The organism is Bacillus sp. MC1252 (genome assembly GCF_056838025.1).
On record NZ_CM166369.1, the window covers coordinates 1,898,776 to 1,954,052 of the forward strand.

At 41.0% G+C, this 55,277-nt stretch carries 67 protein-coding genes and 2 pseudogenes (2 of these 69 only partly in view); 20 read left to right on the forward strand and 49 right to left on the reverse strand.

The features are described from left to right. Positions 1 to 325, forward strand: the final stretch of a protein-coding gene (locus ACYH0L_RS09450; protein WP_099727893.1) for a bile acid:sodium symporter family protein. Its footprint begins 626 nt before the window's first position; only the last 325 of its 951 coding nucleotides appear in the window; the start codon falls outside the window, past its left edge; it ends in the stop codon at positions 323 to 325. Between the two features lie 34 nt (positions 326 to 359). Here the strand turns inward: ACYH0L_RS09450 and odhB are convergent, their stop codons facing one another. The 7 genes from odhB to cdaS all read right to left on the reverse strand — a co-directional run bounded on the left by odhB (position 360) and on the right by cdaS (position 10,563). Continuing rightward, a complete protein-coding gene (gene odhB, locus ACYH0L_RS09455; RefSeq protein ID WP_256498696.1) occupies positions 360 to 1,616 on the reverse strand; it encodes a 2-oxoglutarate dehydrogenase complex dihydrolipoyllysine-residue succinyltransferase in 1,257 nt (418 codons plus the stop codon). 14 nt (positions 1,617 to 1,630) lie between these two features. Continuing rightward, positions 1,631 to 4,465, reverse strand: coding sequence for a 2-oxoglutarate dehydrogenase E1 component (sucA, locus tag ACYH0L_RS09460; protein ID WP_099727895.1), 2,835 nt, complete (start codon positions 4,463 to 4,465; stop codon positions 1,631 to 1,633). A gap of 224 nt (positions 4,466 to 4,689) precedes the next feature. Continuing rightward, positions 4,690 to 6,606 (reverse strand): vWA domain-containing protein, encoded by a 1,917-nt coding sequence (locus tag ACYH0L_RS09465; protein WP_482353989.1) that lies wholly within the window; start codon positions 6,604 to 6,606, stop codon positions 4,690 to 4,692. 11 nt (positions 6,607 to 6,617) lie between these two features. Then, a complete protein-coding gene (locus ACYH0L_RS09470; protein ID WP_099727897.1) occupies positions 6,618 to 7,496 on the reverse strand; it encodes an ATP-binding protein in 879 nt (292 codons plus the stop codon). A gap of 89 nt (positions 7,497 to 7,585) precedes the next feature. Then, on the reverse strand, positions 7,586 to 8,164 hold the full coding sequence (locus ACYH0L_RS09475) for a superoxide dismutase family protein (protein WP_099727898.1): 579 nt from the start codon (positions 8,162 to 8,164) through the stop codon (positions 7,586 to 7,588). A gap of 81 nt (positions 8,165 to 8,245) precedes the next feature. Continuing rightward, on the reverse strand, positions 8,246 to 9,532 hold the full coding sequence (locus ACYH0L_RS09480) for a C40 family peptidase (RefSeq protein ID WP_230030285.1): 1,287 nt from the start codon (positions 9,530 to 9,532) through the stop codon (positions 8,246 to 8,248). Positions 9,533 to 9,936: 404 nt separating this feature from the next. Then, complete coding sequence (gene cdaS / locus ACYH0L_RS09485; protein ID WP_099727899.1) at positions 9,937 to 10,563, reverse strand: sporulation-specific diadenylate cyclase CdaS; 627 nt, start codon at positions 10,561 to 10,563, stop codon at positions 9,937 to 9,939. A gap of 82 nt (positions 10,564 to 10,645) precedes the next feature. Between cdaS and ACYH0L_RS09490 the strand changes: the two genes are divergently transcribed. Then, the gene (locus ACYH0L_RS09490; protein ID WP_003215647.1) at positions 10,646 to 10,771 is read left to right on the forward strand and encodes a hypothetical protein; all 126 of its coding nucleotides are present in this window, start codon (positions 10,646 to 10,648) and stop codon (positions 10,769 to 10,771) included. 59 nt (positions 10,772 to 10,830) lie between these two features. Beyond that, a complete protein-coding gene (locus ACYH0L_RS09495; protein ID WP_256499673.1) occupies positions 10,831 to 12,198 on the forward strand; it encodes an MATE family efflux transporter in 1,368 nt (455 codons plus the stop codon). 45 nt (positions 12,199 to 12,243) lie between these two features. On the opposite strand, the gene bshB2 is transcribed toward ACYH0L_RS09495, so the two are convergent. The 4 genes from bshB2 to rarD form a co-directional block, all read right to left on the reverse strand. Next, the gene (gene bshB2 / locus ACYH0L_RS09500; protein WP_230030287.1) at positions 12,244 to 12,909 is read right to left on the reverse strand and encodes a bacillithiol biosynthesis deacetylase BshB2; all 666 of its coding nucleotides are present in this window, start codon (positions 12,907 to 12,909) and stop codon (positions 12,244 to 12,246) included. Positions 12,910 to 12,927: 18 nt separating this feature from the next. Then, a complete protein-coding gene (locus tag ACYH0L_RS09505; RefSeq protein ID WP_008346474.1) occupies positions 12,928 to 13,278 on the reverse strand; it encodes a YojF family protein in 351 nt (116 codons plus the stop codon). Then, complete coding sequence (locus ACYH0L_RS09510) at positions 13,275 to 13,556, reverse strand: hypothetical protein (RefSeq protein ID WP_099727901.1); 282 nt, start codon at positions 13,554 to 13,556, stop codon at positions 13,275 to 13,277. Before ACYH0L_RS09510 ends, ACYH0L_RS09505 begins: the two co-directional genes overlap by 4 nt. A gap of 78 nt (positions 13,557 to 13,634) precedes the next feature. Next, the gene (gene rarD / locus ACYH0L_RS09515; RefSeq protein WP_410609168.1) at positions 13,635 to 14,540 is read right to left on the reverse strand and encodes an EamA family transporter RarD; all 906 of its coding nucleotides are present in this window, start codon (positions 14,538 to 14,540) and stop codon (positions 13,635 to 13,637) included. 95 nt (positions 14,541 to 14,635) lie between these two features. Here rarD and ACYH0L_RS09520 point away from each other — a divergent pair, with 95 nt between their 5' ends. After that, positions 14,636 to 15,109: an Hsp20/alpha crystallin family protein gene (locus ACYH0L_RS09520; protein WP_099727903.1), complete on the forward strand. Its 474-nt coding sequence runs from the start codon at positions 14,636 to 14,638 to the stop codon at positions 15,107 to 15,109. A gap of 40 nt (positions 15,110 to 15,149) precedes the next feature. On the opposite strand, the gene ACYH0L_RS09525 is transcribed toward ACYH0L_RS09520, so the two are convergent. Both ACYH0L_RS09525 and ACYH0L_RS09530 read right to left on the reverse strand, forming a co-directional pair. Continuing rightward, on the reverse strand, positions 15,150 to 15,371 hold the full coding sequence (locus tag ACYH0L_RS09525; protein WP_482353990.1) for a hypothetical protein: 222 nt from the start codon (positions 15,369 to 15,371) through the stop codon (positions 15,150 to 15,152). A 75-nt stretch (positions 15,372 to 15,446) separates the two neighbouring features. Beyond that, positions 15,447 to 15,779 (reverse strand): winged helix-turn-helix transcriptional regulator, encoded by a 333-nt coding sequence (locus ACYH0L_RS09530; RefSeq protein WP_099727904.1) that lies wholly within the window; start codon positions 15,777 to 15,779, stop codon positions 15,447 to 15,449. 139 nt (positions 15,780 to 15,918) lie between these two features. Here ACYH0L_RS09530 and ACYH0L_RS09535 point away from each other — a divergent pair, with 139 nt between their 5' ends. The 3 genes from ACYH0L_RS09535 (at position 15,919) to ACYH0L_RS09545 (ending at position 18,461) form a co-directional block, all read left to right on the forward strand. Continuing rightward, complete coding sequence (locus ACYH0L_RS09535) at positions 15,919 to 16,536, forward strand: nitroreductase family protein (RefSeq protein ID WP_099727905.1); 618 nt, start codon at positions 15,919 to 15,921, stop codon at positions 16,534 to 16,536. 228 nt (positions 16,537 to 16,764) lie between these two features. Continuing rightward, positions 16,765 to 16,968, forward strand: coding sequence for a DUF3311 domain-containing protein (locus ACYH0L_RS09540; protein WP_099727906.1), 204 nt, complete (start codon positions 16,765 to 16,767; stop codon positions 16,966 to 16,968). Beyond that, positions 16,968 to 18,461, forward strand: coding sequence for a sodium:solute symporter family protein (locus tag ACYH0L_RS09545; RefSeq protein ID WP_230030291.1), 1,494 nt, complete (start codon positions 16,968 to 16,970; stop codon positions 18,459 to 18,461). The genes ACYH0L_RS09540 and ACYH0L_RS09545 overlap by 1 nt, the downstream gene beginning before the upstream one ends. A gap of 244 nt (positions 18,462 to 18,705) precedes the next feature. Here ACYH0L_RS09545 and ACYH0L_RS09550 read toward each other — a convergent pair whose 3' ends face one another. After that, positions 18,706 to 20,091: a S41 family peptidase gene (locus ACYH0L_RS09550; protein WP_482353991.1), complete on the reverse strand. Its 1,386-nt coding sequence runs from the start codon at positions 20,089 to 20,091 to the stop codon at positions 18,706 to 18,708. A 151-nt stretch (positions 20,092 to 20,242) separates the two neighbouring features. Between ACYH0L_RS09550 and ACYH0L_RS09555 the strand changes: the two genes are divergently transcribed. Continuing rightward, positions 20,243 to 20,941, forward strand: coding sequence for a class I SAM-dependent methyltransferase (locus tag ACYH0L_RS09555; RefSeq protein WP_099728730.1), 699 nt, complete (start codon positions 20,243 to 20,245; stop codon positions 20,939 to 20,941). Between the two features lie 92 nt (positions 20,942 to 21,033). Then, on the forward strand, positions 21,034 to 21,285 hold the full coding sequence (locus ACYH0L_RS09560) for a hypothetical protein (protein ID WP_099728729.1): 252 nt from the start codon (positions 21,034 to 21,036) through the stop codon (positions 21,283 to 21,285). A 50-nt stretch (positions 21,286 to 21,335) separates the two neighbouring features. Here ACYH0L_RS09560 and ACYH0L_RS09565 read toward each other — a convergent pair whose 3' ends face one another. From ACYH0L_RS09565 to ACYH0L_RS09585, 5 genes are all read right to left on the reverse strand, one after another. Further along, the gene (locus ACYH0L_RS09565; protein WP_482353992.1) at positions 21,336 to 22,166 is read right to left on the reverse strand and encodes a M15 family metallopeptidase; all 831 of its coding nucleotides are present in this window, start codon (positions 22,164 to 22,166) and stop codon (positions 21,336 to 21,338) included. 68 nt (positions 22,167 to 22,234) lie between these two features. Next, positions 22,235 to 22,930: a purine-nucleoside phosphorylase gene (gene deoD, locus ACYH0L_RS09570; RefSeq protein WP_034319185.1), complete on the reverse strand. Its 696-nt coding sequence runs from the start codon at positions 22,928 to 22,930 to the stop codon at positions 22,235 to 22,237. Between the two features lie 112 nt (positions 22,931 to 23,042). Further along, entirely contained in the window at positions 23,043 to 23,360 is a 318-nt protein-coding gene (locus ACYH0L_RS09575) for a hypothetical protein (RefSeq protein ID WP_099728727.1), read from the reverse strand. A 54-nt stretch (positions 23,361 to 23,414) separates the two neighbouring features. After that, complete coding sequence (locus ACYH0L_RS09580) at positions 23,415 to 24,023, reverse strand: phosphatase PAP2 family protein (protein ID WP_482353993.1); 609 nt, start codon at positions 24,021 to 24,023, stop codon at positions 23,415 to 23,417. 46 nt (positions 24,024 to 24,069) lie between these two features. Beyond that, a complete protein-coding gene (locus ACYH0L_RS09585) occupies positions 24,070 to 24,240 on the reverse strand; it encodes a YozD family protein (RefSeq protein ID WP_099728725.1) in 171 nt (56 codons plus the stop codon). Between the two features lie 119 nt (positions 24,241 to 24,359). Between ACYH0L_RS09585 and ACYH0L_RS09590 the strand changes: the two genes are divergently transcribed. Then, positions 24,360 to 24,494, forward strand: a complete 135-nt coding sequence (locus tag ACYH0L_RS09590) for a hypothetical protein (RefSeq protein WP_256498704.1) — start codon at positions 24,360 to 24,362, stop codon at positions 24,492 to 24,494. Here ACYH0L_RS09590 and ACYH0L_RS09595 read toward each other — a convergent pair. The 7 genes and pseudogenes from ACYH0L_RS09595 to ACYH0L_RS09625 all read right to left on the reverse strand — a co-directional run. After that, a complete protein-coding gene (locus tag ACYH0L_RS09595) occupies positions 24,491 to 25,171 on the reverse strand; it encodes a hypothetical protein (protein WP_099728724.1) in 681 nt (226 codons plus the stop codon). The two genes, ACYH0L_RS09590 and ACYH0L_RS09595, sit on opposite strands and share 4 nt — an antisense overlap. Positions 25,172 to 25,320: 149 nt before the next feature. After that, positions 25,321 to 25,545: a YozE family protein gene (locus ACYH0L_RS09600; protein WP_099728723.1), complete on the reverse strand. Its 225-nt coding sequence runs from the start codon at positions 25,543 to 25,545 to the stop codon at positions 25,321 to 25,323. 79 nt (positions 25,546 to 25,624) lie between these two features. Continuing rightward, positions 25,625 to 25,906 (reverse strand): YokU family protein, encoded by a 282-nt coding sequence (locus ACYH0L_RS09605; protein WP_099728722.1) that lies wholly within the window; start codon positions 25,904 to 25,906, stop codon positions 25,625 to 25,627. A 2-nt stretch (positions 25,907 to 25,908) separates the two neighbouring features. Then, positions 25,909 to 27,309 carry a lysine 2,3-aminomutase gene (gene kamA / locus ACYH0L_RS09610; RefSeq protein ID WP_099728721.1) on the reverse strand — a complete coding sequence of 467 codons (1,401 nt, stop codon included), beginning with the start codon at positions 27,307 to 27,309 and terminating at the stop codon, positions 25,909 to 25,911. 118 nt (positions 27,310 to 27,427) lie between these two features. Beyond that, positions 27,428 to 28,804 (reverse strand): sigma-54 interaction domain-containing protein, encoded by a 1,377-nt coding sequence (locus ACYH0L_RS09615; RefSeq protein WP_249705124.1) that lies wholly within the window; start codon positions 28,802 to 28,804, stop codon positions 27,428 to 27,430. Beyond that, the gene (locus ACYH0L_RS09620) at positions 28,765 to 28,899 is read right to left on the reverse strand and encodes a hypothetical protein (RefSeq protein WP_283775132.1); all 135 of its coding nucleotides are present in this window, start codon (positions 28,897 to 28,899) and stop codon (positions 28,765 to 28,767) included. The genes ACYH0L_RS09615 and ACYH0L_RS09620 overlap by 40 nt, the downstream gene beginning before the upstream one ends. A 60-nt stretch (positions 28,900 to 28,959) precedes the next feature. Then, positions 28,960 to 29,135: pseudogene (locus tag ACYH0L_RS09625) on the reverse strand (glycosyltransferase family 2 protein); the annotation flags it as partial. A gap of 369 nt (positions 29,136 to 29,504) precedes the next feature. Between ACYH0L_RS09625 and ACYH0L_RS09630 the strand changes: the two are divergent. Both ACYH0L_RS09630 and ACYH0L_RS09635 read left to right on the forward strand, forming a co-directional pair. Next, positions 29,505 to 29,921 (forward strand): hypothetical protein, encoded by a 417-nt coding sequence (locus tag ACYH0L_RS09630; protein ID WP_099728719.1) that lies wholly within the window; start codon positions 29,505 to 29,507, stop codon positions 29,919 to 29,921. 15 nt (positions 29,922 to 29,936) lie between these two features. After that, complete coding sequence (locus ACYH0L_RS09635) at positions 29,937 to 30,899, forward strand: CgeB family protein (protein WP_099728718.1); 963 nt, start codon at positions 29,937 to 29,939, stop codon at positions 30,897 to 30,899. Here ACYH0L_RS09635 and ACYH0L_RS09640 read toward each other — a convergent pair. Both ACYH0L_RS09640 and ACYH0L_RS09645 read right to left on the reverse strand, forming a co-directional pair. After that, complete coding sequence (locus tag ACYH0L_RS09640; protein ID WP_456007519.1) at positions 30,821 to 31,024, reverse strand: hypothetical protein; 204 nt, start codon at positions 31,022 to 31,024, stop codon at positions 30,821 to 30,823. The two genes, ACYH0L_RS09635 and ACYH0L_RS09640, sit on opposite strands and share 79 nt — an antisense overlap. 69 nt (positions 31,025 to 31,093) lie before the next feature. Beyond that, positions 31,094 to 31,816 carry an acylneuraminate cytidylyltransferase family protein gene (locus ACYH0L_RS09645; RefSeq protein WP_249705125.1) on the reverse strand — a complete coding sequence of 241 codons (723 nt, stop codon included), beginning with the start codon at positions 31,814 to 31,816 and terminating at the stop codon, positions 31,094 to 31,096. A 270-nt stretch (positions 31,817 to 32,086) separates the two neighbouring features. Between ACYH0L_RS09645 and ACYH0L_RS09650 the strand changes: the two genes are divergently transcribed. Next, on the forward strand, positions 32,087 to 33,115 hold the full coding sequence (locus ACYH0L_RS09650; RefSeq protein ID WP_099728716.1) for an SDR family NAD(P)-dependent oxidoreductase: 1,029 nt from the start codon (positions 32,087 to 32,089) through the stop codon (positions 33,113 to 33,115). A 51-nt stretch (positions 33,116 to 33,166) separates the two neighbouring features. Here the strand turns inward: ACYH0L_RS09650 and msrB are convergent, their stop codons facing one another. Together msrB and msrA are read right to left on the reverse strand one after the other, a co-directional pair. Continuing rightward, positions 33,167 to 33,598, reverse strand: a complete 432-nt coding sequence (gene msrB, locus ACYH0L_RS09655) for a peptide-methionine (R)-S-oxide reductase MsrB (protein ID WP_099728715.1) — start codon at positions 33,596 to 33,598, stop codon at positions 33,167 to 33,169. Next, the gene (msrA, locus tag ACYH0L_RS09660; protein WP_249705126.1) at positions 33,598 to 34,131 is read right to left on the reverse strand and encodes a peptide-methionine (S)-S-oxide reductase MsrA; all 534 of its coding nucleotides are present in this window, start codon (positions 34,129 to 34,131) and stop codon (positions 33,598 to 33,600) included. The genes msrB and msrA overlap by 1 nt, the downstream gene beginning before the upstream one ends. Positions 34,132 to 34,268: 137 nt before the next feature. Between msrA and ACYH0L_RS09665 the strand changes: the two genes are divergently transcribed. From ACYH0L_RS09665 to ACYH0L_RS09675, 3 genes are all read left to right on the forward strand, one after another. Further along, entirely contained in the window at positions 34,269 to 34,700 is a 432-nt protein-coding gene (locus tag ACYH0L_RS09665; protein WP_249705127.1) for a MarR family transcriptional regulator, read from the forward strand. A gap of 53 nt (positions 34,701 to 34,753) precedes the next feature. After that, a complete protein-coding gene (locus ACYH0L_RS09670) occupies positions 34,754 to 35,014 on the forward strand; it encodes a DNA alkylation repair protein (RefSeq protein WP_099728712.1) in 261 nt (86 codons plus the stop codon). A gap of 119 nt (positions 35,015 to 35,133) precedes the next feature. Continuing rightward, positions 35,134 to 35,802 (forward strand): DUF4397 domain-containing protein, encoded by a 669-nt coding sequence (locus tag ACYH0L_RS09675; RefSeq protein WP_249705128.1) that lies wholly within the window; start codon positions 35,134 to 35,136, stop codon positions 35,800 to 35,802. 231 nt (positions 35,803 to 36,033) lie between these two features. Here ACYH0L_RS09675 and ypmT read toward each other — a convergent pair whose 3' ends face one another. The 7 genes from ypmT to ilvA form a co-directional block, all read right to left on the reverse strand. Beyond that, positions 36,034 to 36,231: a protein YpmT gene (gene ypmT, locus ACYH0L_RS09680; RefSeq protein WP_099728709.1), complete on the reverse strand. Its 198-nt coding sequence runs from the start codon at positions 36,229 to 36,231 to the stop codon at positions 36,034 to 36,036. Positions 36,232 to 36,255: 24 nt separating this feature from the next. Then, complete coding sequence (locus tag ACYH0L_RS09685; protein WP_099728708.1) at positions 36,256 to 36,822, reverse strand: YpmS family protein; 567 nt, start codon at positions 36,820 to 36,822, stop codon at positions 36,256 to 36,258. Between the two features lie 9 nt (positions 36,823 to 36,831). Next, entirely contained in the window at positions 36,832 to 37,593 is a 762-nt protein-coding gene (locus ACYH0L_RS09690; protein ID WP_230030300.1) for an SGNH/GDSL hydrolase family protein, read from the reverse strand. Positions 37,594 to 37,662: 69 nt separating this feature from the next. Continuing rightward, complete coding sequence (locus ACYH0L_RS09695; protein ID WP_099728732.1) at positions 37,663 to 38,253, reverse strand: SCO family protein; 591 nt, start codon at positions 38,251 to 38,253, stop codon at positions 37,663 to 37,665. 23 nt (positions 38,254 to 38,276) lie between these two features. Beyond that, positions 38,277 to 39,119, reverse strand: coding sequence for a DegV family protein (locus ACYH0L_RS09700; protein WP_099728706.1), 843 nt, complete (start codon positions 39,117 to 39,119; stop codon positions 38,277 to 38,279). A gap of 185 nt (positions 39,120 to 39,304) precedes the next feature. After that, on the reverse strand, positions 39,305 to 39,556 hold the full coding sequence (locus ACYH0L_RS09705; protein ID WP_034319122.1) for a YpmP family protein: 252 nt from the start codon (positions 39,554 to 39,556) through the stop codon (positions 39,305 to 39,307). Between the two features lie 36 nt (positions 39,557 to 39,592). Further along, complete coding sequence (ilvA, locus tag ACYH0L_RS09710; RefSeq protein ID WP_099728731.1) at positions 39,593 to 40,861, reverse strand: threonine ammonia-lyase IlvA; 1,269 nt, start codon at positions 40,859 to 40,861, stop codon at positions 39,593 to 39,595. A gap of 181 nt (positions 40,862 to 41,042) precedes the next feature. On the opposite strand from ilvA, the gene ACYH0L_RS09715 reads away from it, so the two are divergent. Both ACYH0L_RS09715 and trhA read left to right on the forward strand, forming a co-directional pair. Then, positions 41,043 to 42,014, forward strand: a complete 972-nt coding sequence (locus ACYH0L_RS09715; protein WP_482353994.1) for a sigma 54-interacting transcriptional regulator — start codon at positions 41,043 to 41,045, stop codon at positions 42,012 to 42,014. 13 nt (positions 42,015 to 42,027) lie between these two features. Next, entirely contained in the window at positions 42,028 to 42,666 is a 639-nt protein-coding gene (trhA, locus tag ACYH0L_RS09720; protein ID WP_099728703.1) for a PAQR family membrane homeostasis protein TrhA, read from the forward strand. A gap of 34 nt (positions 42,667 to 42,700) precedes the next feature. On the opposite strand, the gene ACYH0L_RS09725 is transcribed toward trhA, so the two are convergent. From ACYH0L_RS09725 to ACYH0L_RS09780, 12 genes and pseudogenes are all read right to left on the reverse strand, one after another. Then, positions 42,701 to 43,324, reverse strand: coding sequence for a lysophospholipid acyltransferase family protein (locus tag ACYH0L_RS09725; RefSeq protein ID WP_099728702.1), 624 nt, complete (start codon positions 43,322 to 43,324; stop codon positions 42,701 to 42,703). Positions 43,325 to 43,343: 19 nt separating this feature from the next. Continuing rightward, entirely contained in the window at positions 43,344 to 43,832 is a 489-nt protein-coding gene (locus ACYH0L_RS09730) for a dihydrofolate reductase (RefSeq protein ID WP_256498709.1), read from the reverse strand. After that, positions 43,829 to 44,623, reverse strand: a complete 795-nt coding sequence (locus tag ACYH0L_RS09735) for a thymidylate synthase (protein WP_099728700.1) — start codon at positions 44,621 to 44,623, stop codon at positions 43,829 to 43,831. The genes ACYH0L_RS09730 and ACYH0L_RS09735 overlap by 4 nt, the downstream gene beginning before the upstream one ends. 103 nt (positions 44,624 to 44,726) lie before the next feature. Beyond that, the gene (locus ACYH0L_RS09740) at positions 44,727 to 45,254 is read right to left on the reverse strand and encodes a phosphatidylglycerophosphatase A family protein (protein WP_099728699.1); all 528 of its coding nucleotides are present in this window, start codon (positions 45,252 to 45,254) and stop codon (positions 44,727 to 44,729) included. An 18-nt stretch (positions 45,255 to 45,272) separates the two neighbouring features. Then, complete coding sequence (locus ACYH0L_RS09745) at positions 45,273 to 45,890, reverse strand: YpjP family protein (protein WP_099728698.1); 618 nt, start codon at positions 45,888 to 45,890, stop codon at positions 45,273 to 45,275. Positions 45,891 to 46,168: 278 nt separating this feature from the next. Beyond that, positions 46,169 to 46,963: pseudogene (locus ACYH0L_RS09750) on the reverse strand (class I SAM-dependent methyltransferase). 66 nt (positions 46,964 to 47,029) lie between these two features. After that, a complete protein-coding gene (locus ACYH0L_RS09755; protein WP_034319103.1) occupies positions 47,030 to 47,464 on the reverse strand; it encodes a BrxA/BrxB family bacilliredoxin in 435 nt (144 codons plus the stop codon). A gap of 81 nt (positions 47,465 to 47,545) precedes the next feature. Beyond that, entirely contained in the window at positions 47,546 to 49,222 is a 1,677-nt protein-coding gene (gene ilvD, locus ACYH0L_RS09760; RefSeq protein ID WP_034319100.1) for a dihydroxy-acid dehydratase, read from the reverse strand. A gap of 311 nt (positions 49,223 to 49,533) precedes the next feature. Continuing rightward, positions 49,534 to 50,673: a conserved virulence factor C family protein gene (locus ACYH0L_RS09765; RefSeq protein WP_099728483.1), complete on the reverse strand. Its 1,140-nt coding sequence runs from the start codon at positions 50,671 to 50,673 to the stop codon at positions 49,534 to 49,536. 30 nt (positions 50,674 to 50,703) lie between these two features. Beyond that, complete coding sequence (locus ACYH0L_RS09770; RefSeq protein WP_373605148.1) at positions 50,704 to 51,315, reverse strand: HD domain-containing protein; 612 nt, start codon at positions 51,313 to 51,315, stop codon at positions 50,704 to 50,706. Between the two features lie 13 nt (positions 51,316 to 51,328). Next, positions 51,329 to 51,811 carry a glutathione peroxidase gene (locus ACYH0L_RS09775; protein ID WP_230030306.1) on the reverse strand — a complete coding sequence of 161 codons (483 nt, stop codon included), beginning with the start codon at positions 51,809 to 51,811 and terminating at the stop codon, positions 51,329 to 51,331. A gap of 75 nt (positions 51,812 to 51,886) precedes the next feature. After that, positions 51,887 to 53,569, reverse strand: a complete 1,683-nt coding sequence (locus ACYH0L_RS09780) for a formate--tetrahydrofolate ligase (protein WP_099728480.1) — start codon at positions 53,567 to 53,569, stop codon at positions 51,887 to 51,889. A gap of 138 nt (positions 53,570 to 53,707) precedes the next feature. On the opposite strand from ACYH0L_RS09780, the gene metA reads away from it, so the two are divergent. Next, complete coding sequence (gene metA, locus ACYH0L_RS09785) at positions 53,708 to 54,616, forward strand: homoserine O-acetyltransferase MetA (protein ID WP_230030307.1); 909 nt, start codon at positions 53,708 to 53,710, stop codon at positions 54,614 to 54,616. Positions 54,617 to 54,844: 228 nt separating this feature from the next. Continuing rightward, positions 54,845 to 55,277: the beginning of a diglucosyl diacylglycerol synthase gene (locus tag ACYH0L_RS09790; RefSeq protein ID WP_482353995.1), read on the forward strand. Its footprint extends 719 nt past the window's final position; only the first 433 of its 1,152 coding nucleotides appear in the window; its start codon is at positions 54,845 to 54,847; its stop codon lies off the right edge, out of view.

The window sequence follows — 55,277 nt, forward strand, 5'->3', positions numbered from 1 at the left end:
AGTTGTCAGTGCAAATAAAGAGCAGATTCTTCAATCTGGCTTGCTTATTTTTGCAGTTGTCGTTTTACATAATGGTCTCGGTCTTTTATTTGGTTACCTCATTGCAAGATGGTGCAAAATGGATATTCCTTCTCGAAGAGCCATCTCGATAGAAGTAGGCATGCAAAACTCTGGCCTGGGCGCAGCTCTTGCAACAGCACATTTCTCGCCCCTCGCAGCCGTACCAAGTGCGATTTTTAGTGTGTGGCATAATTTAGCTGGATCCTGGCTTGCGACATATTGGTCAAAACGAGGAAATCAGGAAATCAAAAAGAAAAAAAGCTAGCACCTTAACGGGTGCCAGCTTTTCATGTCGATCATTATCCTTCAAGCAATAGCTGCTCAGGATCTTCAAGCAAGTTTTTAATCGTGACGAGGAATCCAACTGCTTCTTTTCCATCGACAATACGGTGATCGTAAGAAAGAGCCAAATACATCATTGGACGGTTTTCAAAACGTTCTTCATCAATCGCAACAGGACGAAGCTGAATTTTGTGCATTCCTAAAATCCCAACTTGAGGGCTGTTTAAAATTGGTGTCGAAAGCAGAGAACCAAATGTTCCGCCGTTTGTGATCGTGAATGATCCACCTTGTAACTCACTAAGAGACAATTTGTTGTCTCTTGCTTTTTTCGCAAGATGACCAATTTCTTTTTCAATCCCGGCAAATGACAATCTGTCTGCATCACGGACAACCGGTACGACAAGTCCTTCATTTGCAGCGACAGCGATGCCGATGTCGTAGAATTTCTTCAAGACAAGTTCATCACCTTGAATTTCTGCATTAAGAAGCGGATATTTCTTCAGTGCTGCTACAACTGCTTTTGTGAAGAAGGACATGAAGCCAAGTTTCACATCATTTTGTTCAAGGAAGGCATCTTTACGACGCTTTCTTAAATCCATCACAGCTGTCATATCAACTTCATTAAATGTTGTCAGCATTGCAGCCGTTTGTTGAACTTCAACTAAGCGTTTTGCAATCGTTTGTCTGCGGCGTGACATTCTTTCACGCTCAACTGGTTTTCCTGCTTGATCATTCTGCACCGCAGCATTTGCTTGTGGCGCGGCTTTTGGTGCTCTTGCAGGTGCTTCATTCTTTTGATAAGAAGCTACATCCTGCTTTCGTACCCTGCCCAGCGGATCTACGGTTGGAATCTCAGATAAGTCTAGCCCCTTCTCTCTTGCTAATTTTCTAGCTGCAGGAGAAGCGATGGTTCTGCCATTACCAGATTTCGGCTCTTCTTTTGCTGCTGCTTCTTTTTGTTCAGCTGCCGGTTCTTCTTTCGAAGCTGGTGCAGAATCTTGCTCAGGTGCTGGAGCTGCGGACTCGCTTCCGCCAGCTTCACCTGCTGCAATGGTTCCGATGACTTCTCCAACTTGTACAGTGTCACCAGAATCTTTCAGTACTTCTTTGAGTACGCCAGATTCTTCGGCTGTCAGTTCGACATTGACTTTATCTGTTTCAAGTTCTAACAGGTATTCTCCCTGCTCAACATAATCGCCCGGCTGCTTTAGCCATTGAGCAATCGTTCCTTCCGAGATCGATTCCGCTAATTCAGGTACTTTAATTTCCGCCATTTTTCATTTCCCCCTTAGTTTTTGCGAGTCAAGCTATCAGATACAATTCGTTCTTGTTCTTTTTTATGCACAGTTGGATCACCCTCAGCCGTACTTGAACGTCTTCTTCGGCCGATGTAACGTACTTTTACTTTTTCAGGCGCTATTTCACGTAAATATGGCTCAATGTATCCCCAAGCCCCCATATTTTGTGGTTCTTCTTGCACCCATACGATTTCTTCTAAGTTTGTCAGTTTCGTTAAAATTGCTTTAATATCTTTGGCCGGGAATGGATATAGTTGTTCCACTCTTGCAATATGAAGCCAATCTTTTGGCTCTTCCATTTGAGTAAAACGATCACTAATATCGATCGATACCTTCCCGCTAGATAGAACGAGTCGTGAAACTTTTTCATGATCATGCACAATACCTGGCTGTTCAAGAACTGGACGGAACTGTCCATCCGTTAATTCTTGGACTTCAGACAATGTGTTCGGATTACGAAGCAGACTCTTCGGTGTCATGATGACAAGCGGACGAATCTCTTCACGAAGCAGCATTTTTGCCTGTCTTCTAAGAATGTGGAAGTATTGCGCTGCACTTGTCAGGTTCGCAACTGTCCAGTTATTCTCAGCAGCTGATTGCAGGAAGCGCTCTGTTCTTCCACTTGAATGTTCAGGACCTTGTCCTTCATATCCGTGCGGCAAGAGCATGACTAGACCTGATTTTTGTCCCCATTTTGCGCGGCCTGCTGAAATAAATTGATCGAAATACACTTGAGCCGCATTTGCGAAGTCTCCAAATTGAGCTTCCCAAATCACTAATGTTTCAGGAGAATAGACATTATAACCATATTCAAATCCGATGACAGAGCCTTCCGACAGTGGACTGTTATGGACTGTAAATGATGCATTCACATCACTCAGTTCATGAAGAGCAATAAATTCATTTCCCGTTTGACTGTCGTGAAGAACAAGGTTTCTTTGAGCAAATGTGCCTCGCTCTGAATCCTGTCCGGTCATTCGAATTGGCGTACCGTCTTTTAATATAGATGCAAATGCGAGTGCTTCACCAAGTGACCATTCCACTTTACGGTCATCTGTAAACACCTTTGCACGTTTTTCAAGGATCCGCTTTAGCTTACCGAATACTTGGAAATCTTTCGGCCAGCTAATTAATTCTTCGTTCAGCTTTCTTAATACATCAAATTCTACTGATGTATCCACTGCTGGGAAGCCATTAGATACAGGCTCTGGCAGTTCGATTTCTTGAATCGTATGTTCTTTCTTTGAAGGCACTTTTTTATAGGCTTCTTCTATCTTCGTCGTCACAGCCTGCTCGATTTCTTCTCGTTGTTCTTTTGTCAGAAGACCTTCTGTGACAAGTTTATCTGCAAAGATATTCTTGACCGTTTTATGCTTTCTGACTGCATCATATAGCATTGGCTGAGTTGTAGAAGGCTCATCCATTTCGTTATGACCATATCTGCGGTAACCGATCAAGTCAATTAAGAAATCCTTCTTGAAGCGTTTGCGGTATTCTACAGCTAGCTGAACAGCCGCTAAACATGCTTCCGGATCATCTGCATTGACGTGCACAATTGGAATCTCAAAACCTTTTGCAAGGTCACTTGCATATTTCGTCGAACGAGATTCATTGCTTTCCGTTGTGAACCCGATCATGTTGTTTGCAATGATATGGATGGTTCCACCAACTTGATAGCCTACAAGTTGACTTAAATTTAATGTTTCTGCCACAATTCCTTCTCCAGGAAATGCCGCATCACCATGAATTAAGATGGCTAACGCTTTTTCAACGTCTTGTACTGGATAGCCTTTTTGAGTACGTAATTCCTGAGCGGCACGTGTGCTTCCTTCAATAATTGGGTCAATAAACTCCAAGTGACTTGGGTTATTAGCAAGCGTGACTCTCGCACTCTTTGTATCTTCGTCTTTAATTTGACGATCAGCTCCAAGATGGTACTTGACATCCCCTGTCCATCCGTAGCTAATGCCAATAGAGCCTTCTGATGGAACAAGCTCTTTATTTGGCGCATGCTGGAATTCTGAGAAAATGATCTCATATGGTTTTCCTAAAACATGTGCTAATACATTTAAACGGCCTCTGTGTGCCATTCCAATGTTAATATTTGAAGTCCCTTGTGTAACAGACTCTGATATAATTTCATCAAGTACTGGGACAAGTGCATCTAATCCTTCGATAGAAAAGCGCTTTTGCCCAACAAATGTTTTATGCAGGAACTGCTCAAAGTACTCGACTTCTGTTAATCTTTTGAATACAGAAACTAGTTTATCCGCTGGTTTTTTCTTAAATAGTTCACCAGACTCGATAGAGCTTGAGAGCCAGTTTCGTTCTTCGAAGTCATGCACATGATCAAACTCAAATGAAATGGTGCGCTTATACGTATTTCTCAAATGGTTAATGGCTTCTATGCCGTTTGAAATGTGTTTTGGTGCGTCTGCACTAATAATCGATATCGGAATATTCTTGACATCTTCTTCTGTTAAACCGTACTCCTTTAAAGGAAACAGCTCTTGTAATTCCTTTTCTTTGCGAAGAGGATTGACGGAAGCATTTAAATGGCCATACGTTCTGATGTCTTCTGCCAGTTTAACGACTGATGCTATCTTTTGGATTTGTTCAGAAGTAACTACATTATTTTCTTTTTTCCCAATTTCCTCCTTCATTTCACTCGGTGGTGCACCAAGTTCATCAAATATGCCTCTTAGATCTTCGTCAACACTATTAGGATCTTGGACATACTGATCGTAGAGCTCGAGCACATAGCCGAGGTTCGGACCATGAAATTCTTCCCAACTCAACGGTTGTTTCACATCATTTTGAAACATTTTGAACACTACCCCCAACTTTGATCATCAAGTGATTGAACACTATCTCGATATAACTTCCAGAACACAATGACCAAATTTATGTAATAAAACGCTTCCAATAATATTCTACCACTGTTTCGGATTACTTTCTACATTCTTTGTTCAATTAAAGATAAAAAATTCACAGAAAAACAAAAAATTTAAATCATTCCGAAAAATATTTTGAAGAAAGGGGCAAAACCTTATGCCCCAATGCTTTTATGCAGCAGTTTCTTCAATAATGGATATAAGACATCTGGCAATGTATCGACATCTGGTACAAAAATGCTGAACTTGCCATACATATCTTGGATGGTTTTCATCTGTGCTTCTTCAATCGGCGAATTGGATAAAAACACGTTGATCACTTCAATTCCCTTTTTCCTCGCTTCAAGAACTGCTTCATGTGTATCCACGATCCCATTTTGTTCGTAGCTGAACGCAGCTGGCTCTCCGTCTGAGAATACAATGAGAAACTTTTGCTCTTCTCTTCGTTTTAAAATCATTTTCGTCATTTGACGAATCGCATAGCCGTCCCGGTTATCCTCTTCTGGCTCAAGTGACATAATGGAAGGTCCTGCATCAAATAAAGAATCTTTGAACGACACGACTGTGTTGAAATAGTTCGGCTGGCTTGTTTCTGTTGCATCGTTTGTATCTTCCCAAAACCCAACAATTTGATGTGGTACTTGAACGGATTTTAAGGCTTCATGAAATAGAACAATTCCCTTTTTCGTCTCATCCATCTTGTCAAACATGCTTGCAGAACAGTCAACTAATAAGGTGAAAACAGCATCAATTTGAGAAGACGGTGCCTGCTTTTTATAGAAAAGACGCGGGTTAGACTCTGTAAAATAGCGAATGAGCTTTTTACTCAGACGGCCTGCATGAAGATCCGTTTTCGGCCATGATTTTTTATGTTCAAGTGTTTTTTGAATCATCTGCTTTAAGCGTTTCTGGTAAGGCTCAATCGCCTTTGCATGCTGCTTGTACACATCTATTTGCTCTGGCTCAGGCGGGTCTGGTGATATCATAATTGGAAACGCATATTTGTTCTCTTTTCCATTCTCATGAGCACCTGCTCCGCTTTCTTCGCCTTCAGCCTCTTCTAATGCTTCGAGCTTTGAATAATCTTTTCGATGTGTTTGTTTTGCAGAGCCTTGAACAGTTCCAAGCGCCTGGTCTCCATCGTCACCTTCTCTTGCTGCATCCTTGCCGAGATCACTTTTCCCGCCGTGTTCTAAATCAAATTGAAGGAAGCTTTTTGATGGCGCTTCAGTTTCCCTATGCCATACTTCCATATATTCTTGGTGGATGTCTTCATCCCCCTGTTTTTCCCGGTCGACTTTGATGTCCTCACTTAATTTAGGTTTTCTTTTTAAGTCATGGAACAGCGGTTCTTTTGCCGCTTTTTCATAGTCCAATTCTGGAAAGAAAAAGTACGTATTCAGCATATCTTTTTCAAGAAGCTCATCAAAGCCTTCTGTCAATCCTTTTACAATGGTTGCGATGTCAGATGTTGAACCTGCTTCATATACACGTTCAAGACTTGACTCAATAAACGGAATCATTGGATGAATCTGGTCGTGAAGGGGCGGAATCTCTTCCAGCGGTGAATCAGCTGTCAGCTTTACATACATTGCACAAAAGAGTGCATCCGTTAAAATGGTTCGTTCTTGGTTAATCGTTAATTGCGTCTTAAAGTGACGCCTGTAAAGCTCTCTTCTCCGTTTAAACACCTTTTTTGTTCCTGGGCGGTCGCGTTTAATTTGCTCTTCAATCCGGATATCTTCAAACAGCATAAACAATTGTTTACATACATTAGGAATGGATAATGTGTGGGCGTAGCGGATCATGTCCTCAAATACAGTGAGATCACTATAGACTGTCCCTACTGCACGCAGGAAAACATCACTTTTTAGCCCTGCTGTCATGTCTTCTTGATTACGATCATCCCAAAAATGGCTGATGAAAATTTTCTTTTCAAAAGGTTCATAGTAGGACTGCACACCGTATTCAAGCTCGACATCATCACTTTTCGCTAACGTTTTGGCTAAATCTGTTAATTCCATAAATAGAAATGAATCGATTCTGCTGTCATTAAATTTGATGAATTTCAAAAGTCAGAACCTCACTCGAATAATGTTTGGGCGATATTTCTTACCGCTGCTTTTTCCCGGTCATCTTCTAGCTTTTCAACAATCCCTCGTTCAATGGCACGAAGCGGCGGGATATATTGCGCAAGATCACATGTATCTAAGAGGGCGCGAATGGATGCTGCTTCTTCACTGACCTGTCCATTGTGTGCTTGTGTAATCAAGTCTGATGAGAGCTGTACGAATTGGTCGATTAACCGCTCATCCTTTAAAACAGATTGAGATTGAAGGACATCTTTCAGGATGCCGCCGCCGATGTAAGGAACATCAATGACAACAAAACGGTTTTTCAGGGCTTCATTTAGAGGCACTGTGCCAACATACCCTTCGTTGATTGCCGCAATCACGCCAAAGCCCTCTTCTGCTCTGACAACCTCACCTGTAAATGGGTTTGTCATCATTTTTCGGTAGTCGAGTACACCGTTTAAAATAGGCAGGGTTTCCGGTTTCGCCATGTTGATTTCATCAATATATAAAAGGTGGCCTTTTTTCATTGCTTTTGTAACGGGTCCTTCAATGAATTCAATAGAAGCGATCTGACCATCATTGTGGATGGTTTTATAGCCAATTAAGCTTTCTGCATCTAGATCAACCGAGCAGTTCACACTGTGCATCGGCTGCTGAAAGAAAGCGGATAAAGTTTCTGCTAGTTTTGTTTTACCTGAGCCAGTTGGCCCTTTTAATAGAACGTTTTTTCCTAGTGCTAGTGCAATCATGGCATCTTGAATGATAGAAGTATCCTGTGATTCATAGCCGCCTGTTCCAATGAGCGGACGGAATTCTTCTTCTAGCACTTTTGCTTTTGCTTCGATCATTGCTTGAATTTCTTCTGGGAGTGATTGTTGGTTGAACATATATGATTAATTCCTCTCTTCGATCATTTTCCTCACCAAGTATACTAAAAAAACCTTTATGCACTCAATACATAAAGGTTCGTCTTCTGTTATTTTACCATTTCTTTTGTGATCGCTCCGCAAGCAATTCGCTTTCCAGAGTTTCCAGAAGGGTTGCTTAAATAATCATCTGCTTCTGCATGAATGATAAAGCTTCGCCCATTTTGACCGATTAATTGATTCGGACCTCCCTTTAACGTCACATCTGGTACATTGACGACGACATCAATTTGGCCATCTGCTCCTACCTCTAAATTAGGCATATCTCCAGCATGATGCCCCTTTGGGTTGTCAAAGCCATGCTCCCTATGCGTTGGATTAAAATGAGGACCTGCCGTTTCAAAATCTGGCGCTTCACATACACCTGTCTCGTGAATATGGAAGCCATGAGGACCTGGCGGTAACCCTTTTGCTTTTACGTGTAGATCCAGACCATTTGCTGAAGATTCTCTCACTTCGATGCTTCCTATTTTCTGCCCACTTTCATTGATCAATGAAGTGGTCACCGGCGCTTGTTTAGGTGCTGCAACTTCATGACTTTCTTCTGCCATTTCTTTTTTCGGCGGTGCATGACATGCTGATACGAGAAAGACCAAACACATCATGATCGTCCACACTGACTTTTTCATATGACTGCCCCCTTTTCCTTTTGTTATCAGTATGGACAATCTCATGAGAGGGCAAACAAAAAAAGCCGAAAACCGGCTTTTTTAGAAGAAACGTTTTGCACCTAAATAGGCTTTTTTCCAATATGAGTTACTTAAGTTCGAAATACCTACTCCGCTGTCACTTGCATGAAGGAAATCTCCTCCACCCAGGTATAGTCCCATGTGAGAAGGACCTGCTTTGTATGTTGTAAAATAAACAAAATCTCCAACTTGCGGTGTACTGACAGGCGTCATCATATTCCAGTAGCCCGCTGTGCTTAATCTAGATACAGATGAAACCTTGTTAATGAGATAGTAAACAAAGCCGCTGCAATCAAACCCAGCTGGTGTATTACCGCCCCATCTGTAAGGAATTCCTGTCAGCTTTTTACCTTCTTGGATCATCGTCGTGATTTTTGCATTCATTGGAACATCGGTTTTGTTATTGTTGACCGGAGTTGTTGAACCGTTAGACGTAGAACCATTAGAGCCGGAAGCCGTACCATTAATTTTTAACACTTGTCCAATTCTAAGCACATCACTTTTCAGGCTGTTTGCCGTGCGAATGGATTGAACCTGCACCTTAAACTGATTCGCAATTTTCCATAATGAATCACCTGATTTTACGGTATAAGATGTTGTTTTCCCGCTTGAAGACGGGTTGCTAGGTTTAGCAGGGGCTTTCGGCTGACTTGGTTTTGATGCAGCCGTCCCTTTTACTTTCAATACTTGATTCGGATAAATCATATCAGATTTTAATCCGTTTAATGTTTTGATTTCACCAATCGCCATATTTAACGAATTCGCAATTTTCCAAAGGGAATCGCCTAATTTGACCTTGTATGTACTAGATGATGATGAACTATTTGAGTTCGTCGTCTTATTGCTTGAGTTTGAATTTGATGACTGACTGCCGCTCGTCTTCGTGCTCCCAGAGACTTTCAGCTTTTGACCTGGTCGAATCAGGTCACTGTTTAAGCTGTTTAGGCTTTTCAAGCTTGCGACTGACATTTTATGATTTTTCGCAATCAGCCATAGTGAATCTCCAAGCTTTACAGTATAGCTAGATGTCGTTGAAGCACCTGATTTCGTCGCTTTTGAGCCAGTTGATGAGCTGGTTTTTTTACTTTTTGCGCCAGGAATCTTTAAGCTTTGTCCTGCAAAAATCATCGTCGTTTTTAATTGATTAAGAGATTGAAGCTCCGAAATACTTGTATTGTACTGTTCGGCAATCTTCCAAAGTGAGTCACCGCTTTTCACCTTGATCGTCTGTGCTTCTGCCGGTGCAGCAATAACAGCTGAGCCTGCGATCGCTGAAACTGTGAGGCCGGTTACTACTTTTTTCTTCATAGATGAATCTCCGCCTTTCATGATTTCGTTCAACAAAACTTATGTACTAGTTTTGAGTTTCGCATTTAACGGTTCTGCTTCTCTTGCACTATTTTATCTTTATTTCTATTATATTACTCGACATGAAGACGTTGGGCAATAACAAATAGGTTAGAGCAGCAAACTCAAAATGCTAAAACAACGCCATATCGTTTCTATCGGCTGTTTGCTGTATTTATAAACATTTTTTAAGGAATTTTTAAGTTGACGTTTAGAAATATGTCAAAACAAGCACTTTGCTAGTTTCATAGTTCTATTCTACATGACAAATTTTTCTGTATCAAATGACTTTTTACTTAATTGGCTGTTTTTTCTCCTCAAATGAAAAAAGCATCCTTCCCAATGAAGAATGCAGCGATTCGTTTTTATTTTCTTATTTCCGGATCTTTCACGGTGAGCGGATAAAGCACTCCTTCTTTAGCAAACGACATCTTTCCCGTTTCTTCTGATACAACGAGAACCAGTGCGTCGGTCATCCCAGAAAGACCGATGGCCGCCCTGTGTCTTGTGCCAAGAGAAGGACTGACTTTTTTTGAGGTGAGCGGCAGCACATTTGCAGCGGAAACGAGTGTATTTTCTTTCACTAAAAGAGCACCATCATGAAGTGGATTTCCCGGATAGAAAATGCTTTCTATTAATGATGCACTAATTTTCGCATGGAGGTTTGTGCCTCTTTGGATAAAATCCTCGACTTCATCCCTCCTTTGAATCACAATAAGCGCTCCGTGCTTTTGTTTAGATAAATGCTCAATCGCTAACGAAAATTGAGCAAATCCAGGCGTGAATTCCTCCATATATGATTGTAAATAAAACGAGGAAGCCTCTGCATGCATTTCATTAAACTGATCATGCAATGATTCGAGGTCACAAAGAAGACATTGTTCCGTCTCATCAAGTGAATCGGCGATTTTCCTTGCATCCATCATGATTTGCATCAAATGTGATTTCATTTCTAATTTAAACATCGCTTCTTCGTTTGTGCGATTTAACATCTTGACCATTTCCCTCCTTCTTTGGTTTGTGTCATAAAATAACAAATTGTGCACATTCTATTTGTATGGAGGTGAACTCAATATGACCATTCAGAAAGTCATTCAATATGCTTGCAGCATTTTAGGTGTTGTCAGTCTTTCTTTTATTTATGCCCAAATGTTTAAAAAAACGAAGCCATCAAAGAAAAATAATCCGACGGAGAATTGATTTTTTTACATAGCATGATATAATTCCTCTCGTTATTTCTGTTCAGAGAGGAACTGATGATGAGAGAAACGAATAGCATTCGAACAAAGTTGACACAATTTCTAACCATTTTGATCCCGATTTTAATCACACAAGCGGGTCTTTCGCTTATTACGTTTTTAGACACGGTGATGTCTGGAAAGGTGAGCGCAGAAGACCTTGCGGGTGTCGCGATCGGTTCCAGCATTTGGACACCTGTTTATACAGGGCTTGCCGGTATATTAATGGCCGTTACTCCGATTGTGGCCCAGCTGATGGGTGCAGACCAAAAACAAGACGTTCCTCGGGCTGTCTTTCAGGCCATCTATTTATCCTTTCTTTTAAGTGTCGTTGTGATCGTCATTGGAACGATTAGCGTCCCTTTCATATTAGGAGGACTTGGTCTTGACCCATCCGTTGAGGATATTGCCCGGCATTTTCTCAGCTTTCTTGCTTTTGGGATCATCCCGCTGTTTGGTTATTCAGTGCTGAGGTCATTTATTGATGCATTAGGGAAAACACGTGTGACGATGTTTGTTACGTTAACAGCACTTCCTATTAACTTTGTTTTAAATTATTTATTGATATTTGGGAATTTTGGCTTGCCAAAGCTAGGCGGTGCAGGGGCTGGCCTTGCATCTGCGATGACGTATTGGGCCATTTTCATCATGAGCATTTGTATTGTCATCAAGGCAGAACCATTTGCCTCATTTCGTTTGTTTCAAAAACTGCCTCGGTTCAACATCTCCCGTATGGGGCAAATACTGAAAATCGGTATCCCTATTGGGTTTGCGATCTTTTTTGAAACGAGCATTTTCGCAGCTGTCACGCTTTTAATGGGTCACTTTGATACCGTGACGATCGCCAGTCACCAAGCAGCAATGAACTTTGCTTCTATCTTATACATTTTACCGCTTAGTATCTCAATGGCTTTAACGATCGTCGTTGGCTTTGAAGCCGGTGCCATGCGGTATAAAGACGCACAAATCTACAGCTATATTGGAATTGGAACTGCTGTTTTATTCTCATTATGTACGGCAGCACTCATTTTGTTATTTAGACCAGAGATCGCAGGTTTATATACAACTGACTCGGCTGTTTTACAGCTGACACAGCACTTTTTGATTTACGCAATCTTTTTCCAGCTGTCAGATGCGATCGCTGCACCGATTCAAGGGGCTCTTCGCGGCTATAAAGATGTGAACTATACACTCATTGCAGCTTTTTTCTCTTACTGGGTCATCGGTCTTCCTGCCGGCTACCTGATTGGCACATATACCTCATTTGGGGCGTTCGGCTATTGGATCGGTCTCATTGCAGGGCTTGCCGCTGGTGCAATCGTCCTCTTTATCCGTCTCAGGTTGATTGAAAAACGACTGATTCAACTTAAACATGCACCCAATCATTAAATACGACACAAAAAAGCAGCTGATCCTTGTCAGCTGCCTTTTTCATTAGTCATTCCATTGATACGTCCAGAAAATTTCTTCATCCAACCATTTTTGGACGACTGGTTCTTTGTTTTTCAGTTTCTGCTCAATTTCTCTCAGTATGCCTTCTGTTTGTGTTCTGTGCGCTCTCAGTGCATTTAATTTGATATCTGCTACATCTGTAATATTGATCACAATATCTGCATTTCCTAGCACTTCTTCTCTATTTCTCGTAATGGCCATGCAGTATGTGACAGGACGGTCTTCTTTTTTCTTACGGTAAAGAGCACGGATGACGGCTTCCCCTGTCGCATCATGATCAGGGTGTACACCGTGTCCTGGGTAAAACGTGACAATAAGTGTTGGTTTGACTTCATCGATGATGTTTTCCATCACATCCGCCAAATACTCATCATCTTCAAATTCGAGCGTCTTATCACGTAGTCCAAGCATACGTAAATCCGTGACATCCATTTCTTTGCATGCATTGATTAATTCCTGTTTTCGTAATTCAGGAAGTGTCTCACGGTTGGCATATGGTGGGCTGCCCATAATTCTGCCCATTTCCCCAAGTGTCCCGCATGCATACGTGACTGGAATTCCGCGTTTTCTGCTTTGTGCGATGAGACCTGCGACCCCATAGGATTCATCATCGGGGTGAGGCAGCATCACTAATACATGTTCGTTCATCACTCGTCACCCTTTCTCCTACACCTGAAATGGTGTTTCACTAATTTGTAATGAGATCGCTAGTTTCCCGTCTGGCAAGTGCCCTGCTAATAGCAGGCGGCCTTGTTCATCAAACACATAGTCGGTCAAGCCTTCTGCGTAAATCCAGCCATCTTCTGTTTTCATTCCAACACGGTACGGACCTTGTCCTTTTATTTTCGCCTGTGAATAGACAACTTTCGCATTGCGGATATACGCCACGACCGTCATATTTTGTTCATTTACATGAGCTGAATAAGAACCAGTTGTCGTTTCAAGATGAACGAAGACTGGACGATTTAAAAACGATTCAAGATGTGCAGTGACATCTTCCGTTTGAATTGGTTTCATGAGTGGTTCCTTCCTTCATTTTGAATTAATTCTCGCAGCTTTTTCGTATGTAAGCTGATCAGCTGCAATTGATGATCATGCTCAAGCTCACTTTCTAATATTCTCTCCACAGCGAGCACATACTTTTGATGTAACGATTTTCTCGCCCGCGGATGGGTGCGAGCATCCAGTAAATCATCACGTATGGCCTCGTGTAAAGAAGACATATCATCGACATCAAGCTGACGATTTTTCCATAAAGATCGATAAGCGGCTGTAAGCTCATTGGCTGATGACATGTGATCACCTCTACAGTTTTGGTAACAACTTATTATGACATGATCTGCCTTTAAAAAAAAGCAAACTGCTTGTTCTCTTTAATGAGAATTCGCTGTTTTTTTCATGCGTAATTGTGAGGTGGTAAACAGTAAAATGGCCACCCAAATACAGAAAAACGTCAAGATTTTTGCTGCAGATAAGTGTTCGTGATACACAAATAGCCCTAAAAACAGCGTAATCGTCGGTGCAATGTATTGCAAAATGCCGACTTGATACAGAGGAAGCCTTTTTGCGCCTTCAGAAAATAAAAGTAGCGGCACAGCCGTAAAAACCCCTGCAAAAAATAAGAGGCCCAGCGATCCGAAACTGTTTGGATTCATGGTCACCACAGGTTCTTTTAAGTAGAATAATAAATAAACAAGTGCAGCCGGTGCGAGAAGCAGCGTTTCAATCGTTAACCCAATAGCGCTCGTAAAGCTCATCCTTTTTTTAATCAGTCCATAGAAACCAAAGCTAAAGGCTAATAAGAAAGCAACGACAGGAAATGAACCGTACTGAACCGTTGAAATGATCACACCAGCGGCGGCAATGAGAATCGCGATCGTTTGCATTTTATTCAGTCGTTCTTTCAAGAAAAGGATGCCTAATAAAACGGATACTAGCGGATTAATATAGTATCCTAAACTTGCTTCTAGCATGAGATGATGGTTGACTGCCCAAATGTACACATACCAGTTGACCGAAATTAAAATAGCAGATAAAAGTAATGAGAAAAGTGCTTTTCCATCCATCATCAGCCCCTTCACAGTCTGTATTGCTGGGCGGACTTGCTTTAAATAAAGGAGAATACCACACATAAAAACAAATGACCATACGATTCTGTGAGCTAAAATTTCGCCTGACGAAATATGCTCCATCAGTTTCCAATATAATGGGAATAGCCCCCATAATGTAAAAGATGCTGCAGTATACAGGACACCTTTTGATTGATGCTGTTCGTTCAATCTAACCATTCCTTTCTAAACCTATCGTATATTATAGCACGCACTCAGGTGAATGGGCATATACTAATTCAGGGCATTTAGAAAGGATGATTTGCATGTTTGACTGGAACCGATTATTCCCTTTTCAAAAGCAATTTTCAAAAGAAGCCTTAAAAAATTCAGATCCTAAAGACGTTGAGCAATATGTCAATCAAGTGATGGAAAGTGTATTCGGCTCCAATTATTCTGCTCAGTTCCCCTTTCAGGATCCGCTGTCTCAGCATCAAAAAACAAGAGAGCCAGACGTCAAAAAAGAGAAAGAGCCGAATGTTGAAGTGTTTGAAACAACTGATCACGTGTTTGTCAAAATAGAGCTTGCTCGTCCGAACACAGAAAAAGTGAAAATCAAACATACAGCCAATCTGCTGTTTATTGATCATTTTCCTGAAGAGAATGAACAAAAGAAGATCGTCCTGCCTGCTGCCGTGAAAAGAAAAGGAACGAAGGCTTCGTATCAAGAGGGTATTTTGGAAATTATGTTCTTAAAGCATGATGATCCGGGGATCTCTGAAATTGATATTCCATTATAAAAAGCCTGCTTTGATATGGAAGCAGGCTTACTCTTTTTTCTTAATAATATGGTGGATATCCGCCGCCATAAGGTGGTGGAGCAGGCGGTGGTGGTGGTGGCGGGTAATATGGACGAGGATAATTAAAAATCGCACTTCCTAGAAATCCGCCAAGCAGTCCGCCGACTAAAGGAGCGCCAAAACCAAAAAACAAAGGGACTCTGGATTCATATGGCGGAATGCCAAGGGCGCCGCCTCGAAAATACGGAGTATGAGGGTACATGCATTTCTCCTCCTTTGTCATGTGCCTAACATCAGCATATTCACCAGGAGACAAAACGTTTGGGCAAACCTGAAACTAGGCTTGCTCCTTTTTTTCATGAGATCCAGCATATTCCCCTGCCCAGCGCGATACTTCTCCAAACACACCGTTTAATGCATTCCCCTTTTCGGTTAGACAATAGATGACTTTGACAGGCGTTTCAGGCAGTACAATTCGCTCTATAATTCCTTCTTGCTCAAGCTCTTTTAAGCGTTCTGCGAGCATTTTTTGACTGATGGATGGAATAATGTCCGTCAGGTCTTTAAACCGCTTTGGACCATCAAGCAATACATGAATAATGAGACCATTCCACCTTTTGCCAAGAAGTAAAAAAGCTTGCTGAATGTGTGGACATAATTGGAATTCCATATATTTCAGCCTTTCTTTTCCTGATTGTTTGACAAACTAACGGTATACAATTTAAAATATCTTTAGTTACAATAAGTAAGTTTCTCACTTTTTTATTTATTGTACCATACTATTTGCAAAAACGGGAGGAAATATCCATATGGCGAGCGATCAAAAAACGATTGAAATTTTAAAAGAAAGAGCTTCAGTAAAAGAGTATGATACAACTCATGAAATGACAAAAGAAGAGCTAACAGAACTTCTTAATGTTACAACAAAAGCACCATCTGCGTGGAACCTTCAGCATTGGCATTTCACTGTATTCCATAGTGCTGAATCAAAAGCAAAGTTACTTCCAATCGCTTACAACCAAAAGCAAGTCTCACAAGCATCAGCTGTTATTGCAGTGTTAGGTGACCTTGAAGCCAATAAAAATGGCGAAAAAATCTACAGTGAGCTAGCAGAACAAGGCTTCATTACAGAAGATATTAAAGAAACACTCATGACTCAAATTAATGGCGCTTACCAAAGTGAGCAGTATGCACGTGAAGCAGCGTATTCAAATGCATCATTAGCTGCTATGCAATTAATGATTGCTGCTAAAGCAATGGGATATGATACATGCGCAATGGGTGGTTTTAGTAAAGAAGCGTACATCAAAGAATTCAATGTGAGCGGCCGCTACGAACCAGTCATGCTGATCTCAGTTGGTAAAGCAGCAAAAGAAGCTCATAAAAGCAATCGTTTTGACATCGAAGAAGTATCTGATTTCCTATAAAAAATGGCAGAGCCTCAGCTTTCATGCTGGGGCTTTTTTATTTGTTTTAAATATTATTCCTCCATACTTTTTTTCAAATCCCCCTCTTCACTCTTCTGTCTTTTTGCGAATGAAAGCGTTATATTAGTATGGTATTCTCAAAAATGATTGTTTTTTCTGAAAATGGTCTTGTGATCTAATCTGACAACTGCTATTATTATGAAATTACAAAATATTCAGGAGGAAAACATGAATAAAAAATTGATGCTGGCACTACTTATATCGATTCCTTTCATCGGACAGCTCGCACTGCTTCCCTTTGTGAATCGTATTCATCCATTTGTGATTGGGCTGCCCTTTTTCCACTTCTGGCTCTTACTATGGATTGTTCTCACACCAGTTTGTACATTTATCATTTACCGGATGCAACATTCAAATGGAGGAACTGACTAATGCAAGGAAATTTAACAGCTTTATTGATTACTGCAAGTATTATTTTCATCGTCGTGGTCATCGGATTTGCCGCTGGTCGTGACAAATCGTCAAGACAGTCGGTAGAAGAATGGTCTGTCGGCGGGAGAAAATTCGGCGGGCTACTCGTCTGGTTCCTCGTTGGCGCAGACTTATATACAGCTTATACCTTTTTAGGGCTCACAAGTACAGCTTATACAGCTGGAAGTGTCGCTTTTTTCGCTATCCCTTATTCGGTTCTTGCTTATTTTATTGCTTATTTTTTCTTACCGAAACTTTGGACAGTTGCGAAAAATCACAAGCTTACAACCCTTGCTGATTATGCACGTGAGCGGTTTGACAGCAAGCTGTTATCTAGTTTGATTGCCATTATTGGTGTACTTATGCTTATTCCTTATATTTGTCTTCAGCTGAGCGGGATTCAAGATACGTTAACTGTCGCTGGAACTAGTTATATTAATGTGAATGCAGTTGTTATTATTTCATTTATTTTAGTTGCACTTTATACATTTTTCAGCGGTATTAAAGGACCTACATATACAGCCATTATTAAGGATATTCTTGTTTGGGTGATCATGCTCTTTATGGTGGTTTCTCTGCCAATCATTCATTTTAACGGATGGACACCTATGATGAATACGTTAGTCAAGGAAGCACCACAGCTTCTGACGATACCTGAAGGCGGTCCTAAAGGCATTTTGTGGTTCATTACTGCTTCAGGCGTTTCTGCCCTTGCTCTTTTTATGTGGGCACACGCGGCAACTGGTGTTTTTACAGCCAAAAGCGCAGATGCCATCCGTAAAAACAGCATATTTTTGCCTCTTTATAACATTGTGTTGATTTTGGTCATCTTCCTTGGGTTTATTGCATTTTTAGTCTTACCAGAAGATACTAATCCAAGATTTGCTCTTCTTCATTTAATTCAAACGTCATATGGTGGCGTGATGCAGGGGCTGGCTTATTCAACGATTGCGCTGGCTTCTCTCATTCCATGTTCCATCATGGCCATTGGCGCGTCGAATTTATTTGCGAATAATTTATACCGTGACTTAATCCATCCAAATGTGACACCGAAAAGATTAACCATCATTACACGTTCGATGGTGTTTATTGTCATCGGGCTGGCCCTTTTATTCGGGATGCTCTTCCCAACTGCACTCGTCACGCTCCAGCTGATCGGTGTTTCAGGAATGGTTCAAATTTTCCCAGCGATTGCGATCAGCTTGTTCTGGAAAAAACAGTCTAGAGAAGCAACCATTGCAGGGCTGGTCGTAGGGATTATCGTCACCTTTACAGCCAATATTACACAAGTAACGTTCGGCCTTTATGAGGGCTTTCTCGGTTTACTAGCAAACGTTGTGGTCATCTTGATGTTGAATCCATTCTTCCAAAAGAATGTCACATACAATTCAGTTACAAATGATCTGTTTGAAAAGGACAACGAAAAAGCAGCAACGATGGCAAATGAAGCGTAAGCATAAGAAAAAACAGTCCCCTAATGTGGACTGCTTTCAGCGTGTAGACAAACCCTCGCATTCTTTGTCAGGTCTGCGCTCCGGTGCTCACGAATGTCAAATTCGCTCCGCTCCAGTGCTCGTCCTTCCTAGACTTCAAAGGTTTTCTATCACGCTGAAAAGAAGACAAAGGGCTAAAATAAACATCATTTTAGCCCTTTGTCAACAATCTAAAAGCAGTCCCCTGATGAGGACTGCTTTTTCTTTATTTCATTTCTTTTTTTAAGACTTCAAGTGCTTTTTTCATTTGCGTATCATTTTTCTTTAGCTTATCTTGGATGTTTGTCATGAGTACCGTCGTTGTATCCCCTGTGAGAATACCGTCTGCCTTCAGATCATGATCTGTTTGGAAGCTTTTCACGATAGACTGGAATGCTTGATCATACTCACCATTTGCTTTTGCTTTATAGCCAAGTGCTTGGAACATTTTTTGAGCCGCTTTGACTTCATCACCATTATCATTGAGCTGATACGTCTTTTTAGGGCTTAAATATGGCAGCTTCGCATAACTTGGCAAAGATGCTTTCACCTGTGGTTCAATTCCTTTTTTGTGAATCCAAGAACCGTTCGGTGTCAGCCACTTCGCAATGGTTAACTTGACACTAGAACCATCATTATAGCTTTGCGCATTCTGAACAGTTCCTTTACCGAACGTCTTTTCACCAACAATTTGAATGCCTGATGATTGGTGCAGAGCAGCCGCCATGATTTCAGCAGCGCTGGCTGAGCCGCCGTTTACAAGGACAACTGCCGGTTGATGGACTTTGCGTTCTTTTTCAGCCTTGTACACTTGTTTCTTCCCTTTTTCTTCAACCTGCATAATGACTTTTCCTTTATCGATAAAGTCATTACTCATTTCAATCGCTTCTGTCATAATACCGCCTGGATTATCTCTCAGGTCGATGACAAATCCTTTTGCCCCTTTTTTCTCGAGGTCATCAATCGCTTTATCTAGCTCTTTAGATGTTGTTTCAGCAAAGGACGTAATTTGGATTTCTCCTATTTTATCTTTTGTTAATTTTGCATAAACCGTTTCAAGTGGAATGGTGTCTCTTGTGATGTTCACATCTACATTGCCAACACCTTGCCGATTGAGATGCAGCTTGACATCCGTTCCTTTTTTGCCTCTGATGAGAGAGACTGCTTTGTTTACCGACATTCCTTTTGTACTTTTTCCATTCACCTTTAAAATACGATCATGAGGTTTCAAACCAGCTTTTTCAGCAGGAGAGCCTTTAATCGGCGCGACAATTAAAATTTGTCCATCCTTTTCTTCTACTTGTGCACCGATTCCTTCAAATGAGGAAGAAATGGTATTGTTAAATCCTTCGGCTTCCTCCTGATCCATATATGTAGAGTATGGATCATCAAGTGATGCAATCATTCCTTGAATCGCACCATCTACTAGTTTTTGATCATCCGTTTTTTCGTAATACTCATCTTTTACTTTCGTATAAGCAGCCATGAGTTTACTAAACTTCTCATCTCCTGAGACACTGACAGCACCTTGTTTTGTGATCACAAATGTAATCGCTGAGGAAAGTGCAGCTATCACCAGAATGGCTATCACGAACTTGAATTGTTTTTTCAAAAAAACACCACCTTTATCTCCTTTCATTATTATCAAGGACGATTCTCCATCCGTCAACCAAAGGATCAAACTTCTATTTGAAAAGATAAGCCACTTGACTCTGCATTGCATAATCTTTAGAGAGGAATATGATAAGGAAAGAAGGGATTTCATGAGTGATTATGTAGAAATGCTTGCCTATTTTGGCGTATCGGGTGCCCATCCTGGTGGAATTGAGTTAACGAAATCGATGATTGAGCATATAAAACTGACGCCGGATGCGCGTATACTGGATGCCGGATGCGGTACGGGACAAACGGCTGCGTATTTAGGAAATTTAGGTTATCAGGTGGAGGCGATTGATACGCACCCTTTGATGATTGAAAAGGCCAACCTTCGATTCGAGCGAGAGGAACTGCCGATCCGTGCCTTGCAAGCATCCATTGAACAGCTTCCATTTCCAGATACAGCTTTCTCTCTACTGATCAGTGAATCTGTTTTAAGTTTCACCGAATTACCTGCGGCGCTTGCTGAGATTAAACGGGTGCTTTCCCCTGGAAGTCAATTGATCGCAAATGAAGCTATGTTAAAAGCACCTTTGAAACCGGAAGAGCTGGCAGTTGTTCGAGATTTTTATGGCTTCCACTCCCTCTTTTCGCTTGAAGAATGGAAAGAGCAGCTAATAGCGGCAGGCTTCCGTGACATTCGGATTCTCTCATTCGATGAACACATGGTGCAGGAGGAGCCTACAGAAATGGATTTATCTGAACAAATACCGCCTTCTCTTTACGATACACTGCAAACACACTATGACCTCATTCAAGCGCACCGGGAACATCTGAGTCACATTCTATTTGAATGTACAGTATAAAATGAGCAAAACTCCTATATGTTTTGTCCAAACTCTATGAGGTCTCTCGCATAGGATAAGAGTGAAAAGAGTTTGTCATAAGGAGGAAAAACATGGAGCGCTACTACAAGCTTTGTCAGCAGCATATGGGGAAAGTCGCTAGAATTACCGATCGTAATGGCAGAGTGCATGTTGGACGTATTGAGCGGGTGACAAACCGCAAAGTTTATATTCGTCCAGTCGGTGGGTCTCGCCAAGGCTTTGGCTTTGGTTATTACGGAGGATATTATGGCTGGGGTGCAGCTTATGGCATTGGTCTCGGATTCATTACCGGCTTCGCACTAGCAGGATTGTTCTTTTTTTAAAAGGAGAATAAAAGAAGGCCCCCCAAACAGCTGGGAGGCCTTTTATTTGTTTAGATTTTCTTCACTTTGTTCATGTACTCTTCAAATGTTAAGTCGTGATCATGCATCGCTTTTGCTGCTTCTTTTCCAACATAGCGCAGGTGCCACGGCTCATATTCAAATTTCGTGATGTCTTCTTTTCCTTTTGGATAACGAATGATAAAGCCATATTGATAAGCGTTTTTAGCAACCCATTTGCCATCAGGTGTTTCACCAAACTTTTCAGAGATCTCAAAGCCGGCACTCTTTGAGGAAATGTCCATTGCGAGACCTGTTTGATGTTCACTTTCGCCTGGTAAAGCTACTGCTTCTTGGGCTTTGTCTTTCCCTTTTAATTTGACCTCACTGTCAAAAATGACTTTTTGACGGTCGTAGGAGCGATAGCCAGATACAGCAGCCAGTTCGAAGTTTTCCTTTTTCGCGCCTTTGAATAACTTCTCAAGTGCTTCCGCTGCTTCTTTACGAATATATCGTTTTTCAATATCCTCTGAAAAAGAGAATTCTACTTTTGGTACAACGAGATCAGAAGGTTTATAGGTTCCTGGCAGTGCGTATTCTTTGTTGACTAATGCTAGCACATTTTCAGGATTTTGTATGGTTTTCAGCCCACTGACAACCTTGATGTCATTGAAATGTTCACTCTTTAACGTCAGCTCTTGATCAGATGAATCTGCCGTATCATTTGAGTTTTGCTGGGATGTTGAACTTGCTGTGTTTTTTTGTTCGTTTGTTTTGCTTGATTCAGATGTACCGCTTTTTTGATCCAGCCACTGGCAGCCTGATAGTGCCGCTGTCAAACCAAGAATTGATGCGATTGAGAGTATTTTATAGCTTTTCTTCATGACATACCTTCCTTTTGCTCTACTAAAAAAATAAAGATGCGCTACATCGTAGCACACCCTTTATATTATTATAAAACAGAGTCTAGTGCAATTAAGATCATTTCGTCAAAAGTCGTTTGACGCTCTTCAGCAGTTGTTTCTTCTCCTGTCAGAACATGATCACTTACTGTCAGAATCGATAACGCTTTTCTACCAAATTTTGCAGCAAGCGTATAAAGAGCTGTTGTCTCCATTTCAATCGCTAGGATACCGTATTGATCCATAAGTTCAAGTGGTTTTTCATTGTAAAATTGGTCTGCTGTAAATACATTTCCGACACGAACGGCTACATTTTTTGCTTCTGCTGTGTCGTAGGCTTTCTTGAGAAGACCAAAATCAGCGCAAGGCGCGTAATCAATCGGTCCAAATGCCACACGGTTCATTTGTGAATCTGTTGAAGATGTCTGGGCTAAAATGACATCACGCACATTGACATCCTTTTTGATCGCTCCGCAAGACCCAACGCGGATTAAGTTTTGAACATCATAGCTTTGAATGAGTTCATTCACATAAATCGAAATAGATGGTACGCCCATTCCAGTGCCTTGTACAGAAACGCGCTTTCCTTTATAGGTTCCAGTAAAACCATACATTCCACGCACTTCGTTATAGCACTCAACATCTTCTAAATATGTATCTGCTATATATTTCGCACGAAGCGGATCGCCTGGCAGCAATACCGTTTCTGCAATTTGTCCTTTTTCTGCTCCAATATGTACACTCATTTTTTAGCCTCCACTTACGTTTAACATGTGTTTTGTCCTATTTATTATAAACGATTGAGACCTAAAAAGAAAATACCAGCTGGATCGAAAGCTGGTATCCTAGATCATCTATTTAACTTATCGTCATCAGTCGTTCACTGCGTTTCCACCCTGCCGGAAAGAGCTGATAATAGCATTTCCCCTTTTTCCTATCATCAATCACAACGATATCCCCTGTTGTGATAAACCGCGCATTGTAATCATTAGGGACTGTATCATGTACATTAAATGTCGAGAATGCTTTTTCCAGAACATCAAGGTGTGTTCTGCCGCCAATCTTTGTCCGGTACACAGGCTGATGCCCGCTTGCAGCACCATATTCAGGTGTCTGATAAATGGTTAAGTGATATGCTGAAGGTTTCTTTTGAAAAAATCTCAACGTCAATTGCATTCAAATCCCTCCCCTTTTATATAAAATTGGCTGGGATCTGTCAATTTCCTTCTTCTATTTTTGTCGAATGACAGGCAACCTTTCGTCAATCTTTTTATATAGAAGAAATAAAGCTAGTCCTATCGCAAAGCCTCCCGTGACATCTGTCAAATAATGGACACCAATATACATCCGGCTGATGCCAATCAAAAACACGCATAGTCCTGTGATCAGGTAGACGGTTTTTTGTTTTTCTTTCAGCCACGGAATCATCTCAACTAATAGATATGCGATAAAAGGATAAATCGTCGCTGCATTCATCGAATGTCCACTCGGAAAGCTGTAATAGGTTTCATTGACAAGATGATCAAAGGCCGGACGCTCTCTAGCAAACAGCCCCTTTAGTTCATGATTGATTGTTTTTTCTGTAAGATATAATAGAAAAAGCAGCATGATAGAGTAGTAGCGCTTATACACTAGGAGTACCACACTAAAGATGAGCATGATTGGAACTAGCAGCGCGCTGATGCCAAAGTCCGTCGCAGCCAGCATGACATCATTTATAAAAGGGAGTCTGATGTTCTCAAACCATAGGATGACCTGGTTGTCCAATTCCTGAAATACACCAGATACCATGAGCGCAGTGATGGCACCAAATAAAATGAAAAGAAATAGGATATACACGCGAAAGATTCCCCTCCCTCCTCAGAATCTCTTCAAAGTATAGTGCCTACCACGCCTCTTCTTCAACTATCATTGCTTTCCTCAGCATATATTCAAATGTAATGTCAGCCAGCTCAAACGTTTCTAGCTCAGTCGGTATGTACCCTCTTTTGACCAGCTCCATGTAGAAGAATTCCGCAATTTCCTCTGTATCAATCACCAAATCTGCTTCTTTCATTGCCTTCCGCCTCCTTTTTTATGATGTATGAACGCTGCCTGTTTTTTATTACAGTTTGTCATAATGGCTCATTCCATACATATAAATGCATTAAACAAAAAGAAAAGGGGCTTGAGGCAATGAAATGGTTAAGCATATTAGATGGAGAAACGTTTGATCAGGTGATGGGCCGTATCTTGAGGGGATGGTTTTATGTGATTGTATTTTTATGTGTACCTTATTTTTTATTCGTGTTAGGACAAGTCTTTCTTTAACCAAAATGCTCGTTTAAACTTTCCAAAATAAAATCCATCATATCCTTATATTCTGGATCTTGGAAAAATTCGTAGAGAATTTTATAATCATTGTAAATATCAAGAAGCTCATCCACTATAGATACAGCGAGGAATTCTAGTGGTGCTTCGCTTTCTTGTTTCTCTCCCAACTGTAATAGAGCCGTTTGTACCATATCTTCCTCTATTTCTTTTGAGGTTTCTCCCACGTAATGCACAAAAAGAAGCTGATGAACAAACTGGTCCATCTCATATTTCCTTAGGACAAGCGTTAAGTCTTCCTCCTCTGTTTCCAGCCACTCTCCGTCCTTTAGCCTCGTGAGTTCGTAAATCACATCTTCCCAGCCATCTTCAAGGTAGCGCCAAATTTCAGTCCGATGACCAATGATTTTAAATAGCTCTTTTCCGTAATCTTTTACATATACAACATCGCCAATGAGGAACTCATATTCAATGTCCAGCTTTTCTGTATCCACAATCACTCCGTCGTACTCATCGTAAAGCTGCAGTGATGTTTCAAAATAAAGCACCTCATTATGATTGACCTCATATAAATAGTGCTGGTCAATTTGATGGACTTTTGTAATCGTTCCGACTGTGCCGTACATGACAACGACGACAATATCCCCTACTTGATATTTTGGTGCTTTCGCCTTCATTCTGTCTCCCCCTTGCCCGACTTTTGGTCTTAACGTATCGTATGCCGGCGCAAGGAATTCTGCATGGGCAACCACACCATGCAAAACGCCATTTTATTTCTCCATCAAAAAACCGCTTCTCCCATCCGGAACAAGCGGTTGTATGTGTGTTATTTTTTTTTGACTTCTACTTCGTATTGTTCAAACGCTTCGTCAAATGTAGTCATCGAGTTTAAATAATCGCCATTCAATTCTAAATAGGCACACAGCTCATGATAATCAGTGGAAGCTTTAGGAAAGCTGTGATCTTCATAAGCAGCATTTGCAAAATGACTGATTTCATCTTTCGGTTTTGGATGTCTGTACTTCATTAAATAATGGTAAAACGACTTCACCTGGTTTTCCCTCCGCGACACTCTATTTTGTTGTTATATTATACAGGAATTTGCTGACTTGTATAGGCGGAGGTACAACTTATGATGAAAAATCAAAGTAATTTCGCTTTAATAACCGCTCCATGCTCATTAATTCTTCGTATGACATTTTTTCTGGAAGTTTTGTTTGGTCCACTAAAATTAATTGATCTTCTATCTCTTTTACCGTCTCATCCTTTTGATATGTCATTCCGCAATGCATGCAAGAAATGGACGGCGTGTCGATAATTTCAATGGATTGTGTGCCAGTGATCAGCTCCCAATAGACGGTTGTCTGCTCCGCGTTTGCTTTGTTTTCCTCACACCAATCACATGTCAGCAAGGTTATTTCTCCTCCTTTACAGTTTCTTCTTTTTTGAGCTGCGCTTGATATTTCTTCTCTTTTAATTGATCCCGTTTTTCACGTTTGTTTTTGAGCGTATCATGCTCAGGATTTGTCTCATATGCTTCTCTTCGTTTCATCCGGCTTAAATTTTCAGGCGTAAACGATCTTGCTTCATCTTGAAATAGAGCAGTGACGCCAATTGCCGGTTCTTGTTTTTCTTCATAAATTTCATTAAAATACGCATCTCCCTGGCCTGCGACGTAATGCTCTGGCTCTGGGTACGATGTGATGACGCCTTCAAAGTTACGAAGGACGACTTTGTCAGGGCTTTGCGATAATAAATAATTTGGCTGCAGGGCGATCTTTCCTCCGCCTCCTGGGGCATCTACAACAAAGCTTGGCACTGCATAACCGCTCGTATGCCCTCTTAAGCCTTCAATGATTTCAAGTCCTTTTGAGACGGGTGTTCTAAAGTGACCAATGCCCTCAGATAAATCACATTGATAAATATAATAAGGTCTGACGCGAATCTTCACGAGATCGTGCATCAGCTTCTTCATAATTGGAACACTGTCATTAATACCCGCTAGGATCACGGCCTGATTGCCTACAGGGACACCGGCATTCACAAGACGTTCACACGCTTCCTTTGCTTCTTTTGTGATTTCAATACTTGTATTGAAATGGGTATTCAGCCAGACCGGATGATATTTTTTCAAAATCTCACACAGTTCATCTGTAATTCTTTGCGGAAAGACAACCGGCGCGCGGGTACCAATACGAATGATCTCAACGTGCGGAATGTCTCGTAAGTTTTTCAAAATGTATTCGAGCACTTGATCATTGATTAACAGCCCATCTCCGCCTGAAATTAACACATCCCGCACCTCAGGTGTTTCTCTAATATAGCCAATTGCAGCATCTAGTTGCTTTTTTGGTACGCCCATGCCGATCTGTCCGGAAAAACGTCTTCTCGTGCAATAGCGGCAGTACATGGAGCACTGATTTGTCACAAGAAACAGCACACGATCTGGGTACCGGTGCGTTAAACCTGGGACAGGTGAATCCTCATCTTCATGAAGCGGGTCTTCCAGGTCATATTTTGTTTTATGAAGCTCCTCTGCAATTGGCACAGATTGCATGCGCACCGGACATCTTGGATCGTCTGGATTCATCAGTGAGGCATAGTAGGGTGTAATGTTGAGTGGAATGGTTTTGGTGGAAATCTTCACCCCTTCTTTTTCCTCTTCTGTTAAGTTCACGATTTTTTCTAAATCATCAAGCGTTTTAACGGTATGCGTCAACTGCCAAATCCAGTCGTTCCACTTTTCCTCGGGTACATCTTTCCAAAGCTCAATGTCCTTCCAATGACGCGTTGGTTCATACAGTTTCTGATTCATATCCATTCCCCCTATCAGCATTCACTTTATACTATGCAAGTTATGTGCCAACATGGGAAAATGCCCCTATTGTTTACAAAAGGAGCTTTTTTCACCATATTTTCATGACTGGAAGTGCCTACATTTCGGCATCTGCATATTTCTTCAGTTTGTATTGCAGCGTTTGTCGAGGGATCTTTAAGGCTGCGGCGGTTCGTTTAATATTCCCGTTATGCTTACTTAAAGCTTCTTGAATCAATGTTTGTTCAAATGAAGTAACCTGACTTTTTAATGTGGACTGCTGAGATTCGTTTTCTCTCTTCTGAGCCCGTAAATGAGCAGGAAGATATGCCGGGGTGATGTCTTCCGCTTCCTTTGGCATCATCAAAACAGCATGCTCAATGGTATGTTTTAATTCTCGGACGTTCCCTGGCCAGTGGTGCGCCATAAACAATTGTGCCGTTTCTTCAGAAAGGCGGGTGACATTTTTAGAAAACTGGTGATGATAGGTTTGAATGAAATGATGGGATAGCAGCTTGATATCTTGCTTTCTCGCTCGAAGCGGTGGAATATGAAAAGATGACACATGCAGTCTATAAAATAAGTCTTCTCTTAAAATTTGCTTTTTAACCGCTTCAAATGGATCTATATTGAGTGCAGTAATGACTCTGACATCCACTTTAATGGCCTTTGCATCACCGATGCGGCGCACAACGCCATCTTCTAACACACGTAATAATTTTGTTTGCAGCGTGAGCGGCATCGCTTGCAGCTCATCAAGAAAAAGCGTGCCCCCATCTGCTAATTCAAAAAGCCCCTTGCGATCAATTGCGCCCGTATAGCTCCCTTTGACAGATCCAAACAATAGACTCTCAAGTAATGATTCTGGAAGCGCTGCGCAGTTTTGCGGAATGAACACCTGGTTTTTTCGGTCAGATTCATGGACAATGGCTTGTACAAGCACTTCTTTTCCTGTCCCTGTTTCCCCGTAGACGACAACAGACGAAGGATAAGCAGCTGCTTTTTTTGCCTTCTCAAGCATCTCTTTTAAGAGCGGATCATTTGTTAAAAATGAAGAAAAATCATGCATTTGGTCTGTCTCAGAAACACCATTCGTTCGTTTTTTTTGATCTAAACGATTTGAAAGTGCCGACAGCTTTGATACATCTTTTGCTACTTCCACTGCTCCTATTAACTTGTTATCTTCAATAATGGGCAATGTGGTGTTGACCGTTTCAATTTTTTCTCCATTTTTATTCAAATACGTTTGTAAAGAATGATAAATGGGCTTCCCCGTTCTGAGGACATGCATGAGTGTACTTGTTTTTTCAGTTAACGATGGGTACACATCAAGGATGTACTTGCCAATCACCTCTTCTTTTTGTAAACAGTCAAATTTAGCGGCATTGTGATTATAAAAGATCGTGACCCCTTGATCATCTACAACGTGAATGGCTTCATCGATGGCTTCTAAAATTAATTCAAACCAATCCGCTCTTTCGACAACCTTCCCCATTCTTTCCCCCTCACTTTCAGTGCCGGAAAATCGGCATCTATCGCCCAATTTTCAGCGGCTTGTTCGTGTTCATATGGTTCCCCTGTCCTTTTCACGTTTCGCTTTTTCCTTTCGATTTCCTGCTTTTTTCGTCTATTGCAAAAAAAGCCCCCCTTTTATGAGGAGTGCTTCCGACCTGATGTTTGATAAAGAGACATATCGAATTCTTGCAGCGATTTCCATATACAGCGGTACAATTGGCTTTTACTTCTTGAAAAAATGCAAATCGAGAAGGATGCAGCTTGATTGGCTGATAGTAAAGCGCAAATAACTTCACTACCTCAGGGACAATCTATCATACTGTAAGGAACGCTCACTCTTAGCTGATTTTTTGCATGTTTAAAAACCGCACTGTGTCAAACACTTCCCGACCATCACTCTTTGGAATACATTCCACTAATTAAGTGGTTACGTGACAATGCCTCCCACATTCCGACCATTTAATAATTGTTTAATCCCATTCTAAATTACCTCTCTTTTCATGTAATCTTTACTAGAATGTGAAATTCATTTTATTTAGCCTAAGCATTTGAAAACTTTAAAAAAATGCAAGATGATTACATGAAAAAAACGAATGATTGAGCATTCTGCTTATACCAAAAAAAGTGAATGGCATATACATAGTGGTGAGTTTAAATAAAAAAGAAAGGATGGGGAGCAAATGAGTGACAGTCGTACCGAGTTAAGAAGACAACTATTGAACCTATTCTTCAGACCGCTTAGCGACGCGTTAACAGTCAATATTGACGAAGGAGGAACCGAAATGGCAAATCAATTAAATAATCTATTAAGTGAAGTAGCTCTTGGATCATTATCAGCTTCAGCTTCAGTTTCAACCTCTGCTGGAACACCCACTTCACTTCAAGGAGCAAGATGGATTTTCTCAACACTTACACCAGGAACGGTTATTACTATTGTAACTGATTCTGGAGACGTCATTGGACCCGTTACATTTGTAACATTCGATGCTTCAACTGGTATCGTTTTTGTGACACAGGAATCTGCTGTTACACCTAACGGATCTGGAATCACTCTAATAGATGTAGATAAAATTGAAAGTGTTACCATCCCATCATAATGTGAGAGGGTTATCATGAAGCTACTTTATATCAGCTCTGGCTACGGAGGGATCTATCAAACTTTCGATCAATGGATAGTAGAAAGCTTCATCGATTCACCCTTTTCATGTTTAAAGATGGAAAGAGAATCTCTACTGACGCACATGCACAAAATCCGGACATTTTCTCCGGATTTTGTTTTCATGATGATCGGTGATCGTGTTCCAAAAGAAGTGCTTCAGCAATTCAAACAAGAACAGATACCAGTGGTCCTATGGATGACAGAAGACCCTTTTTATACAGATGTGTCAGCCAGCTGTGCACATGATGCACACATGATTTTGACAATTGACGAAGGCACACTGCCTTTTTATAAACAATTAGGTGTTCATCACGCACACTACTTTCCCATTCCGACAAATACACGTGTATTTCAGAAAAAAATGCCGCCAGCAGATTCGTTCCTCTATGATATTGCATTGATCGGTTATCCTTATCCAAATCGCATCAAATCGATCCGTGCACTATTGCAACAGCACAAATGGCGTATTCTCGTTGCAGGGAAGGAATGGCACCGTCACTTAAATAAATCTCGCAGACTATATCGTGATCTGACACTCGTGACCAATTGGCTGAACCCTCAGCAAATGGCCAAAATGTATGAGCAGTCAGCCATTATCCTTAATCCACACAGGCCTGCTCAATTTGCTTATAACCGAAACAAAGCAATGATTGAAAATATAAGTTTGAACAACAGAGCATTTGATATCGCAGCAAGTGGAAGTTTTCAATTGACGAATATAAATCCTCCAGGTGCTTTTTCAAGCTTTGCCTTTTACACTCATGAAGACGACTTGATTGAGAAAGTCGAATATTATGTATCAAATGATGAGAAAAGAAAGGCGATATCTCTTAAAAATTACGAACAAGTCGTTTCTTGGAATACATTTGACACGCTGCCATATAGGCTGTGTGAAATGGTAAAGAGCACCCTATAACCGGGCGCTTTAAATTGTTGACAAAGGGCTAAAATGATCTTTATTTTAGCCCTTTGTCTTCTTTTCAGCGTGATCGGAAACCTTTGAAGTCTTGGGAAGACGAGTACCGGCACTTGGACTGACAAAGAATGCGAGGGTTTGTCTACACGCTGGAGCGCCCTATAACAGGGCGCTTTTCCTTTTTTATATCAGTTTTATACTGTCCCTTCCGTATCTCGTCGTGCCAATAATACTTTCTCTACCTCTGTCCTATCTGCCTCAGTTTTGAAAACATGCGAATGTGTGCGATCCATGATGTATGCCCCAACAGACCCTTCTAAAAATGAGTGTATGCATTCTTTTGCATAATGAGCATGAAAAGCATATACAGCGCCATTTAGACGACCATACGTATAAGGATGTTCTTGCTTTGAAATAAAAAAATGATGATTGTCCTTATACAACGTCGCTTCATTGTTGTCATGCAGTGTCCATGTTTCGTTTGGGTTTTCTAGCGCCTCTGTAAAAGAAGCGGTACAATCATAACTTCCTTCTACAAGAAGCTCCAGGCATTTCTCAATATCAATCGGCTCTCTCAGTGGAGATGCTGGATGCAGATACAGGACAATATCAAACGTCTTCCCTTCCCGCTCTAAATAAGCAAGCGCATGCTTCACAGCTAGTAATGAAGGCGTTTGTTCAGTCACATGTGTGCTTGGAAGCTCAATGACATTTGCTCCGTAGTGGGACGAAATAATTTGAGTATTCACATCATGTGAAGAGACGATAATTTCATCTAACTCAACCATTTGGAGGAGCGGCTGAATGGTCCAATAAATAAGCGGTCGCTCCGCCAATAGACGAATATATTCATCATGATGATCTTGCTGCCTATGAAAAGCTGGTATCAAAGCTAAAATACGTTTTCCCCTATACATGTATGTTCTTCTCCCCTCACGCCCAGCTCAATATCGAGCGAAAAAACCTCCTTTACTTTTTCACCCACCATGAAGCTGTTGGCAGTATTGAAGTGTTTTTCTCTCGTTCTTTCTACTTTTTCTTTGATCTCTCCATATTCTATTAAGAAGCCAAATGAAAAGTTATAATTTGTTCACCTAATTTATGCATGAAGTGGTTTTTTTCCTCAAACGTCTGCCGCTCTTTCACATATGATGCAAAGTAGAGAAATAAGAGTTGGGGGATTGGATATGTCCAAACAGATAGAAACAAGTATGAAGACCTTTTTTCGTGACAAAACGATTTTAGTCACAGGCGGTACTGGTTCGATCGGCCGGCAAATCGTGAAAAAGTTAACAGCATGCTCTCCAAAGAAGGTCATTGTATTTAGCAAAGATGACAGCAAACAATACATGATGAAAAATGAGTATGCAGAATATCCAGAGGTCGTATTTGCACTTGGAGATGTGCGGGATGCAAGCCGCGTGAGACAGCTCGTCAAAGGGGTTGATATCATCTTTCATGCAGCAGCCTTAAAACAAGTACCCTCTTGTGAAGATAATCCATTTGAAGCCGTTCAAACCAATATCATCGGCGGGCAGCATGTTATTGAAGCAGCGATCGAACATGAAGTCAGTCATGTGGTTAACATTTCAACAGACAAAGCCGTCGCTCCGACAAATGCCATGGGTGCAACAAAATTGATTTCAGAAAAACTATTTTTCCAAGCAAACGAAAGTATTCCGAATCAAAAAACGATGTTTTGCTCTGTACGCTTTGGCAATGTGCTTGGATCAAGGGGTTCCGTCATTCCGATCATGCTCCAGCAGCTGTTAAATGAGAAGCCTTTGACCGTGACAGACCCTAATATGACACGTTTTTTTATGTCCATTGAAGAGGCTGTATCCCTCACACTTGAAGCAGCGATCATGATGAAAGGCGGCGAAACGTTCATTCTCAAGATGGAATCATTACAGCTTGCTGATCTATTAAAGGCGTTTCATGAATATGCCAGTCAAATCAACGTCGCATCTCCAGATATTCTCGTTATCGGGAAAAGACCCGGAGAAAAACTTCACGAGGAGCTCACATTCCCGCACGAGGCAGATGCACTGTTTGAACATGAACAATTTTATGCGATCTTACCGAGACCACATCTGCACCCTGCCTTCCAAAAAGTCGATTTGACCAATTACACGTCAAATGAAGCACCGCTCATTACAAAAGCGAAGCTATTCCATATCATCGAACAATTACATCACACGCATCATAAAAAATAAAAAATCGTCACACGGAAGCAGATGCTTTCCATGTGACGATTTTTAAATGAATTATTCAAATAGATGTGCCAAATGACCGTAGCCTTCTTTTTCAAGATCATCCTTTGGGATAAACTTCAAAGCGGCTGAGTTAATGCAATATCGAAGACCGTTTGGCCCTGGTCCATCAGGAAAGACATGACCAAGATGAGAATCAGCTGTTTTGCTGCGAACCTCTGTCCGAACCATACCATGACTCGTATCAACCTTCTCCGCTACTTCCTCGCCTTCAATCGGTTTTGTAAAACTTGGCCAGCCGCAATGGGCATCAAACTTATCGAAAGAAGAAAACAATGGCTTGCCTGAAATGATATCCACATAAATGCCCTCTTCTTTGTGGTCCCAAAATTCATTTTGAAATGGCGGCTCAGTGCCATTATTTTGCGTGACCTCGTACTGCATCCGGTTTAATTCTTTGATGCGCTGCTCTTTTTCATTTGCCATTATTTATCACTCCAATGGGATTGAATAAAACCCGCTCTACCCGAACCGACATGATATCGTTCGTAGTGCATTTTGTTCTTTTTATAATAGTGCTGATGATATTCCTCTGCGGGATAAAAAGGACCAGCCTCTAAAATTTCTGTGACGATTGGCTTTTGGAAAATTCCGCTTTGACTCAGCTGCTCTTTCGAAGCTTCTGCAAGCTTTCGCTGCTCCTCATTATGAACATAAATACCTGTACGGTAGGACTCTCCTCTATCACCAAATTGCCCTCCATCATCTGTTGGGTCTATTTGCTGCCAATACAGTTCTAATAGTTTCTCATACGGGAAAACGTCAGGATTAAATGTGATTTGAACCGCTTCTCTATGTCCCGTTGTATTTGTACATACTTCCTCATAGGTCGGATTCACTGTATGTCCGCCAGTATACCCTGATTCAACTTTGATAATGCCTGGCTGTTCATCAAAAGGTTTAACCATACACCAGAAACAGCCTCCAGCAAATGTGGCTAATTCTTGTTTTTCAGACATATTAGTGCCCCCTTCATTTAAAAAATGGTATCATCATATTATAACATGATAAAAAATAATGAAAATGATACGACTTGTATACCTAAAATGAACGAAAGCTTTCTATCGTATCTTAACATATAATGGGGGTTTAATGATTGGAACAAAGAAAACAAATGATGTATGAAATGGATACTTTACTGAGAACCGTATTTAAGCAGATACGTTATGAAATTAACAGCCTGCTCGATAACGAATTATCTCGAAATGAATTTCTCATTTTAAATCTACTCCGTGAGCAAGGCGCAAAAAAAGTAACGGAATTCGCTTCGATTCTTGGGGTGTCAGCAAGCCATATTACAGCAGTGACCGACACACTTGTAGAAAAAGGCTGGATCACTCGTATCCGCTCAAAAGAGGATCGCCGCATCATCAAAATCCACTTAACCGATAAGGGTAAGGAAATTACTGAGCATTTTGAAAAAAAGAAAACCGAATACTTTATGGAACGATTTGAATCATTTGATGATGAAGAACTCAAAACGATGATCAAATTATTCAAAAAGCTGGATAAAAGCCAAAAGTATTAAGCATAGATTTTAGCGCTTAGGACATGCTACGGATAAAAAGAGGTGGATGAACTATGACAAGCCCTTATCTTTGTCCAAACTGTAAAACCAACAGAACGCGCTTTAATCTAATTGAGCAGCTTTCAGAACCTGTGAAGCTTGATCCGGCGACTGGAGCAGTTGTCGAAACATACAAAGGAGATCAGCTTTCTCCTTTTCACATGAGCTATCAAGGACCTCAACTCAAAGTCCAGTGCGGCGTTTGCGGTTTAATTGAGGATGAAAAAACATTCATTAAGCTAGCTGAATATCATCAATATTCTTCTCCTTCTTAACATGCAGGTCTGACGGAAAACGTCAGGCTTTTTTCTATGTTTCTTTTGCCTATACAGATCGTCCCTTTCGTGCATACGCTACAAAAAACACCATCGTATGAGAAAGAAGGAATGATAATATGCAGCAGCTCTGTGATATGAATGACTTTCCATATCGTCCATCAGCTACCGTCTACCAATACCATCAGAGACATACTTCTCAAAAAGCCGTTATTCGACTATTTCACGCTGCACCAGATCTAAGTGAGCTCGCTGTATTTGTGGATCGGCAGCAGATCGTGAGAACGATGCCGTATGGCCAGCTGACAGCTTATATGGAGTGGGATGAGGGTGTTTATGAGATAGAAGTATTCAAGCTGGCTACAAAAGAAAGGGTTCTTTATTCTCGCAAGATGCTCCAGGGAGACGAGACTTACACACTGTGTATCACAGGGGCTCGAACAGGCTTTGCATTGCTAACAGAGCGCCAAGATTCTCTTATCAAGCAAGATGACCTATCAGCACTTACATTTGTCCAGCTGTCTCCAGACCTCCCTTCCATTGATATATATGAACGTGATCAAGGAATGTTATCAAAGGAGCTTGGTTATGTGAGCGGCACCCAAACTCATCATTTCTCTCCGAATAAGTATCATTTTGAACTGAAAGCTTCCGGTACTCAAAGTGTACTGCTTGATATCCCAAAAGTTCACCTGCAAACAAAGCACGCATACCTCATTTTGCTTCATGGTTTTGCAAACGGAGAGCCAGAGCTCATGGCGAAGGTGGCCTTGTCTCGCCAAATATAAAAAGAGCCTTTCCAGATGGAAAAGGCTCCGAGCGTGTAGACAAACCCTCGCATTCTGTGTCAGTCCTGTGTGCTGGTGCTCACAAATCTCAAATTCGCTCCGCTCCAGTACTCGGCCTTCCTAGACTTCAAAGATTTTCATACCACGCTGAAAAGAAGACAAAGGGCTAAAATAAGGTCATTTTAGCCCTTTGTCAACAATCTGAGAGCCTTCCCAAATGGAATAGGCTCCTTACGAGACATCTTCAGCTTTTTCTTGCTTTTGAAAATCAAAAGCAAGAATCATGATGCCTAAAAATAATGCACAATAGGCAATATTTAAGTAAAACTGATCGATATTTTCTGCTTTTAAATCAGTGGCAGCCGTAATGCCAAAGTACGCAGCAAATAAAAGCGACAGTAAACTAAAATATTGATAGATTCGCTTCATGATTTCACTCCTGACTTGCACGTTCTATTGTTTTGGATGGTAATATGAGAATTCGATTTCATCGTTCTCAAGATCAATTTTGTTCGCTTTGACATACATATCATTCGTCAGTGGCATTTCTGAAAGGCGCACTTCAACCGTTTTTTGGTCTGGTTTCACATGAACGAATTCTGGCAGTTCATAAAACTGACCCATGTAGCTTAAAACAAAACTGATCGGAATGCTCAATTGTCCAATTGAAAAGTCATCCACTTTCAGCAGGACATCACCATTATCTTCAACAGTTGGCGTAAATGACACGTTTGCATCAATGGTTGAAGAGAAGGCTTTAATCGCGCCTGTTACTTTCACATCTTGATCAATCGCAACATGAAAGTCAGGCATATCGCTTGATCCTTGATTTTTCAAATAATCATTTACAAAGCTGGTCAGCGATTCTTTTGAGCTAGAAATGTTAAAAGAATACTCGCTTTTCGCTTCTTTTTCTGAAGCGGATTGACCGCCTGGCAGCAGCATCAAAATGCCGCACGCAACAACAATCAATAGATTGATGGCAAGTAAAATAAAAAATAAGCTTTTCCATTTTTTCATATGTTCACCCTATTCCTTCGGCAGTCCTTCTTTTTTCACTTCTGAGAATAAACGATTTGCCATAAGAGAGTACCCCTTTTGGTTTGGGTGGAAATCATCATCTGCCAGTAATTTTTCATCAGAATCTTCTTCAAATAAATCTGCCACATTGATCATGTCAGCATTGCCGTCTTTTTTCAGTTCTTTTTTAGCGACCGCGTTCCAGTCTTTGACAACTTCATCGATATCTCTCAGCTCAGTCAGACTGAACTTAAAGGGATTATACATACTTACATACATGATCTTCGCGTGGTCATTATGTTCTCTCAGTTGAGCAAGAATGGTTTTAAAGCGCTCCTCAAAAGGACCTTGCTCTTTTTGAAAAGGAGCAAAAGTCAAATTGAGTACATTTTGACGGACGACATGCATTAAGTCATTTCCTCCGATCGTAAAGAAAATATAATCAGCGTCTTTCAGCCCATCTTGCACCTTTTTCTCTTTTAATCTCTTTAATAAATCTACCGTTCTACTGCCTTTAACAGCATAGTTTTTTAATGTAACAGATTGCACGCCGTCCACCGCTTCTATCTTGTCGCGGGTGATGCCTGCATACCCCTTTTTATTTTGATCTCCGATTCCTTCTGTTAAGGAATCTCCAACCGCTGCGATGGTAATATGTTCTTTTACGTTTTGTGTGTCTTCTAGTTTATCCTTTATGCCAGCCTCTTTTGCAGAACATGCAGAAAGAACAAAAGCTAGAGACATCACAATCAAAATCAAACGAGCTTTCAAACGATGATGTCCCTCCTTTTTCTGATTAAAAAAGTTTACCATGTTTTCGCTCATTTGAACATCCTTATGCTAGCTTCGGTTAAGCGTTTTGATGTCCTTGATGATTTCATCATATGGTGTATTTTGTACGCCATCATAATTTTTCATCACTTTCCCTTCTTGATCGACTAGGAAAAACAGTGATTGATGAATGACTTGGTCTTCATCTTCAGGTTTTTTCACAATGGTTTTAAAGCTCTTCATGGCGAATTTTTCAATCGCTGACTGTGAGTAACCAGTGAGGAAATCCCAATTTTTAAAGGACAATGGATATGCTTTAGCAAATTCCTTTAGCTTTTTCGGTGAGTCCACCTCTGGGTCAACACTAAAGGAAATGATATGCGCATCCAATTTTTCTTCTTTTAACCGTTTTTGCAGCTCTGTCATATGAGCAGTCATAGGCGGACAGATCGTTTCACAGCTTGTGAAAATAAAATCTGCAATCCATACTTTCCCCTTCAAATCATCCAGTGACACCTTTTGACCCTCTTGGTTTTGATACTCAAACGGCTGTATTTGATAATTTAACGCATCCTTGATTTGTCCATTTGAACACGATACTAAAAGAAGCACGCTTATCATCATAAGCGCACCAAGCAAGGCTCCCCTTTTTCTATACATGATATGCCCATCCCCTTTTTCAATCAATCGGTATAAAAAGTAAAGCCTATTGCTCCCTTTCCAGTATGACAGGAAATAATCGGAGTTGTGTAGGCGATATCAACAAGTGCATCAGGTGTGTGATCGAGCAGCGCTGATTTGAGCTTTTCTGCAAGCTCTAATGCATCTGCGTGCGCAATCCCAATTGCCTGAACGGTTTTTCCTTTCACCGCCTGTACATACTGTTTTGTCAGATAGCGGACAAGAGCAGAGTAGCTTCTCACATTCGCTTCCGGCGTGTATACTCCGTCTGTTAAGCTGGCAATTGGTTTGATGTGAAGAAGTGAGCCGATAAGCGCCTTTCCTCTTCCAATCCTTCCACCCTTCACGAGATTTTCTAATGTATCAATTGTGACATATAGCTTTGTTTTATGGCGGATTTTCCCCACTTCTTTGATGATGTCTTCACGGCTTGCACCCTTTTTTGCAAGTTCTGCTGCTTTGATGACTTGAAACCCTAATCCATAGGAGATAAAGTTTGAATCAATCACCGTGATGTTTCCATCCACCATTTTCGAAGCGCTTTCAGCAGTTTGAACTGTACCACTCATTCCACCGGTTAAATGAATACTAATGACTTCGCTTCCATCTGCCGTCAGCTTTTCATATAATTCGACGAATTGACCGATTGCAGGTTGAGACGTTTTCGGCAATTCCTCAGCGGCCTCCATTTTATGAATAAATTCATCAGGCTGCAAATTCACTCGGTCAATATAATCAACTCCAGAAATGGAGATATTGAGCGGAATCACGTGAATTGAAAGATCATTGATTTTCTCTTGCGGAAGATCTACAGTTGAATCAGTTACAATTTTAATTTGTTTCACTATCGTCTCATCCTTGCTGTCTTAGTCTTTACTTATGATATTACCTTATTTCCTGTATTCTTGAAAACAACTGTCCTCACGTTTTTAAAATTGTCACATTTTCTTCTTTTCATGAAAAAAATCCTTGCCAACTGAGCAGCCGCCTTTTCTAAACGGCGCTCACTCCTTTTGACAAAGATTCCTATTTATGCATTGTGTTTCAGTGTAGGCTGCTGATAGATCTGTTCATATGTGCTCCACTTGACGTTACGTTTCACGTACTCCCTGAAAGAGTACACATCTCTCTTTCCTTTAGATACATAGACTTTTTTCAAGAAAGCTTCAAGTCTAAAGGTGAGCATGAAACAATACGTCTCATCCCCCTTTAGAACAGGGATTTCAGTTACCTTGATCTGAGCTCCATCCATCCGTCTAAAACATATTGTTTTGAGCAGCACAAACGATCAATCCTCTTTTCCAATGATCTGTTAAGCCTAAATAAATAGGTGGAATAAATCTTGATCTTTATTCACTTCAACATAGTGGAAGCCTTTTTTATTCATCCGCTTAATCAGCGCCGCATAGTCATTTCTTTCTTTCAATTCGATGCCAACAAGTGCGGGACCTTTGCTTCGATTATTCTTTTTCGTATATTCAAAGCGTGAGATATCATCATTTGGCCCTAACACTTCATCTAAAAACTCCCTGAGAGCTCCTGCTCTTTGCGGAAAATTGACGATAAAGTAATGTTGAAGCCCTTCATAAATCATTGAGCGTTCTTTGATTTCTTGCATTCTGCCAATGTCATTATTTCCCCCGCTGACAATACAGACAACATTTTTGCCTTTAATCTCCTCGCGATGCGCTTCTAATGCCGCGATCGGCAAGGCACCTGCTGGCTCTGCTACAATCGCACATTGATTATACAGCTCTAAAATGGTTGTACACACTTTTCCTTCTGGTACAAGACTAATTTTATCGACAACGGATTGAAGGGACGTAAACGTCTTTTCACCAATCCGCTGAACCGCTGCCCCGTCTACAAACTTATCAATCGAATCAAGTGTCACAACCTCTCCCTTCTCATGGGAAGCATGCAGTGAAGCTGCGCCAAGCGGCTCGACAGCAATGATTTCGGTTTCTGGTGCAATGTTTTTGATATATGTGCCAACGCCAGATAGCAGTCCGCCACCTCCGACGCTTGCAAATAAAAAGTGAGGCTCCACTTCGATATCATTTAATATTTCTACAGCAGTTGTTCCTTGTCCTGCCATCACATCCAAATCATCAAACGGATGGATAAATTCGCGCTTTTCCTTATCTCCGCATTTTACTGCTTCATGATAGGAATCATCAAACGTATCTCCGGTTAAGATAATTTCAACATATTCTTTTCCGAAAAGCTCCACTTGAGATACTTTTTGCCTTGGCGTCGTAGCCGGCATAAAGATTTTCCCGTGGATACCTAAATATTTACAAGAATAGGCAACACCTTGCGCGTGATTTCCAGCACTTGCACAGACAATGCCGTTTTCTAGTTTATTTTTTGGCAGCTGGCTCATTTTATTAAAAGCGCCTCTTAATTTAAAGGAACGAACTACTTGAAGATCCTCTCTTTTTAAGTAGACATTACATTCATATCGTTCAGAAAGTCGCTCATTTTTTTGAAGCGGTGTATGAGTCACTACATCCTTCAAATTTTGATGGGCTTTTAAGATGTCTTTCACTTGAATTAGCGTGTTTTCTTTGAGCAACGGTTTCATGTACAAGATCCTTTCTCTTTAACCTTATTTAATTTGTCATTATAACATGAATATTCAAAAAATAAACCAATAGATCATGGATCAAGCATAAATTTCATAAACTTTTTCGTTTCTCTGTACATTTGGTTTTATTGGGTGTTACAATTAAACCAATTAGAACCATAAAGAAAGGAATCACCCGATGACCACACGTCCGTTTACTTCTATATATGGAGAGCATCAAGATATGAAGCACGCCATTCATTTGGCAAAACAATTCACGCAAAACAAGCAGCCTGTCTTAATAACGGGAGAAATCGGAACAGGCAAAACATTATTTGCCCAAGAAATGGCAAATGCTTCTGTTCCTCACGCTTCGCTGACACATATTTATTGCCCGACATTGGATGAAGAGACCTTACAGAAAGCATTCACTCAAAAGAAGAATCAAGCTCTTTATTTAGACGAAATTGGCGCATTAAGTATTCCTATGCAGCATCAGCTCATTCGTTTTCTAGAAACTTCACCTGCAACAAAAATCATCGCTTCTTCGTCTTTATCATTAGAGGCATTGAGGGTTTCATCTACTTTTTTACCTGAGCTATTTTATCGTCTCAACGTACTCCATCTGTCCATTCCGTCTTTAGCAGATCGAAAAACAGATATTCCTGCTTTAACTACTGCCTTTTTCAAAGAGCTGGGCATACAGCCTGACATTGATACAAGTGTTTGGGAAACCTTGCAGCAGTATCCATTTGAAGGCAATGTACAAGAGCTCAAAAATATGGTTCATTACGCTGCAGCGATTCTCGAGGGGCAAACGGTTTTCTTACACCACTTACCGCCTTTTGTGTTATTACCTCAACACGCAGCGGCTGGAAAAGGAAAAAAAGAAGAGCACCAGCTTACACTTATGGAGAAACAAGAATTTGTTTTCTTACTTGAAGCCATTAAAGCACTGAATGAAAAAGGAGAAGCAGCAAGCAGACGACTCTTGTCTGAATTAAGCAAACAAGGTGACATTCCGCTGACCCCTCAGCAGGTGAGGAGCCGATTAGATGATCTTGAGAAAAAAGCATACGTGACGAAAGGAAAAGGCAGGGCTGGAACGAAGATTACACTTGAAGGTCTTTCATTCCTGAAGTCGCTTGATGGTTATATACCGATTCAATAAAGGAGGAAATCTATTGTTTACTGTAAAAGAAGAAATTGCAAACGCCGTTACACATGGCATTGGGGTTATTTTATCCATTCCAGCCATTGTTTTTCTCGTTTTATTCGCTGTTCAATACGGCACAGTCACAGACATTATTAGCTTTTCGATATTTGGTGCATCCATGCTGCTGCTTTATTTAAGCTCGACCCTGCTTCATAGCATTCGGCACAAAAAAACAAAAGATGTGTTTGAGATTCTCGACCACTCTGCTATTTATGTATTGATTGCTGGTACATATACACCCTTTTTACTTGGACCATTAAAAGGCGCACTCGGCTATACTCTACTTGCGATTGTATGGGCTCTTGCTGCAGGTGGTATTGTCTTTAAAATCTTTTTCGTCAAACGGTTTATCGTTGTATCCACTCTCGTTTATTTATTAATGGGCTGGATGATTATCATCGCCATCAAACCACTCTACATTCAATTAACGGGAGCAGGATTCGGCTTATTACTGTTAGGCGGTCTATTATATTCGGTCGGAACCATCTTTTATATTTGGCGTAAAATCCCTTATCATCATGCGATTTGGCACAGCTTTGTTCTCGGCGGAAGTGCGTCGATGTTTTTCTGCATCCTATTCTATTGTGTCAGCATCCCAGCGGCATAGAAAAACCAGCATCCACTTTCGGATGCTGGTTTTTCTATGCGCGCTTTTGAACGTAATCACTGATCATGACAGGTGCTTTAATATGAATATCGACATTGACAGGACGCAGCCTTTTCACGATCTTTCCTGTTAAAAGCCGATCCGTTCCGCTTGTTTCAATCGGAACAAGCGGACAATCACATTCTTCGGCAAGCACCTCTGCAATGGCACGATATTTTTCTGAAAGCAATACACTCTGCCCAGACATGACTCTTTCTTTTGCTTCTTCTAACAATCCCTCATCAGACTGATTGTGACGAATAACCGCCATCTTTTTCAGCCATTGTTTTAAGATGGGGTAGCGAAACAGATTCGAATTCGCCATGAAAGCAAATGGCTTCTCAAGGTGCCCAATTAATAATGTCGTTGTCACCGGATTAAGCTCATGGGTGACATAAATGACCGGTCCATCCGGCAGCTTCTTTTTCTGATGGATGGTCATCACTGATCCTGACTGATCAATACATCCTCTTGCAAACCTTTTCGCATGCTCATGAATGAGCTGCATTCGTTTCGTATAGGAAATGCGCGGATCAGTTAATTCATGATCATACAAATGCCTCATACTTTTTAAAAAGGATACAACAACATAAATCGTTAAAAACCAATAACGAAACAACCGTACTCCTCCTACTCATTTATCCTTCTTTTCTGTCATATACGACAAATTCATAATTGTAGGGGTTCTTTTCGTCACGATGGCCTTTTTCGCGTGATACAATCGTCCATTCGTCTTCATTGTAATGAGGAAAATAGCGGTCACCTTCAAAAGCATGATGAATGTGCGTGATGTAAAGACGATCCGCATATGGCATCATTTCCTCATACAGCTTAGATCCGCCAATGATAAATAATTCTTTCTCATTCTTCCCGATTGTTAAAATGTCAGCAATTGAATGGACAACCTCACATCCCTCTCTTTGAAAAGAAGGACTTGTGGTTAAGACGATATTACGGCGGTTAGGCAACGCTCGTCCAATCGATTCAAATGTTTTCCTGCCCATGACAATGGTATGGCCGCCTGTGACTTTTTTAAAATAACCTAAATCCGCGGGTAAATGCCACGGCATTTGATTATCTTGACCAATGACTCTGTCTTTACCTGTCGCCACAATCATAGAAATCATACACTGACTTCTCCTTTAATATGCGGATGTGGATCATAGTTCTCGAGTACAAAATCATCAAACGTAAAATCAAAAATGCTCTTTACATCTCTTGTGATGCGAAGCTGCGGAAGTGTGCGCTCCTCGCGCTCCAGCTGCATTTTCACCTGCGGAAGATGATTTTGATAAATATGAGCATCCCCAAGTGTATGAATAAACTCTCCTGGCTCAAGATTTGTCACTTTGGCAATCATCATCGTTAGAAGTGCATATGAAGCAATATTAAAAGGCACGCCTAAAAAGATATCTGCCGATCTTTGATAAAGCTGGCAGGATAATTTACCGTTTGATACGTAAAATTGAAACAAACAATGACAAGGAGGCAGGGCCATTTGATCAATTTCTCCTGGATTCCAAGCACTGACGATGAGTCTTCTTGAATTCGGATTGTGCTCAATATCATGGATCAGCCTGCTGATCTGATCCACGGTCTCTCCATCTCCGCTATCCCATGATCTCCACTGCGCACCATACACACGGCCTAGTTCTCCATTCTCATCTGCCCATTCGTTCCAAATACGGACACCATTTTCTTGAAGATATTTGACATTTGTATCACCTTTTAAAAACCACAGTAACTCATGAATGATTGATTTCAGGTGTAATTTCTTGGTTGTTAATAAAGGAAACCCTTCCTGTAAATCAAATCTCATTTGGTAACCGAACGTGCTGATTGTGCCTGTTCCCGTTCTGTCACCTTTTTCATCCCCGTGCTGTAATACATGACGGCATAACTCTTTGTATTGTTTCATTTTTTTCATCCTTTATTTATGTTCTTGTTGTAGTTTACCTTATTTCTGCTTTTGTTGAAACCAAAAAAACACGTCTACGTGATGAGCAGACATGTTTTTCTTATTATACTTGATTCACTCGATCCTGCTCTTCGTCCTTAATATCTTGGTGAGAGTGAGCAATGCGGCTTGCTGCTGCTGCGGCAAGTGCAGCGACAAGATCATCAAGGAAGGTGTGTACTTCTCCTGGACGACCTTCATCTAATTCTCGAATAATACCAAATTTCTCTTTATCTAAATAACCGAAGTTGGTCAAACCGATTGATCCATATACATTGACAATGGAAAGCGGAATAATTTCGTCAATTCCATATAGCGGCTCATCTGTTTCAACTAAGTGCTGTAAAGGTTCTGGCAAAAGCTTTTTTTCTGCCAGCTGATCAAGGGCAAGCCCTGTTAAAACAGCATGGACAATTTCCCTTTTCTTCAGCACTTTTTCAACATTTTCAATGCAGACACTAAGCGGGAGATTCGGATGATATTTTTCTTGAAGCTTAAGCACAATGTGTGCGATATCTTCAATTTTCACTCCGCGATCGTTTAACATTTGTTTTGTAATGTGCACCATTTCGTTCATTGTATATTTTTTCAATTGGCATGACATCTCCTTCTAGTGGCTCATCCAGCTCGGCGGGGTGTTTTTGTCCCAGTAAATATTACCGAGTTCATGGTGCGTCTGGAATCCATCTTCTGCTGTATGGTAATGAAAGTTAAACCAATATCCGCTATGAGGCGGCTGATCTCTTCTCACATGAAAACGGAGCAAATCTTCTCCGGTCTTCCGGTTGTAAATGTGAAAGATTTTTTCGCCATTTCCGCTGGAAGGTTGATCAGTTAAAACAACATCTTGAAATTTTTCGTCATCTTTGAAATTTGTTAAAAAGTCGGTTAACACTTGTTCAATCTTCGGTTGAATCTCTTCTCTGTACTCGTCCTCAATGACAGGTGTGATTTTATGACCAAATTTGAGAAAGGATTGGTTTTCTGCACTTGATAGAACCTCTTGCTTATATTGCTCAAAGGGATCTATCCGCTCTTTGTTGTCCTCTTGCGATAGTTCCCAGCTGCGCGTTTCATCTGATGTATCATAAACAGCTGTATAAGGGGACTTATCAGATGAAGAAAGTTCAGATGGCTTGTCTGTCATCAAAGCCGATGGAGGAGAGATTAAACCAAAAGTTGCAATCGTAAAGAGTGCAACAAGCGTTTTTCTCATCCACATCTTCATGATATCTAATTCCTTCCATAAGTTATCATACTGCTATTCTAGCATATAATGAATTTTCAGTCATTCAATTTGGTCATTATTTGAGACTTTCTTTTTCATAATAAAACGTTTACAATGACAGTAACAGCGACTAAAATTTGGGAGGAATGGGTATGCTTGAAGGATTTTTCGTCACGGCTTCCTTGCTGACATTATTTTATTTTGTCTATATGGAGATCACAGATTAAAAGCCCTTAATGAGGGCTTTTCAGATTGTTGACAAAGGGCTAAAATGATCTTTATTTTAGCCCTTTGTCTTCTTTTATTTGGATATACCCATAATGGAATTGGGCTGTTTTTCGTTTGATGACCTGAAATTGATAGGAGTCCGCTGTAAACCGAGTGCTTTTCCAATGATCTTTTAAAACCACTCTTTTTCTCGCTACTCTTATCGCTTCTTGCATGGCCATTTCGTGGTCAAAGTAGTGCTCTGCCGCATGACGAAGCGGCGCTATACTTGTAGATTCTTAAATCGTTTCCTCAAACATTGGATCAAAATAGACGATATCAAATGAACGATTTGGGAGCTTTTTTAGCTGCTCGATACTGTCTCCGCTTATGACAGATATCCGTTTCATCGCTTCATCTGCCTCGCCTACACCTGTCTCCCATGTGTTTAGCCCTTCTCGCACTAGTAATGCCGTCATGGGGTTCTTTTCAATACCAACTACCTTTCCATTTGGACCTGCCGCGCAGCTTGCGGTAATGGCATCTGACCCTAAGCCAAGCGTACAGTCCAAAACGGAATCTCCTGGCTTAAGCTGTGCTGCTTCTATCAATGGATCCTTTTCGCCGCGGAGGAGCCGCTTCACCCTAAACATCGCTGAGCTTGGATGGAAGAAAAACTTTTCACCATTTGGTTGATACCATTCAAATCTTTCTTTCCCGACAACGAGTACGTCCCCCCGTTTGATAGCAAGCTGTTTGACGGATTGTTTGCGCCGCTCTACATACTCACCATGCAAATCCTCTGCTAGTGCCTTTGCTGTTTCAATCGTTTGTACATTTGCTCTAAAGCTTGTTGTAATGAGCATGCCGTTCCTCCATCATGATCAAGAAAAAATGCCCTGATCTGATCACAGGACATTTCAACACTTGTATTAGCAATGTTTTTCGAATGCAGATAATACATTTTTCATAATGTCTTCCATTTCATGGCCTTCAATTTCCTCACGTGGGATAAAATGAACAAGTTCATTTCCTTTTAAAAGTGCCATAGAAGGAGAAGATGGTTCCTCACCTGTGAAGTATTCTCTCATTTTTGCCGTTGCTTCCCTGTCCTGACCAGCAAAAACCGTCACAATTCGATCTGGTGCTTTTTCCGCCTTCATCACAGCTTGAGTGGCAGCAGGGCGTGCTAAGCCGGCCGCACATCCGCATACAGAATTGACCACAACAAATGTCGTTCCTTCTGCTTCTTGCATCGTTTGTTCTACCTCTTCTTCAGTTGTTAGTTCTTGAAATCCCGCACTTGTAAGCTCTTGGCGCATTGGTACAACGAGCTGACGCATATATTCTTCATATGCCATTGACATAAAAAAGCCCCCTCTAAAATCCTTATGTTGTGAATAAAGGATACTATAGAGAGAGCCAATTTTCAAATGTTCGCTTTCAGATTAAATTTTCATGATTCCGCCTGTATTGGCTGATGTCACAAGTTTTGAGTATCTGGCTAGATAACCAGTTTTCACTTTTGGCTCAAAGCCTTTCCAATTCGCTTTTCTTCTTTCCCATTCTTCTTCTGGAACATCTACGCTTAAAATGCGCTTTTCAATATCTACAACGACATGATCACCATTTTCAACAAAAGCAAGCGGGCCACCCTCAGCTGCCTCTGGAGAGACGTGTCCAATGGACAATCCGCGAGAAGCGCCAGAAAAACGTCCGTCTGTAATTAAAGCAACCTTTGGACCAAGTCCCATTCCGACAATTTGTGAAGTGGGTGCAAGCATTTCAGGCATGCCAGGTCCGCCTTTAGGTCCTTCATATCGAATAATGACCACATGTCCTGCTTCTACTTTTCTATTAATGATTCCCTCAAGAGCTTCTTCTTGGGATTCAAATACGATCGCAGGTCCTTCATGACGTGTGATACCATCTTGAACTCCGCCTGTTTTAATAATAGCCCCATCTGGCGCAAGGTTTCCAAATAAAACGGCTAAGCCGCCTTTTTCAGTAAATGGCTTGTCAATTGGATAAATGACGTTATAGTCTTTTACCTCATGCCCCGCAATATTCTCACCGAGCGTTTTCGCTGTGACGGTCATTGTATCTAAATGAATAGCTCCTTCTTTTTTGGACAATTCATTTAGCGCAGCTGTCACACCGCCTGCTTCATGTAAATCCTCAATATAAACATCCGAAGCTGGTGCAAGTTTTGATAAATGCGGCACACGCTCTGCTACTTCATTGATACGCTCGAGTGAATATTCAACGCCCGCTTCATTTGCGATCGCCAATGTGTGAAGAACCGTATTGGTTGAACCACCTAGTGCCATATCTAGTGCAAATGCGTTATCAATCGCTTTTTCAGTGACAATATCACGTGGTTTAATATCTTTTTTAATGAGCTCCATCAGTTGTTTTGCTGATTTCTTCGCAAATTCTCTTCGCTCTGGTGATGTCGCCAAAATTGTTCCATTTCCAGGAAGAGCGATGCCAAGCGCCTCTGCTAAACAGTTCATTGAGTTTGCCGTAAACATACCTGAACAAGATCCACATGTTGGACAGCCAAACTGCTCTAACTCATTTAATTCCTCTTCATTAATTTTTCCTGACTGGTATGCACCAACGCCTTCAAATACGGATGAAAGAGAAATTTTTCTGCCATCACTTGTTCTACCTGCTTCCATCGGACCGCCGCTGACAAATACAGTTGGGATGTTCACACGCATTGCTGCCATCATCATGCCTGGTGTGATTTTATCGCAGTTAGGAATACAAACCATTCCATCGAACCAGTGTGCAGACACAACAGTCTCTACTGAGTCAGCAATGATTTCACGGCTTGGTAATGAATATCTCATCCCAATATGCCCCATGGCAATTCCGTCATCGACACCAATCGTATTGAATTCAAATGGCACCCCGCCAGCTTCACGAATGGCTTCTTTCACAATTTTACCGAATTCCTGAAGGTGGACATGTCCTGGGACAATATCAATATAGGAATTACATACGGCAATAAACGGTTTACCGAAATCCTCATCCTTTACCCCCGCTGCTCTTAGTAAGCTTCGGTGAGGTGCTCTGTCAATTCCCTGCTTAATCATATTACTGCGTAGTTCTGCCATCTGTTTAAAAAGCCTCCTATACTACAAGTCTAAGTTGACTGCATGATTTTGAGTTGATTTTATTTTACAAATTTTCTGTTTATTTAGCCACCTATGAATGACTGATGACCAATATGGCTGCTGAAGCAAGCGCTCAGCAAGGATCGTGTCATAAAATCTGACCTCCAATATTCTATATTGGTACTACTATATAGAGTTTTTTTGTATATTTCAACAATATTCAAAATAATTTTTCTAAAAAAATTTTTCTGTCTATAAAAAACGTTATTCAGAAAACAAGCTGCCTTTCATTGGCAGCTTGCTCATCATCCTCATGATTCTGATGCATTTTTTCTACTTTCTGTCATTTGCTTCCACACTGAGCCTTTCGCTTCTTCTCCAAGCTCAATTCGCTCAATCGCCATTTTCACTTGTAGACTGACTTCAAATTCAGGGTCTTGCTCTGCTTCTTTCAATGCTTCAAGTGCCGTTTCGTCACCTTCTTCATAAAGGAACATGGCCGCACGCCAGCGGACAAGCTTACTTGGATCCTTTAATGCTGCGATCATCGCTTCTATAGCACTAGGGTCACCAAGATCCGAAATACAGTCTCCAGCTGTTCTGCGGACCGTGACTGTTTTGTCTTCAAGCCCCTTATATAAAATAGGCAGGATAGCAGGATCTTCAATCATTCCAGCATTCACAACGGCTTGTCTGCGAATAGACGTTTTTGGGTCCTCCATTGCTTTCATTAAAACAGGTATATCCTTTTGCTTGGGCTGCATTTGCTCTAAATGGGCAAAACGCTTTTTCCAATCTTCCTCGCGCAGCATCTCTTCTGTGACATCATATGCCTGGCGATTCACCTGTTTATCTACAGCCTCTTGTCCTTCCTTGACTGCCTCTGTTAAACGGAGTAAACGCTCGTCATCATAAGCTGCTTGAAGCTCTTCTGTGACTTCTTGACCGATATCAGCAAATTCCCCAAAACGAACGCCGTGTTCTTTCCACACACGTTCAAACACAACATTGTCTGAACTGCTTCTGAGCTTTAAGATGGCTGCCTGGAAGCGTTCAGGCATTCCAAACCGCTCTTCTCTCTCACCGTCCGTCAGCTTGACCTGCATCGGAATCCCATTAAACATTTGGACGAACACTTTGACTTCGCCAAATGTGTCATCGCCTGACTGCGACCCTTCCTGAAGACCTTCTGTTTCTTGTCCAAAGGCCTCTCTGACCTGTTGTAAAATGCCCTGCCAGTCAAATTTCGCATTGCGCTCGACCGCTAAGAAATCCGCTACATGATAAACCCCTTTAACACCTTCAATATTTAAAATGCGCTTGATCATCTCTGGCGCTTCGTCTTTTTGATCCTTTTTGTAGTTGTTGCTTTTACCGCCGGCAAGCGCTTCTGTCAAAATGACCTTCATTGTATTCGGACTTGGCGTCGGTTCTATTGCTGTTATTTTCATCTATACATCCTCCTTACACACATAAAGACCCTACTCATCTGTAAGGCCGCATTCTTCTTTCCACGTCTTGATAAATAAACACATGAATTCATGACGCTCTTCAGCAAGCTGCTTTCCTGCACGGGTGTTCATCAAGTCTTTTAATTTGAGCAGTTTTTCTTCCATATGCTCAAGCACTGATCCCTGCTGTGAATTGTGTGTATAATGGGGCTCACCTGTTGCACCTGCGTACGTAAACACTCTTGCAATGCCGCTTGCTCCTATCGCATCCAGCCTATCCGCATCTTGAACAATGGTCCCTTCTAATGTCATTGGCTTATGCTGCATATGACGGTGACGAAAAGACATCGTTGTAATGATGTCCATGATATAACGAATATCTCGCGTATCCACTTCCCACAATAGAAGCTGTTGTTCCAGTTGCTGTGGTGAAAACTCCCATTCAATTGACAGTTTTTCATCAATTAAATCATGCACAATAGCCGCCATCTCGATGATAAATAGAGAGCCGCCTTCCTGCTTTGCGATATGGACTGCTAGCAGGCGGACACGATCGATATGAGCTGCATCGTGTCCAGTTGGCTCATTCTTCAGCTTATTTGAAACAAAGGAGGCAGCTGCCTTCAATTGTTTTTGCTGCATGATCGTCTGCATCTTATTTGTCCAATAAGGCGATGATTGAGCTTTCTAATTCTTTTGGTGGTGTCTTAGGAGAAAATCGTTCAGTGACTTCTCCGTTTTGATCGACGATAAATTTTGTGAAATTCCATTTCACTGTCTTCGTACCAAGCACACCTTTCGCATGACTTGTTAAGTGTTTGAAAAGCGGGTGCGCATTGTCACCATTGACATCTACTTTTTCAAACATTGGGAAGGTCACACCATAATTCAACGAACAGAATTCTTGAATCGCTTCTTCCCCTTCCGGCTCTTGGTTCATAAATTGGTTACACGGAAATCCTAAAATTTCAAGGCCCTTTTCATGATATTGATCATATAACTCTTGCAATTGTTTAAATTGAGGGGTAAGTCCGCATTTGCTCGCTGTGTTCACGATAATGAGCACTTTCCCTTTGTAATCTGCCATTGATTTTTCCTGACCGTTAATGGTCTTGACCTGAATATCATAAATTGACATCTCATAGCCTCCTAGGATTCACTTTTTTTCTATCGTAACATGCTTCTTTTAGAAAATCGCTTTTTATGCTTCCTACTAAAAGAGTCCTGTCACACTGCCATCTTCCAATAAATCCATCTCAAGCGCCGCAGGTTTTTTAGGCAAACCCGGCATGGTAAGAATGCTTCCGGTTAAAGCAACAATAAATCCTGCTCCTACAGATGGTTTTAACTCACGAATCGTAATGGTAAAACCTTTAGGTCTGCCGATTAAAGCTGGGTCGTCTGAAAGAGAATATTGCGTTTTTGCCATACAAACCGGCAAATGAGCCCAGCCGTTCTTCTCGATCGCTGCCAGCTGCTTTCTTGCTTTTGATGTGAGCGTGACGCCATCTGCCCCGTAAACCACTTGGGCTACTTTAGATAACTTTTCTTCGATGGAATCTTTCTCCTCATACAAATAGGAAAAGCGGTTCTTATTCTTTTCAATAAGTGTCGTGAGTTCCTCGGCAAGTGCTGTCCCGCCAGCGCCTCCTTCTTCCCATACATTCACGGCTTTGACTGGATGCCCATGCGTTTTGCACCAATCTTCTACTGCTTGAATCTCTTCTTTTGTATCGGTGATAAAGCGGTTCACTGCGACGATGTATGGAAGACCGAAGGCTTGCACTGTTTCAATATGCTTTTCTAAATTATGTATACCTTCTAATACGGCACGTGCATTCTCTTCTTTGAGCTCTGTTTTCTGCATTCCGCCATGCATCTTCAATGCTCTGACAGTCGCAACAATCACAACTGCACCTGGTTTGAAATCACCGGCTCTTGTTTTAATGTGCAGGAATTTTTCCGCACCTAGGTCTGCACCAAAGCCAGCTTCTGTCACTACATAATCTGCTAGTTTTGCCGCCATTTTTGTTGCAATTAAACTGTTGCATCCATGTGCAATATTGGCAAAAGGACCGCCATGAACAAGGGCTGGAGTTCCTTCAATCGTTTGTACAAGGTTTGGTTTGAGCGCATCTTTTAAAAGTAAGGTGAGTACGCCTTCATATCCAAGCCCTCCAACTGTGACCGGCTCACCTTGTTGATTATAAGCAACAACAATAGAAGAAAGACGTTTTTTTAAATCGTTTAAGTCTTCTGCTAAACAGAGGATCGCCATCATTTCGGAAGCAACCGTGATATCAAATCCATCTTCTCTAGGATACCCATTTAATTGACCGCCAAGTCCTACAACAACCTGTCTTAAAGCACGGTCATTTAAATCTAGCACTCGTTTCCACACAATCCGGCGCGAGTCGATGCCAAGTTCATTTCCATGATGGATATGGTTATCAATAAATGCAGATAACGCATTATGAGCAGATGTAATGGCATGAAAGTCTCCGGTGAAATGGAGATTGATTTCTTCCATTGGCAGTACCTGAGAATAGCCTCCCCCCGCTGCACCGCCTTTAATACCCATTGTTGGACCTAGTGAAGGCTCTCGCATGGCAATGATCGCTTTTTTCCCGATTTTTTCGAAAGCTTGACCGAGACCAACTGTTACGGTGGACTTCCCCTCACCTGCTGGCGTTGGGTTAATTGAAGTCACAAGAATGACGTTTCCTTCTTTTTGTTCCTTTAAACGATCAAAAATGGTCAAAGATATTTTCGCTTTTGTGAAACCATAGCATTCTAATTCTTCGTCATGTATTTGTAACTTTGCTGCGATGTCTTGAATTGGTCTCAGCTGTGCCTTTTGGGCAATGTCAATATCTGATAAATGCTTAGTAATCATAAATAAACGGCCTCCTTTTTTACAGAAACAGCTTTCATTTTTGCTCTATTTTTCATTGTAACATAATTGAAACATTGAAATATCGCCAGAAAGTTCCTATAATGAAGTGAAATTAGCTTTGGTTCAGGGGGTGGCGAGTTGCCTATTAACATACCAGTTCATCTGCCGGCAAAACAAATACTAGAGAGCGAAAACATTTTCGTCATGGATGAGACAAGGGCATTCAAGCAAGATATCCGTCCTTTGAATATCGTGATCTTAAATTTAATGCCAAAAAAAATACAAACTGAAACGCAGCTGCTGAGAATGCTCGGGAATTCTCCTTTGCAAGTGTACTTTACGTTTTTGATTCCAAGTACGCATACACCGAAGAATACATCGAGAGAGCATCTAGATGAATTTTATACGACCTTTAAATCGATTCGCCATAAAAAATTTGATGGAATGATCATCACCGGCGCACCAATTGAGCATCTACCTTTTGAAGAAGTTTCCTACTGGAAAGAGCTGCAGGACATCTTGGACTGGAGTAAAAACAATGTGACGTCTACTCTTCATATTTGCTGGGGTGCACAGGCAGGTCTATATCACCATTATGGCATTGAAAAAATCAAGCTTCCTGAGAAAAAGTTTGGCGTATTTGAGCATCTTGTCAAAGAGAAAAAAGAAAGATTAGTAAGAGGTTTCGATGAAGTATACTATGTCCCACATTCTAGGCATACAGATATTAATACAGAACAATTAAAAAACACACCGAATCTAAAAGTGTTGAGTATGTCTGAAGAAGCTGGTGTTTGTTTAATTGTTTCAGATGATGATAAACAAGTATTTTTAACTGGACATCCTGAATACGATACAGACACATTGAAGCAGGAATATGAAAGAGATTTGTTGAAACATGATACAGTCAAAAAACCCGTCCACTATTTTATAGAAGATGGTGACACACTCGTCCCAGTAAATCGCTGGAAAGCCCATGCAACCTTACTGTTTATGAATTGGCTTAATTATTATGTGTATCAAGAAACTCCATATGTGTGGGAATAAAATAGACTGAGGTCTGATGATAAATGTTCAAAATGTGTTAAAATACAAATGGCTCTGTCTTCCATTATCAATTTAGTCTGTTTGTTTTTTAAAATTAGTTTAATTCTTTCGTAACGAATGATATGCTCTGACTGTTTATATGTTATCTTTATGTATATGTAGACCTATGAGATTCATAGTTTTCGTACGAAGTTTTGTTGTTGTTGATTACATTTGAGGTGAATATTCTTGAATACCAATAAAAAAATATTAATCTTGACCGCAAATTATGGAAATGGACATATGCAGGTGGCAAAAACACTGTATGATGAATGCAAATCCCAAGGGTTTGAACATGTGATAGTTTCTAATTTGTATCAAGAATCCAATCCCATTGTGTCAGAAGTGACTCAATATTTATACTTGAAGAGCTTTTCCATTGGGAAACAATTTTATCGCTTGTTTTATTACGGTGTAGATAAAATTTACAATAAACGCAAATTTAACATTTACTTAAAGATGGGAAATAAGCGTCTCGACGAATTAATTCAGTTACACAACCCTGACATCATTATTATTACATTCCCGATGATTGTTGTGCCAGAATACCGAAACAAAACAGGCAAAGTGATTCCGACATTTAATGTCATGACAGATTTCTGTCTTCATAAGATTTGGGTAC

Excerpts from the sequence above, each read along its gene's own strand:
- odhB (WP_256498696.1), bottom strand. The coding sequence starts at position 1,616 with ATGGCGGAAATTAAAGTACCTGAATTAGCGGAATCGATCTCGGAAGGA.
- sucA (WP_099727895.1), bottom strand. The coding sequence starts at position 4,465 with ATGTTTCAAAATGATGTGAAACAACCGTTGAGTTGGGAAGAATTTCAT.
- ACYH0L_RS09470 (WP_099727897.1), bottom strand. The coding sequence starts at position 7,496 with ATGTTCAACCAACAATCACTCCCAGAAGAAATTCAAGCAATGATCGAA.
- ACYH0L_RS09475 (WP_099727898.1), bottom strand. The coding sequence starts at position 8,164 with ATGAAAAAGTCAGTGTGGACGATCATGATGTGTTTGGTCTTTCTCGTA.
- ACYH0L_RS09480 (WP_230030285.1), bottom strand. The coding sequence starts at position 9,532 with ATGAAGAAAAAAGTAGTAACCGGCCTCACAGTTTCAGCGATCGCAGGC.
- cdaS (WP_099727899.1), bottom strand. The coding sequence starts at position 10,563 with ATGTTAAATCGCACAAACGAAGAAGCGATGTTTAAATTAGAAATGAAA.
- ACYH0L_RS09490 (WP_003215647.1), top strand. The coding sequence starts at position 10,646 with ATGACCATTCAGAAAGTCATTCAATATGCTTGCAGCATTTTAGGTGTT.
- ACYH0L_RS09495 (WP_256499673.1), top strand. The coding sequence starts at position 10,831 with ATGAGAGAAACGAATAGCATTCGAACAAAGTTGACACAATTTCTAACC.
- bshB2 (WP_230030287.1), bottom strand. The coding sequence starts at position 12,909 with ATGAACGAACATGTATTAGTGATGCTGCCTCACCCCGATGATGAATCC.
- ACYH0L_RS09505 (WP_008346474.1), bottom strand. The coding sequence starts at position 13,278 with ATGAAACCAATTCAAACGGAAGATGTCACTGCACATCTTGAATCGTTT.
- ACYH0L_RS09510 (WP_099727901.1), bottom strand. The coding sequence starts at position 13,556 with ATGTCATCAGCCAATGAGCTTACAGCCGCTTATCGATCTTTATGGAAA.
- ACYH0L_RS09520 (WP_099727903.1), top strand. The coding sequence starts at position 14,636 with ATGTTTGACTGGAACCGATTATTCCCTTTTCAAAAGCAATTTTCAAAA.
- ACYH0L_RS09525 (WP_482353990.1), bottom strand. The coding sequence starts at position 15,371 with ATGTACCCTCATACTCCGTATTTTCGAGGCGGCGCCCTTGGCATTCCG.
- ACYH0L_RS09530 (WP_099727904.1), bottom strand. The coding sequence starts at position 15,779 with ATGGAATTCCAATTATGTCCACACATTCAGCAAGCTTTTTTACTTCTT.
- ACYH0L_RS09535 (WP_099727905.1), top strand. The coding sequence starts at position 15,919 with ATGGCGAGCGATCAAAAAACGATTGAAATTTTAAAAGAAAGAGCTTCA.
- ACYH0L_RS09540 (WP_099727906.1), top strand. The coding sequence starts at position 16,765 with ATGAATAAAAAATTGATGCTGGCACTACTTATATCGATTCCTTTCATC.
- ACYH0L_RS09545 (WP_230030291.1), top strand. The coding sequence starts at position 16,968 with ATGCAAGGAAATTTAACAGCTTTATTGATTACTGCAAGTATTATTTTC.
- ACYH0L_RS09555 (WP_099728730.1), top strand. The coding sequence starts at position 20,243 with ATGAGTGATTATGTAGAAATGCTTGCCTATTTTGGCGTATCGGGTGCC.
- ACYH0L_RS09560 (WP_099728729.1), top strand. The coding sequence starts at position 21,034 with ATGGAGCGCTACTACAAGCTTTGTCAGCAGCATATGGGGAAAGTCGCT.
- ACYH0L_RS09565 (WP_482353992.1), bottom strand. The coding sequence starts at position 22,166 with ATGAAGAAAAGCTATAAAATACTCTCAATCGCATCAATTCTTGGTTTG.
- deoD (WP_034319185.1), bottom strand. The coding sequence starts at position 22,930 with ATGAGTGTACATATTGGAGCAGAAAAAGGACAAATTGCAGAAACGGTA.
- ACYH0L_RS09575 (WP_099728727.1), bottom strand. The coding sequence starts at position 23,360 with ATGCAATTGACGTTGAGATTTTTTCAAAAGAAACCTTCAGCATATCAC.
- ACYH0L_RS09585 (WP_099728725.1), bottom strand. The coding sequence starts at position 24,240 with ATGAAAGAAGCAGATTTGGTGATTGATACAGAGGAAATTGCGGAATTC.
- ACYH0L_RS09590 (WP_256498704.1), top strand. The coding sequence starts at position 24,360 with ATGAAATGGTTAAGCATATTAGATGGAGAAACGTTTGATCAGGTGATG.
- ACYH0L_RS09595 (WP_099728724.1), bottom strand. The coding sequence starts at position 25,171 with ATGAAGGCGAAAGCACCAAAATATCAAGTAGGGGATATTGTCGTCGTT.
- kamA (WP_099728721.1), bottom strand. The coding sequence starts at position 27,309 with ATGAATCAGAAACTGTATGAACCAACGCGTCATTGGAAGGACATTGAG.
- ACYH0L_RS09615 (WP_249705124.1), bottom strand. The coding sequence starts at position 28,804 with ATGGGGAAGGTTGTCGAAAGAGCGGATTGGTTTGAATTAATTTTAGAA.
- ACYH0L_RS09630 (WP_099728719.1), top strand. The coding sequence starts at position 29,505 with ATGAGTGACAGTCGTACCGAGTTAAGAAGACAACTATTGAACCTATTC.
- ACYH0L_RS09635 (WP_099728718.1), top strand. The coding sequence starts at position 29,937 with ATGAAGCTACTTTATATCAGCTCTGGCTACGGAGGGATCTATCAAACT.
- ACYH0L_RS09645 (WP_249705125.1), bottom strand. The coding sequence starts at position 31,816 with ATGTATAGGGGAAAACGTATTTTAGCTTTGATACCAGCTTTTCATAGG.
- ACYH0L_RS09650 (WP_099728716.1), top strand. The coding sequence starts at position 32,087 with ATGTCCAAACAGATAGAAACAAGTATGAAGACCTTTTTTCGTGACAAA.
- msrB (WP_099728715.1), bottom strand. The coding sequence starts at position 33,598 with ATGGCAAATGAAAAAGAGCAGCGCATCAAAGAATTAAACCGGATGCAG.
- msrA (WP_249705126.1), bottom strand. The coding sequence starts at position 34,131 with ATGTCTGAAAAACAAGAATTAGCCACATTTGCTGGAGGCTGTTTCTGG.
- ACYH0L_RS09670 (WP_099728712.1), top strand. The coding sequence starts at position 34,754 with ATGACAAGCCCTTATCTTTGTCCAAACTGTAAAACCAACAGAACGCGC.
- ACYH0L_RS09675 (WP_249705128.1), top strand. The coding sequence starts at position 35,134 with ATGCAGCAGCTCTGTGATATGAATGACTTTCCATATCGTCCATCAGCT.
- ypmT (WP_099728709.1), bottom strand. The coding sequence starts at position 36,231 with ATGAAGCGAATCTATCAATATTTTAGTTTACTGTCGCTTTTATTTGCT.
- ACYH0L_RS09685 (WP_099728708.1), bottom strand. The coding sequence starts at position 36,822 with ATGAAAAAATGGAAAAGCTTATTTTTTATTTTACTTGCCATCAATCTA.
- ACYH0L_RS09695 (WP_099728732.1), bottom strand. The coding sequence starts at position 38,253 with ATGTATAGAAAAAGGGGAGCCTTGCTTGGTGCGCTTATGATGATAAGC.
- ilvA (WP_099728731.1), bottom strand. The coding sequence starts at position 40,861 with ATGAAACCGTTGCTCAAAGAAAACACGCTAATTCAAGTGAAAGACATC.
- ACYH0L_RS09715 (WP_482353994.1), top strand. The coding sequence starts at position 41,043 with ATGACCACACGTCCGTTTACTTCTATATATGGAGAGCATCAAGATATG.
- ACYH0L_RS09730 (WP_256498709.1), bottom strand. The coding sequence starts at position 43,832 with ATGATTTCTATGATTGTGGCGACAGGTAAAGACAGAGTCATTGGTCAA.
- ACYH0L_RS09735 (WP_099728700.1), bottom strand. The coding sequence starts at position 44,623 with ATGAAACAATACAAAGAGTTATGCCGTCATGTATTACAGCACGGGGAT.
- ACYH0L_RS09745 (WP_099728698.1), bottom strand. The coding sequence starts at position 45,890 with ATGAAGATGTGGATGAGAAAAACGCTTGTTGCACTCTTTACGATTGCA.
- ACYH0L_RS09755 (WP_034319103.1), bottom strand. The coding sequence starts at position 47,464 with ATGTCAATGGCATATGAAGAATATATGCGTCAGCTCGTTGTACCAATG.
- ilvD (WP_034319100.1), bottom strand. The coding sequence starts at position 49,222 with ATGGCAGAACTACGCAGTAATATGATTAAGCAGGGAATTGACAGAGCA.
- ACYH0L_RS09765 (WP_099728483.1), bottom strand. The coding sequence starts at position 50,673 with ATGAAAATAACAGCAATAGAACCGACGCCAAGTCCGAATACAATGAAG.
- ACYH0L_RS09770 (WP_373605148.1), bottom strand. The coding sequence starts at position 51,315 with ATGCAGCAAAAACAATTGAAGGCAGCTGCCTCCTTTGTTTCAAATAAG.
- ACYH0L_RS09775 (WP_230030306.1), bottom strand. The coding sequence starts at position 51,811 with ATGTCAATTTATGATATTCAGGTCAAGACCATTAACGGTCAGGAAAAA.
- ACYH0L_RS09780 (WP_099728480.1), bottom strand. The coding sequence starts at position 53,569 with ATGATTACTAAGCATTTATCAGATATTGACATTGCCCAAAAGGCACAG.